Here is a 42139-nt window from a genome sequence, read left to right on the forward strand (position 1 = left end):
CACACGCGAGCATGTCTTCTCCGTCAGGAGTAGGCCAATCGACCTCTTCGTAGCTTCGATGGCATGGGGTTATGGGTTGAGCGGGTACGGCTGGTATCGCACTCGCGCATTGTTCGGCCAAGATGGCAGCGCGCAGATACCCAGGTTGGTCGACGAGCTTCAGGAGTCCGCTGGCTCACCTGAGCAAACCTGGACGGTACTGATGGGCGGTCAGGGCCTACGCGGGCTCGGCCCAGCCTTCGGTACCAAGCTTGCCTACTTCGCCGGGTACGACCGCGCTGAAGGTTATGGGCCGCTCATCGCCGACCGGTGGACCGCGTGGTCATTCTGGGCTCTTGCCGGCGACTGGGATATCCGCGCGTCTGCCGATCTGTACAGGCGATACATCGAAACGGCAACGAGCTGGGCGGCGGAGCCTGGCAGGCGCGGCGACGACCTGGAGCGGGCTCTCTTCGTAGCTGGCCCACACGTTCTGCGAACGTGGCGGGCACTGAAGAGCGGGCGCTGATCGGATGCCCCGCAATGCACCGCACGAGCTGAATGCCGACAAGAACGTGACCACGGTGGCGGACACACTCGATGATCTCGCGGCCCAAACCTGGCACAAAATTACGGTCGGGCCGCTACGAGGGCTGACCTTCGGCGAAGAGTCGATCACCGATCACAACTTGTTCGAGCTTGACCGACTCGCGCCCGAGGTCGAGGTGTACAAGTTCGACAAGTCTGAGGAACCAACCAACGGAGCTGACTTCGAGTGGTGGATCGGGAGCAGCAGCATCGGCTGGCTCGGCATCCGGTTTCAAGCAAAGAAGCTCGACGACGGCAGTTACGCCCAGCTCGGACACCGTGTCCGCGGCCAACGGCAATACCACCTGCTACTCGAACAGGCGCGGCAGGACAACGTCTGGGCCTTTTACTGCTTTTACAATGGCTGGGACGGCCCCTGGCCTGATGGCGTACCGAATATCACTTGTCCGAGGAACCTGACGCCAACGTGGGACCAGGCAGGAACGAGTCCCTGCACGCATGCTGCATTGCAGGACTTCGGCTGCGCGATCGCGCCGGCAGCCGCCGTGGCCAGCCGCCACGCAGGCGAGCCACGGAAGGGCCGTCTTGCAATGGAGGAGTATCTACAGTTCAGTCGTCCATGGTCCCATCTGTTCCGGGACAGATCGTCCAGACTGCTATCTGCAAGTCCGAGCATCCCTATTATTGAGTCGCTTCTCGGGGATTGGGTCTTGTCAGCTGTAAGACCGGCGCAAAACAGCAGCATGTCCGACACGCCATACGGCCAAACTGCCATGCCGCCAGAACAGGGCATCCATGCTTCCCTTCCGCCATGGCTGCAGGCCCGACGCGTTGGCGCATCAAACGGTGAAGGGAACCGTCCATCGGTCGCCGTCGTGTTCGACCTCAGCTGACTCGGCACGCTCCGCCGTGGCGGCGTAGCTCGGATTCCCTGTAGCCAGTCAAGACCGAGGTGCCCATGGGTTTGGCTTCCGGTTTCCGCGCATGCGGACGCTTGCACAAAGGACTTGCCGACAGTGCTCGCCAGCGAGCATCCTCGAACACCGTATGAGTCGTTGCGTAAAGGCGGCGGCCCTGGGACCTCGCGAGATCCATGGGGCTTGCTTGGAGAGGACTGAACCGATGGAGACCCACGCCGAGGAGTGGCCACTGCCGGGTGACCCGAACCAATTCGTAGGTGCTCGGCATCACACCGTGCCCCGTTTTTACCTCGAATACTGGGCAGACACCAACGGCCGCATCGACGTCGTAGAAAAGCCAGGTGGTCGCCGGTACACGACGGTTCCCAAGACAGCCAGCGCTGAAACTGACTTCTATACTTATATCGATCTTGACGGTAACCCTGCCGGCCGCATGGAGCAGGCTCTCGGGGTGATCGAAGCGGCTGCCAGTGGCGCGATCGGCAGAATTACGCACCCTCAGTCCGGCCAGTTCCCGCCGCCACCCGACGACAAGCACGAGATCGCCACCCTTATCGCTTTCCAAAAAGTACGCGGCAAGCGGCAGCGCCGAGTGATCGAAACCCTAGCTGACTTCTCCATGAAAATTCAGCTCTCAGGGCTCGACAGGAACAGCAGCAAGCGCCTGCTTGAGGACCGACGCGGTCATGCGAATCAGGACGCGTCCGCTGAAATGGCAGACCTCGTCGCGAACTTAGACAGGTACTCGTTCGTTCCGGATCCGAATGATCATATTCGCATGATGGGCATGATGGCAGACAAACTGCTAGATAGTCTCATGCGCCGACACTGGTACCTGTGCATGTTCGACGAGCCGATCCTGATCACCTGCGACGAGCCCGTCATGCTCTATCAACGCAACCCCAGTCCGCTGCGGGGTCAGGGTGTGGGTAACGCTGACGAGATCTGGTTCCCACTGAACCCTTCCATGCTGCTCATACTAGCTCTAGAGCCACGACCGATGCCGGAGCGGTTTCGTGGGTCTGTCGAGCGCGCCCAGCTTGTCAACGCGTTCGCCGCCTATTACGCGTACCAGAACATTTTCCTCAACCCGCAGCAGTCAGCGATCGACGCCGAGCTACTCGCAGACGCCCCGCTGCTCCAAGTGACTGCGCCGCCGGAAATGATCCTCTCCGATGGATTCAACAGACCACTCAAGAACCGAACGACCGCCCGGCGGCGAAAGCCCAAGCGCAAATGATGTCCCGAGCCCGCCCCGGCTCGGAGCACCTCCACGCGCACCCCAACCCAGAATGATCGAGCGAGCACGACAATGGTCAAGCAAAGGATGAGCGGCTCGCTGCCCCGCCACGACGTACAGCTCCGGCCCGGTGGTTCACCGGGCCGGAGGCGACACATGGCTTCGAGATCAACATGCGATAGCCGGGTGGTCTGGGACGACCAACTATCCGATTGGCACGTCGGCAGCGATTGTCAGACGGCCCTGGGAGGAGCAGGTTAGGGATGTATCTCGCCGGGCCACACTTCTTGGAGTGGCTCTCACAGCCAATACGAAGCCCTGACCAGCAAGTACGCGGTCCAGGGCTTCGCTGTTCGTCCGGCTGAATCCCGCCATGATCAGTGGTCCAACCCCAGTAGACCCCCAAGCGGGGGCGGCGCTGGGGCGTCAGTACCCCAGCGCCGCGCTCACCCGTCGGCGCAGGATCTCCGTACCCTTGTCCAGGCAGGCCGCGTAGATCCGAAACAGGACCTCGACCGATTGACCGGCCCACAGGGCAACGTCGGTGGGTGGTACGCCGCCGTTGAGCCACGTTGAGACCGCCGCGTGCCGCAGGTCGTAGGGACGCTTCGCCAGCGGCGTCTCCACGACCTCGGAGATGAAGACGTGCTCGCGGGCCAAGCGCCAGGTCGTGGTGATGGTGCGCTTGGGCAGCTCGTTGCGGTTGCGCTCGCCCACGAACAGCCGGCCGCCGGCGCCGGTCCCGAACTCCTCCAGGTGCCAGTGAATGAGTGCGGTCAGTTCGGGTGGGCATGGCGCGGTCCGCCGCTCCCCCACCTCGCGTTGCTTGAGTTGCCGCCGGTCGCGGTTCTCGCCGCTGTCGGTCCATTCCTTGCCGGCGTGTGGCTCGGCTTCGCCGAATTCGAATTCGCCCCAACCCTCCTTTGGCAGGTGGAGATTTGCGAGCTTGAGGGCAACCGCTTCCTCCGGTCGCATTCCGGCGAAGTACAGGCATCCGAAGAAGGCGGCCAGCCTGGCCCCGCTGGGAACGTTGAATCTCACGGCGTTGATCAGCGTCCGCGCCTGGACCGGATTCGGTACGGCACGCCGGTCGACTACCTGAACGGCCTTCGGCGGTTTCCACTTCAGGGCAGGAATCGGGTTCGCGTCCAGGAGCTTGAGTTCCACCGCGTACTCGACGCTCGTGTTGAGAATCTTCCGGCGCCGGCTGACGACGCTCGGCGCGGCCGGCTGACCGTCGAGACGGACCGCGAGCGAGTTCAGCAGCGGACGGAGCACCTTCGGATCAGCGAGCGTAGAGACGGGCCGGGTGTTCCGGCTAATCCATCGCAGAGCGTCGGCGACGTCCTGCGGATTGTCCTCGGCGCCGCGTTGCTGCGTGTTGAACGCCCACCGGCTGAGTGCCTTCCGGATCAGCTTGTCGTCGGGCTTGCCACGGGTGCTGGTGAGCAGCGCCGGCGTGATGGCCGTCATCGCTTCGGCGTGGGTTCGGCGGGTGGTGGCGGCGACGTGCGGCCACTTCATGTCGACGAACTTGCAGGCGAAGTCGTACCAGGACATCGTGTTGTCGTTCCTGAGCATCGACACCGGGCGGCCAGACTCGATGTCGAACGCCTCGCCCTTACGCGCCGCTGTGACAAGTGCGGACCTGAAACTTTCGGCGAGCGCGGCAGTCTTGAACGGTTCCTTCTTGCGCCGGCCGTCGACCACCCATACGACCTTGTACGTGGTGGTCTCCGTGCCCTTGTAGACGTCGATTTTCCAGATCCGTACGTCGAATGTGGTCTTCATCAGGCGGCCACGTCCTCAAGCGATTCGAGCCAGCGGTCGAGGTCGGTGCGCCGGACGCGGAGGTCGCCGTTCGGCAGCTTCACGCACGGGGGCGCCTTCCGCTTGGCGCGCCAGTCGTAGAAGGTCGAGCGGGACACGCCCAGCTCGGCGCAGACGTCGGCGATGGTGAGCAGTCCGCGGGCGGCGCGGGCGCTCAGGTTCGTTGGCATCGGCAGTTCCCCCGTTGCGATGTCGGCCGGTTGGGCGGTGGTGCGTCGGTCGGCACGGGCCGTGACAGAACTGCCAGAACTGACAGAACGTCGGCCGGTCGTGGGTTGTGTCGGTTGTGGCAGTTCTGTCACTGGCTTCAAGCGGCCCGCCGGTGCGTGTCGAGGGCGTGGACCGTGCCCGCCGGCCGGTGCACGTCGGGGTGGACGAGGAAGCTCGGCGACGGTGGTCGACCGCCCTTGGCTGACCGGGCCGGCGGGTCGAGCTGCCTCACATAGCCATGGGCGTCCAGCACGCCGAGCGGCCCGTCGAGGTCTGCGACGTTGGCGAACTGGGCGCTCTTGACGGCGCGGTACAGGTCCCGCTTCGTAAACGCCGTGGTTCCGGTGCGCTCGATCCAGGCGAGGATCGTTTGGGCGTTGCGGGTGGTCGGGTCGGCGCCCATGTCGTCGAAGGCCGCCAGGGCGTGAGCCGCGTAGTACTCGCCGATGAGCGCGGCCCGATCGAGGGTGGTCGCGTCGATCGGCTTGCCCCAGCCATCGCGGAGGTGCTCGCCGAGATGGATCAGGCCGGCGATGCGGACGACAGCACCGGTGTACTTGCTGCCCCAGTCCACGATGTGTCCCCACGGGCCGCCCGGTCTGAGCCGAGGCTCCACAGCCCGCTGGATGTCCAGGACACGGGCGTCGGCGTCCGGGGTCAGCGGCAGGACGGCCGGGTCGGTCCAGTCGGCGAGCGTGAGGACAAGCGTGGTCAGGTTCGCCGCGTATGTCGCTGCAACCTCGGCCGGCACGGGGTCGACATCGACGTTGCGCCAGCCGACCGTGTTGACCGGCACGGCGAACAGCAGCCGGGCGAGCAGCCCGAGGCCACGGAATCCGGGCATCTGCGCGATGTCGCGGAGGACCTCGGGCTGGACGGCCAGGCCGAGGGTAAGCGCGGGCCGGTCGATGTGGTTGGCGTCGCGGGAGAGCCGGCCGACGCGCATCATGTCGCCGGCGTGGCCTTTGAGGAACACCTCCAGGTTGGGCGTTCCGGAGTACCGGCCAGCGATAGTGGCGAAGATGCCACCCTCGGGTGACAGCACCGCCAACCGTCCGCCCTGAGCGGCGAGCAGCGCGGCGGCGGTCTCGCTGGTGATGTCATCGGCGACGAGCTGCGGCAGCGCCGGTATGACCACCTCTGCGGCTTCCTGGGCAGCGGCCGACGCTTCGGCCAGCAGCGCGCCACGGTCGTCGGTGTTCGCGGCGGCGTTGGCTGCGCGTTCGGCGGCTTTGCTGGCGACCTTGGCCGCGAGTTCCGCTTCCACGATCGCCGGCCGGGCGAGTTCCACGAGTCGGCGCTCGGCGTCTAGGAGCGGGCCGGTCATCGCGGCGAACACCGCTGACTTGCGGGATCCAGGCGGGAGGACGACGACTGTGTAGAGGTTGGTCGGCTCCCGCCACGAGCCGCGTACCTCTACCTCGGCCCGCCCGCCGGCGGCGGTCGACAGCGCCGCGAGGGCGATTGAGCCGGCGGCGTCGACCGGGGTTTGGGTGAACTCGGCGACGGCGAACGCCATCTCCGCTACCCAGCCCGGCAGTGCCTCGGCCGGGAACGTCGGCAGGTGCCGGCCGTTGCCGAGCGGGATTAGTGCCGGCCAGCCGCCGCCGGTCGCGGTGTCGAGCATGCTGCGACCGGCGGCCACGACGTCGGCCACGTCCGCGCCGGATGTGGCGAGCTGGGCCAGTTGCGCGCCCAGTTCGACCACCTGCCGACGACGAGCGTGGTCGGCGACGATGCCCGCGTAGTGGCCGGCGTTCGCCGCGCTGGGCGTGGCCTGCATGAGCGTGTGCAGGTAGCCGGCACCGCCGACCTTGCCGAGGTCGCCGGTCTCGGTGAGGTACGCGGCGATGGTGATGGGGTCGACGGGTTGGCCGGCGGCGTGCCGGTCGATGAGGATCTGCCACAGCGTGGCGTGGGCCGGACGGTGGAAGTCGGTCGGGTTGAGCACGGCGGCCAGGTCGCCGACGACGTGCGGCGCCAGCAGCGCGGCGCCGAGGACGGCTTGTTCGGCCGCATGGTCGTGCGTTGGTCGGGTCACGAGGGAAGTCCTTCCGGGTGGCGATCAGCGGCGAGGTTGGCGACTGGCACGGGTGACGCGGCGCATGACGGTGTTCAGGTCGGCGAGCAGCCCGCCGAGCTGGACCCGCGCGTACGGCTCGGCATCGGACAGGGCGACGGTGAGGGTCACCTCGGCGTGCTCCCTGCCGTCCGTCGCACGGACCCGCGTCAGCAACGCCCGGCCAAGGCCGCGCACCTCGGCGACGACCGGATCGGCGCGGTGCTCGCCAAGGCCGCACCGGTGACCGCCGGCGCACCAGTCGGGGTGCTCGCCGGTGCGCAGCGACCGGCGGCTCATCGGGTGCCGTTCCGGTGCTCGCTGCGCAGGTACTCGTAGACGCGGCGGCCGATGCGGACTCGGCGGCCGGTGCCGTCGCAGCGGGGGCAGAGCCGGAACATGCGGCGGAAGAACGGGTTGCGGAGTTTGCCGGTGCCTTTGCAACGGCGGCAGTTGCCGAACGGGAACGCGGCGCAGGCCAGGATGTACAACGTTGCGTAACCGGCGAGTGCGAGGGTGGCTAGCAGGGCGAGGGAGTCCACGAAACGCCTCCACGGGGCGGTTTGAGGGCATGCGGGGTCGGCGCCGCTAGGAACTAGCACGCTGATCAGGCGTTAGATTGGGTGCTAGTGGGGGTGCTAGGTCTAGCAGCGCCGGCCGCTAGACCTAGCGGCACTTCAGGCGGCTTGATCCCCTCGCCGCCGGTTACGCTCGGCTACCGCGTCAGCGACGGCGGGCCGTTCCACGCCGCGCCGGTTCGCGGACTTGCCGGTGTCTGGGTCGGTGCCCCACACCTGCGTCGTGGAGATCCCGTACGGCCTGAGCGCCGCGCCGAGCCGCTCCCGCGTCAGGTCGCCGTAGACCTCGGGTCGTAGGCCGGCGAGCCTGGCGACGAGGGTCTCCATCCACACCTTGGGTTCGTCGGCGCGGATCACGGCGAGGGTGTCCTCCAGGACCGTGTCCCGCCGAACCGCGGTCGTCTCGGCCGGCGCCACGGTGAGCGTGCCGGCGGCATGCCGTGCTGCGTCAGCGCGGGCGGCGAGATTCTCCACGGTGGGGCCGTCGAGGTAGAACGTCCGCACGATCTGCGCCTCGTCGGCCGCACCGACCAGGTATCCGACGCCCTTGTCCTTCTTGGCGAACATGGTTGCGCGGATGCCGTTGCGGTAGCTGGACGTGCCGAGGACCATGTCGTTCTCCAGTTGGCCCATGACCCGCAGGCAGTACCGCGTCCCCACGTTTGCCGAGACACCCGTCGGCAGGCTCTTCGCGTCCGGCCGCTGGGTCGCGAGGAGCAGGATCACGCCGAGCGCGCGGCCGAGCTTGATGATCTTCTCGGCGAGTTCGCCGGCTTCCTTGCCGAACTCCGAATGGGCGAACAGCTCCTGGCACTCGTCGAACCCCGCGACCAGCCAGTGCAGGCCCTTGATCCGGCGCGCCAGTTCGGGCGTGACCTTGTTGTCCGGGCACACGTCCTTCGGCAGCCGCTTGATGATCGCCGCGCGTCGCTGGCACTCGGCGCGCAGTTCCCGCAGCGCGATGAGGCCGGCCTCGGCGGTGTCGTCGTCCGCGCCGGACGCGTATCGGGCGCAGACCTTCGCGAGCGCGTCCAGGCCGCCGGTGCCTTTGAACTCGTAGCCCCACAGCTCCGCGTACGGGTCGAGGGCGGTGACGAGCATCGGCAGTTGGATCGCGGCGGTCTTGCCGTAGCCGGGGATCGAGCCGATCAGGACGTTGGTGTACGGCAGTTCCATGTGCACGAGCCGGCCGCGCGGGTCGGTGCCGAACGGGAACGGCTTCGCCACGTCCACGGTGGATGCCTTCAGCAGCGGCCACGCCGGTTGACGCGATGCCGCCATGGACTCGTCACCGACCCACAGCACGAGCCGCGACGGACTGACGTCCGCGTTGCCTTCCGGCCAGACGCACCCGAGGGGACGGCCGAGGCCGGACGCGAGCTTGTCCCTGCGGTCCATCACCTCGCCAACCGTGACACCGGGCGGCAGATCGACGTCCGCGCGCCAGCCGGGGCCGTCACGAGTGATCGGCGCCGGGAACCCGATCGCCTTCGGATGCTTCGCGATGGCCTGGTTGATCCCGGCGACGCCGAGGACAGACAGCGCCCGGACCACGACATCGGAGGTGAGCGCCGCGACGCGCGGCCGGACCACAGCGGTGTCCAGCAGCGGCCGATCCGCCGGCGCGCCGACCGCGCCGAACACTGCCACCGCCACCGTGAGCGCCGCCCACCGCCACCAGTACGGGCCGACCGCGAGCGTCACGGCGCCAACCGCCAGCCCGGCGAACAGGAACAGGGCCACGATCCCCCGCCACCGCACCCGCCGGTCCCGCTGCCGCGACAGTTTGAGGTACGCCTCGGCGTCCTCGGTACGGACGGTCGCCTGCCGGACGGCTTCGCCTTCCAGGTCGAACAGCCACCGGAAGAACCCGCCGATCACCTTGAACAGTCCGCGCGGTGCGCGGAGGACGAGCTTGCCGGCGTACTTCGGGATGCGGACCGCGTGGTAGGCCAGGACGTGCCCGAGGTAGCCGGTGAACCAGCGCAGCGTGTACGCCAGTTCAGCGCCAGACCGCAGCCAGCCGGGCAGCACGGGGCGGCGTTCGCCACGGCGGATCGTCGCGCCGAGCCGCGGACCTTGTTGCGCCTTCGCCGAGTCGACCAGAACGGGCGCGTCGTGCTCGTCGCCCTGGTCGTCGTTGAGCGGGGGCTGTACGACGTCGGCGAGTTCTTCTTCGTGTCGTTGCCAGTCGATCGGGGGGTGTTGGGGGTCTTCACTGTGCATGATGAGGCTTCCTCCATGTGAGGGGCCGGAGCGCGGCCTCTCGGCCTAGGAACCTTGGCCGCGCTCCGGGCAGAGCTACAGGTGACGACTCGTCGCGTGGATCGCTGATCGCGTGCCGTGCACGGTGGTCATGCGGCTTTGAGGGTCGGCGCGGACGGCTCGGCGGGCGTCGACACGCTGTCAACAGCCTGTCGACGGTGCCGCTTCACGGTCGCCTCGCTCAGCCCTAGCCGGGCCGCGATCGTCGCGTCGCTCGCCTTGGGACTCCGCGCGACTGCCGAGGCCACTCGCGCGGCGGCGGACGGCTGCCGCTTCGGCGCCGGCTTCCGGACCGCCTGGACTGGTTCGGCCGGCGGCGCGGGTGCCTGGACTTTCGGCGTTGGCTCGATCTGCGGGATCGGGTCGACCTCCACGATCGGCGTCCGCCCGACGCGCGGCGCGGGAACGGTCGTGGTGCGGCGTGCGCCGGTTGCGATGAGCGCGCCGGTTGCCATGACCATCAGCCCGTCGACGGCGAGCGGTCCGAGGAAGACGGTCAGGTCGTCTTCGCCGTAGAAGTTGAGCAGTCCGGACAGGTGCCGGTACGACACCAGCGCTGCGACCGCCGCGACCGGCAGCAGTCCGAGGAATCGCAGCCCTGCCCACCGCTTGCCTTTCGGCCAGGCGACCCGCGCCAGGATCTCGACCGCGACGAACACCGCGACGGGCCAGAACACCGCCCCGACGACGGCGCCGAACTCGGGCAGCCAGTCCGCGTCACTGCCGGCCGGCGGAACGAAGGAATGCGCGACGTTCGCCGCGACGGACACGACGCCGCCCAGCGCCGCACCCGCGTACGCCCAACCACGTCCGGTCTTCGTCATGCCGCCACCGCCTTCACGCCCGCGCCGGCCGCGCGGAGCTTGAGCAGTTCCCGCATGACCCGCGCCTCGGCGCGCCGCACCCGGTGCCAGTCGATGACGGTCGGGCCGGGCTCGGCCGTGATGAGCAGGATCTCGGCCTGCACCAGGTCGATCTCCGCGTCGATCAGGTCCGACTCTCGCTCGATCTCGGCGAGATCCGCAGCAGTGGGCTCCACCCACTCCTCGGGGTACCTCACAACAGACTCCCTAGTTTTGATGCGCTTGGCTAGGCAAGTGCCGTGAGATGAAGGTAGATGCGCTTGGCTAGACAGGTCAAGAGTGCGGATCGAAGTTTTCTAGTCTGGCTAGTCAGGCGGTACGATGCGGCCATGCCAGACGACCTGGACTACCTGGGCGAACTCGACCCCGACGACTCCACCGGCGCCGCAAACCAAATCGCCCGCCAACTCCGCGCAGCGATCCTGACCAAACGCCTTGCGCCCGGCGAGAAACTCCCCTCACAGCCGGACCTGTCCAAGCACTACGGCGTCGCCCGCGAGACCGTGAAACGCGCACTCGACGCGCTACGCGGAGAGCGGCTCATCGTCTCCAGGCAGGGAAGCGGCGTGTTCGTCCGCGCCCAGACCCAACGCCCGGTCGAACTACGCCCACACCTGGAAGCGGCGTTCGAGAGCGAAGACGTCCGCATCGACTTCGCCGGCTTTCTCGGCGAAACCCTGCAAGGCGCACTCGCCGAAGTCCTCGACCGCGTCCGCGCCGGCCAACTCGCCCCGAAGACCATCGCGATCCGCGTCCTGGTCTCCGACATGGGCGTCCCTCAAGCGCTCCCGGCCCGCGCCGAGACAGGCGCCGATGACCCAATCGTTCGGGAACGTATGGAGCGGATCTCCCATCGCTCCCTCGACGGCATCGTCGACCAGGTTCACGAGCTGGGCGACCTCGGCCTGGTCCAGGCCGCCACGGTGGAGGTGCGGCTGCACTCCGCGTCGCCGCTGTTCAAGCTGTACATCATCAACAACAGCGAAGTGTTCTTCGGCTTCTACCCGGTCACCGAACGGACCGTGGCGCACAAAGGCGAGCCGATCGCCATCTACGACCTGCTCGGCAAGGACGTCCCGCTGTTCAACTACGCCGTGAGCGAGGAAGACACCTCCCACGGCACCCAGTTCGTAGCAGCGTCCAAGCAGTGGTTCAACTCCGTCTGGGACAGCATCGGCAGGGAGTACCAGGGATGACCGACCACCAAGCACTCCGCGCACTCCTGGACCGCAGCCGCGCCATCCTCCTCGACTTCGACGGCCCCGTATGCAGCATCTTCGGCGGCTACCCGGCCCCGATGATCGCTGCCGAGCTGCTGAACCTGCTCGACACCCGCGGCGTCCAGCTCGGCGACGACATCCGCACGGAGACCGACCCGATGGAAGTGCTTCGCTGGTCAGCCACGCTCGGCAAGCCGGAACTCACCCGCGAAGTCGAAGACGCGCTCTGCCGTGCCGAGCTGCTCGCCGCAGCCTCAGCCATCCCCGAGCCGTACGGCCGCGAGGTCATCATCACCGCCCGCGAGGCAGGCAAACCGGTCGCCATCGTCAGCAACAACTCCGCCGCCGCGATCGAGGCATACCTGGACGCGCACCGCCTCAAGCAGCACATCGCCTACATCGCCGGCCGCGCCTACGCCCAGCCCGACCGGATGAAGCCCAACCCAGAGCCGATCTGGCGAGCCACCGCCGCGGTCGACGTCGAGCCGGCCGCATCCGTCCTGATCGGCGACTCGCTCTTCGACATCGAGGGTGCCCAAAACGCCGGCGTGCCGGTCATTGCCTACGCCAACAAGCCACCCAAGGTGCAACGCTTCACCGACGCCCACGCCGACATCGTGCTGACCAGCATGGGCGACATCGCCGCCGCCCTGCTGCCATCAGCCCGCCAGCGGTAGCCGCTCGACCTCACTCGACCGGGCATCACGGATCGCGTCAGCAACCTGCACCACCAGATGCAACGCCTGATCCAGGGTGATGTCATGCGGCAGATCCCCTCCTGACCGCGTTACGAACGTAATGCCGATCAGCGACCGTTCTCCGCTCAGCAACCGCTCGACGTTCACCCCACAGCCGGCGCGCTCGTCAAACGGGACGGTGCAGGCAGGCGCGGACTCGGCGAGCGCCGTGTCGCTGTCGTCGTGGCATTCCATTAGCGCTCCTCTGCGCGCTCATCCGGCGGCGGTGCTGCCGGTATCCAACTCAGGAACCGTTGATCCATCTCTAACAGTTCAGCAATGCCAAGGTCTTCGGTCGCCTCCGCGTACCGCACCGTCATCAGCGTCAGCAGGACTTCGGGCGCGTCGACGAACTTCGCCACCAACTGCCGGCGCTGTGTCTGACAGGGCCACGCACCGCCGCAGCGCCGGCAGACCCAGGTGGGCCGCTCAGGCAGATGCACCATCGTGCGCACGTCGTTGTCTCGCTCCAGCCGAGACGCCAGCAACCGACCATGCGCCGCCGCAGCGGCACCTAAACGCAGCGCGCCACGAACGGCATCGAGAGGCTGACCACCCGCACCAAAGCGAACCCGCCTACGCCCGTCATCAAGGACCAGGACCACGTCGCCGCCCAACCACAACGACTTGGCGGTGATCAGGCTCAGGTCCAGGGCATACTCCGGGCTCTGCTGGGCAGACTCTGCGGTCTCGATAGCCGCGATCTTTCGCACGACACCTCCACCTGTTGCGTCGCAAGGCCAGCCGGACGCCACCGATCGCCACGCAACAGCTCAGATGCCGGTGCAGTATGCCGATCTAAAGGCGAACCGAGGCACTGCGGTGCCCTGCCGCAACTGTACTGCTGTACGTACATGTACGTCTAGATACGTAGTTGAAGGATCGCCGATGTCCCTGCATATCTACCTTGCTGGCATGGTCGATCCAGACGGTCCCACGCCTGTCTACGTACAGATCGCCGACATCATCCAGCAACGCATCGAGGCCGGCGAGCTACGGCCCAACCGGCCGATCCCAAGCGAACTCGCGATCCAGCAGGAGTTTGGCGTGGCTCGGGGGACCGCTCGCCGCGCTGTCGAACTTCTCCGCGACCGAGGACTTGTGTTCACCGTGCCGCAACGAGGCTCGTTCGTAGCGTCGGGCAGCGAGCGAAACGCGCCGAACTCGCCCGACGGCCGAACCCTGCGGGATGATCAGAACGAGGCTCAATAGTCAAGCGGCCGTGAGTGCCACCAGCGGTCGATATTCCGAGCATGATCGCGCCCAATCGGTGGAAGACTTCATCGGTCAAAGCGTTGATCACTTCTCTCCGTGTAGGATCGCAGCGGAACTGATCCGGAATACATGCCAGCGCCGGGCTAGACGGAGCCGTCGCGTTCCAATGGACGAGAGGAGAGCCGGAATGGCCCTATCTGAGGCGCTCATGACGCTCGCTTCAGCCGCAAGCGGTGGACTCGTCGGTGCCGCCATGACGGACGCCTGGCAACAGATTAAGGCACGCGTCGCAGGAATCCTGGGAAGAGCGGACAGCGACCGATCGCGCGCGATCGAACGCCGACTAGACGAAACGCAGCGTGAACTGTCGTCAACCCCCGCCGCCCAGCTGGCACCGGTCGAAGCCCGGCATGCCGAGGCTTGGAGAACACGCATTGCAGATGTCCTTGAAGACGACCCTGATATTGCCGTGGAACTTGCCAGGTTTGTCGAGGAACTAAAGGAAGCCGGTTTGATTTCGGAGACAGGCCAATCTCGATTTTCAGCTGGCAGTGTCTCTGTTAGCGCTGAAGCCAAGGACCACGCTCGCGTCTTCCAGCAAGGGCAGGGAGTTCAGCACAACCAAGGATAAGAGGCGCAAGATGACGCATCAGGTCCATGGGCACGCTAGCGAAAACTCGCGCTTCTTTCAACAGGGTCACGGTCAGCAGGTCAACGCCGAGAACGTCTTCTTCTCGACCACTCCCATCTCGCTACCATGGGTGACCGATCCCACGTCTGCACCCTTCGTACGCGAGGTTGATCCGCTCGACCTCGGAGTAAAACGCGCACCCATATTTCGAAGCAGCGCGGTTCCACCATATATCGAACGCGACATCGACGGCAGACTCGACGCGCGACTCAAGAACGCAATCAAGGCCGGCGGACTGATCCTTATCGTTGGCGATTCGACCGCGGGAAAGTCCCGGACAGCATATGAAGCGATCGTTCGCTCGATGCCAGACCATAGGATTCTTTCGCCGGAAAATATCGCAGACATGCAAGCAATGCTGCCGGGCCTTGCGACTTGTTCGGAGCCATTCCTACTATGGCTCGACGATCTTGAGCGATTCCTAGGCCAAAATGGTCTTACCTCCTCCATTGTCGCAGTGCTCCGCCGATCCAGAGTGGTAATCGTCGCTACACTTCGAGCGGAAGAGCGCCGTCGACTGTTGCGCGGCGCGGTAAAGTCCGAAGAATCGGCGCACGGGCATCATGTTGACTTAGTCTCCGTCGAACACCTATTGAATCAAGTGGACTCTATCCTACTGCCTCGACGATGGAGCGTAGGAGAAATAGCGAAAGCCGTTTCGACCCAAGATGCGCGCATGCTGGAAGCATCCAAGCAGGCAGATCGGTTCGGAATCTCTGAATACCTTGCCGCCGGGCCTACCCTATTCGAAGAATGGCAATTGGCATGGGGGGCCGGAGGTAACGCACGAGGTGCGGCAATTGTGCACGCCGCAATTGATTGCACTCGCGCAGGCGTCTCTCAATCGATTCCAGAGTCACTACTGCGCGAAGTCCACGAGCACTACCTCGAAGAGGCTGGCGGATTTCTCTTGGCCCCAGAGTCATTCGACGAGGCCATAGAGTGGGCGAAGCGAAGGCGGAATGGGGTCACAAGCCTCCTACTGCCGTCGAAAGACGGTACTGGTTTCAGGGTGTTCGACTATCTCCCCGATGCCGTAGAGCGTTCTAACGATAGTGCGCCCGTTCCGGACTTCACATGGGAGGCGGTTAAACAGCATGCCGCCAACGACGCAACGATGCTTCACCGCATCGCAACCTCTGCAATGGGTCAAGATAGGGCCGACATCGGTTTGCAGATCTGGGAAAATCTTGCGGAGCAAGGCGACGCGACTGCTGCTATGAACGTTGGCCGCATACTTCGCAGATTGGAACGAACCGGCGAAGCACTCTCTTGGCTGACACGAGCTGCAGAGTTGGGGCAAATTGAGGCGGCGACCGAACTCGGACTACTCTTCGAAAATGAAGCGGAAAAAGAAAAGGCACAAACCTGGTATCGAAGAGCGGCAGAAGGCGGAAACGGTCATGCAATGTTTCACCTCGCCTTACTTCTGCAGGAAAATGGCGATATTGAAGAAGCCGAGGTGTGGCATCGCAAGGCGGCAGCCGACAAAGAAATTGGAAATACGAGCGGACTCGGTAGACTTCTGGCTGAAACCGGCCGTATCGAAGAGGCAGAACAATGCCTTCGCCTCTCTTGGAGCGAGGGAGAAATTCCGGCTGGCATTCAGCTTGGGTGGGTCTTAGCCGATTCCGATCGCCAGGATGAGGCGCTAGAAGTCTGGAAAAAAGTTGCAAACATAGAGGGTAAGGCGCCTTTCCGCGACATAGCCGCCTTCAGTGCCGCAGTCACACATGAACGGCGGAAAGAGTATGAGGAGGCCACCCAATGGTTTCAAAGAGCGATCGAACTTGGCCACGAGAACGCCAAACTTCGGTACGCAATCCATCTCGACGAACACGTGGATCACCATGCGGCCAGGCAGATCTTCCACGAGCTTGTCGAAGACGGGAGTGACCGTGCGGCCTTCCACCTTGCCGTATCGCTCGTCGCAAAGGATGAGCGAGAAGAAGGGCTAATTTGGGCGAAGCGAGCCGCCGACGCGAAGGTTCCCCGCGCATCCGCTTTGACAGCTGATCTTCTCTACGACCTGAACAATTTAGCAGAGGCGATCCCCTACGCATTAGCAGCAGTGGAAGAAGGTTCATACAAACATGCGCGAATAGTCGCGGAGCTGCGCGAGTCTGAAGGGGACCACGATGAGGCGATACGCTACTACGAAATAGCGACAAAGGCCAACGGGCATCAGGATCGCACCGCTGCAATATGCAGTCTCGGCAGATTGCTCTTCCTGCGAGGCGACGAAGAGGCCGGCATCAACCTTCTAACTCCACTATTCAGACAAGGCCACATTCATGCGGCCTGCTGGATTGGCCAGCAGCTCCTCGACCAAGACCGAACCGCTGATGCACGACCATACTTACTGACGGCCTACAATAACGGCCATATTCATGCGGCGTTTCTACTTGCGGCTCTTGCCGCGGCTGAAGGCAAGAGCCGCGAATCAACCCGTTGGTTTCAGAAGGCAAATGGCGTGAACACAACAAGCAAGCAACGGCCGAAGAAGGATCGAGGACGACGGCGACGGTAGCCATCCCACTCGGTGGCGCAGCTTCTACACCCACAGGTACGGGCAGTATTGCGGAGACGACCCCAACCGGGGCGAACCGGCGTAACACCTGAGGCGACGCTCGAAGACGCGTCACCTGCGCACTCCGCGGCGACCATCTTCAGGACCCATGCTTAAGTGATCTCGACTCCGCGTAGGAAGCGAAAACCCCTCAGCCCACCCCAATACGCCCCTAAGCTCAGGCAAGGCGTATGGAAATGCGTGACACTCCTGCAGCTCAGCATGCTTCGGGCGAACGTGGACGGTATATCTCTCCGGAGGCGGGGGCGCAGGTTCGAATCCTGCCGGGGGCACGTAGAACATGGGAACGACTTACAGGGGCGGACGCGGGAGCGTCCGCCCCTGCTGTTTCACCTGGCTGTCGCTGCCTCAGTACCGGAGGGCTCGAGGCCGCGGCCTCCGCTGCCGCCTGTCGGATGACATCGACCATCTCCGCCCGTACGGCGACCCGTAGCGTGATCCGCTGAAGGTGCCGGTCGTACCTGATCTCTAGCTGGAAAGCATCAAACAACTGCCGCAGCTTCTCCTCCGGTAGGTCGAGCACGTTCAGCTCAACCTGGGGTAGCTGGTCTACCAGCTCGCGCGCTCCGACCCTCTTCGGTCGGGCGGCCTTGGCCAACTCTTCGACCTCAGCAGCGAGCGCCTGCCTCCGCTTCGCATTCTCGGTGAACTGCCGCTGAATCTCGGCCCGCCACTGTGCGTCGATCTCTGGATCACCCGAGCTCGTCATCTGTTGGAGCGACGCGATCAGGTTCTTGTTAGCCGCATCGAGATCATCTATCTGCCGAGCGCACCTCGCAGCAGTTGCCTCGCTGTCGGAATGGATCGCCTGCTCGGTCGGCCCTTCGAGGTAGTCGAGCCGATGCACGCCGAAGATCCGCTCATTGAAGAACCGTGCAACGAAGGTGTCGATCACATCCTCGTTCACGGTGAGCGCGGGCGGATGGATTTCGTACCATGTCTCCTTTTTGTGATGTTCGCGCTTGGTGACGCATGCGTAGTAGGTGTCATCGGCACGCGTCTTCCGTTTGCGTGTCTTGCCGAACATGCGTCGCGCACAGATGTCGCACCTGATGTAAGAACGATACCGGTAGCTGCGCTTGGTTTCCGGGTGGGCGTTGTTCGTCGCCTTCGACCGAGATCCTTGCCGGTAGCGTCCGACAGGGCTCGCTGCGTCGAAATGGGCGCGGGTGGTCAGCGGCTCGTGCGTGATGCCGGGCGACCATACCCATTCGGTAGGCGGGTTCACGCGGCCTTTAATCCCTCGGTCTGGCCGTGAGCGCTTGCGCCGGTTCCAGACCATGAAGCCGGTGTATTTGGGGTTGTTGAGAATGTCCCGTACCGCCGTGGGTGTCCATGCGCCGATAGCGATGTTGTAGGAGTCCCGTTCGACCGGCACCGGAGGCGGATATCGGTCGAGGTCGGTGTTCAATCGGTCGGCGAGATGCTGATATGACAGGCGTTCCAGCGCTCGCCATACGAAGATCTGTGTTACGACCGGTCCACGCACTGGGTCTCTGAGGAGGCGGTGCTTGGTGATGCCCTCTTCGCGCTTGGCCTTTACCGGGTGCGGGTGGCGCTCGCCAATGTATCCGTATGGCGGCTTCCCGATGTTCCAGCCTTGTGCGGTGTGCTGCATGAAGCCCTTCCACGAGAGCTCCAGCATCTGCAGGACGTACCATTCGGAGATTGCCTGCTTGACTCGCCGGGTGAGAACGGAGGTGGCGTTCTTCGGACCGCCGGTTCCGGTTGGGCGGACGGCGTCGCGATCGATGCCCTCGTCGGCGGCGAGCAGGGCGACGCCGGCTTGTTCGAGTTCGTGCTCGATCTTCGTCCCGTAGTAGGTGGTGCGAGCGATGCGCTCGATGGACTCGCAGACGACAGCGACGAAGCGACGGTCTGGCCGTTGGGCCTCTGCGAGCAGGTCGGCGATGCTGCCGTCGCGGGGCACTGGGATGTCGAAGGCTTGGTACGCGTTGCTCTGGCCGCGCAAATTCAGCAGCGTCCTACCGGATTCGACGTCATAGAAGTGGGCCACGATGACGAAGCCCGGTGGAAGCTTGACGTTCACGCTGTCGAGCTGTCGCGGGATAGCGAGTGTAGGGTCTTGCCGGTCCTCGGTCGAGGTTCGAGCGAGGAAGGCGACCGGCACGATCGTCGGTGTGTCGTCGTGTGGCCGGTGCCGGTCGGCCATCTGCATCAGCCAGTCAAGGACGTCGGCGCCCGCATCGCCCGCTTCAACTAGCTCGGTTGTCACGTTCCCTCCCCAGGGCTGTTCGCGAGCTGCTGCTCTATGGCCCACAGCAGGGCATCGCGAACGGCGCGAGCCTGTACCGCCTGCAATGCCTCTCCCTCTCTTCCGGGAATGGCTAAGATTTCCAAATGGAACGAAATTTCACCCGCGGTCGAATTGACCTTGCGACTTTTGTTACCATTTTCCGACGGCCGCGCGGCCGTCCGTCCATCGTACATTCCATCCGATTCGTGGGCAGTGGCGTCAACCACGCTGTTCCCCCTGTTTTCGCAGCACGCAACCGCATGCCGAAACTCGAGTCAGCTATGGGGAACCCCTCTCTTTCAAGCAACGTAACCATCTCTAATCGATGCACGTGCGGCGGAGATTAAGACAGCAACACGCCTCTGTGCGGTTAACAAATGCAACGCGACTCCACGGGGCCTTTGTTCGGTGCGGGCGCCGCCGGTTGCGAGGTGGACGGCTTGTGAAATCCCGCGCCCAAGCCTGCTCCGTAAGGACTTGCACTTCGCTTCGAACTCGCCGGAACGGGGAGGGTCGGATAACTGCGATTCCTGCGGGCTTTCACCGGGCAGAACGGGTCACCGTGATGTGACGATTTCCGACGACACGGACATCATGGCGCCCCCGTTCGGTTTCGAGGTCGGCACTGCGATGCGGTTCGCGTGCACCGCCCATCCCAGATCGCCTTCGCTTCGCGCCGGCCCGCACTCCCCTGCCGGGCACACGCCGCGAAGACCAGAGGTTGCCGCTACACCTCGAGGATGCCGCCGGCGCCACCGTGTACCCGTGCTGATCGAAGCACCGCAAAACTGCGACCCGCCATCGCGGCCCTCCGCCTGCACGATGCCTGTCGACGCTCCCACCGCAGTTACGAGCAGCGTCGGCGACCGACGGCCGGACTAGGCACGACCGCAGCGCACTGACGGTTGCCCAACTCCGAGCTCCGGCGATGCCGGAACCCGCTGCGTTTGAGTACCGACATCGCCTGTACTTAATGTCTGCATTGTCGTTACTCATCTTTGAAGCCATGTGATCCTTCGGTCACCTTCAGTTGACCTAGGGCGCTAAAAATTGCAATATGTCGATCCATGGCTCCGTTCGGCTCGGGGTGGATTTCGGTTCGTCCCGGCTGCGGGCTGCGGTCGCGTGGCCGGATGGGACCGCCATGGTGCTGCCGCTGGGCGGCGTCGGGTGGCTCGATACCACAACCCTGGTCGATGTCGGCTTCGCCGCAGGATTAGGGACGCAGTTCCGGGGGGCAGCCGCCGGCAACCTGGGCAGCGGCAGCGCGGGCGTCTCGCCGTCTTCGGGTGACGGTGCGGCCGTGGCGGTATTCCGCCAGGTTGCAGCGGCCGCTCGTGAGGCTGCTGGCGGCGATGTCGATGTAGTGACGGTTGCGGTCCCTGCTGGGTGGAGCGCCCGGCGGGCGGCGGCGTTGCGTGACGCATGTCAGGACGCGGGACTGGCTGTGGGAAAGCTGATGACGGCGCCGGTGGCGGTGGGGTGGCATCTGCTCGCCGGTGGTGTGCCGTTGGCGGTGGGCGGCACGGTCTTGGTGTGTCAGGTCGGACAGGATGGGTGCACCGCAACGGTGCTACGCCGCACCGAGGTCGGGTTCGAGGGCCTGTCCAGTGTGGATTCGGCGACGGTGGCGGCCGATATGCACGGTTCCGGGATCGAAGTCCTCGACCGGTCTGGCGGTCCCGTCGGTCGCGCGGCGGCCGTTTCGGTGGGCGAGGTTGCTCGCCGGGCTGTCGTTGGCTCCGAGCTGGGTTTGGGTTCGCTCGACACGGCGTGTGCGGTCGGTTCGGCAGCGAACAACCCTCAGGTTGCCGAGGAACTCGCGCGAGCGACAGGTGTGACGCCACAGGTCGTGGCGGAAGCCGAGCTTGCGGTGGTGTTGGGGTCGGTGCAGGCACCAGCGCCTGCCCGCGCTGCGAGCGCGGCACCGGAGGTCAGATGGCTGGACTTGATGGCCGCGATGGTGCCGGTCGCATGGTCGGTGGCGCTGTTCTGGCAGTTCCTCGCCGGTGCCGAGCGGTACGGGTTGCGGGAGAAGACGTTCGACCGGGGTATGGTGCTGGCCGCCTGGGGTGGACTGGCAGTGGCGGCGCAGTTCGCGATGATCGCGACAGTTGGCGGGTTGGCGGTGACCACCGCCCTGCGTGCTGGCGCAGGTGAGAGTGGTGGCGCGCCCCTGGTCGGTTGGGTGCGGCATCGACTGACAGCGTTGGCACTGGTAGGTGGCTCCGTGGGCGGGCTGCTGGTGGCCGCCGTTTATGCGATGGTGGCGGCCTCATCCTTCGACGTCGATCTGTGGCCGCTGCTGCGGTGGTCGGTGTTGCCGGTCCTGCCGTCCGCGGTGGTTGTGACGGTCCTGGCCATGGTGGTGTGGCGACGGCCGGAACCACCTGACGGTTCGTGGCTGACGTGGCTGCGGTTTCCGCTATCGGTGACGATGCTCGCCGGAGTCGGCGCAGGGTTGATCTCGTGGGATGAGCGTGGCAGCCCGTCGGTGCTCAACCTGCTCGCCTGGCATCTGCAACGGTGGTTCCCGTCGGTCGGCGATGAGATCATCGGCCCTGTCGGGCGGCTGGGTGGGGCGTGCCTTGGCGCGGCGGTGGGCCTGCTCCTTGTCCGGCGGCTCGTGCACCGCCTGTTGCTGGTAGTGCCGTTGGCGCTGCTGGTCGCCGGGACGTTGGTGTGGCGGATCACCGGGACCGTCGCTGTCGGGGTCTCCATCGCCGTCGCGGGCTGGTGGGCGGCGCGGACAGCCTGGCTGATCTTGCGGCCGAAACTGCTGACACCACCAACGGCATCGCCGCACCAGCCGCACTCGTTCACGAGCCGGCCTAAGTGGCGGCACAACGGTCCGGGACCGGACGTGAATGCGTCGCACGATGCGGCCACCGGATGGTGATCGTCCGGTGGCTCCGCAGCGTCGTGTCCGGGCTCGGCTTGCTGCTGGTGATCGTGGGGTTGCCGGCAGGGCTGGTCGTGCTGCAGCGCGCAGCGCAGTGGGATTGGCGGCAGGTCGTCGTTGACCCGCTGTCCGACAGCGGCGTGGTGGCAGCGCTCAGCGCTGCGGGTTGGCTGCTGTGGCTGACGTTGTTGTGGATGGTCGTGCTCGACATCATCGACACGGTCCGGCACGTGGAGCGGGCGCCTCGACTGCCGGTGCCAGCACATGCCGCGGTCACTGCCCTGGTCAGTGGAGTCCTGCTGGCTGTCGAGGCGCTTCGGGCCGGTGGCACCGCATCTCTCACGGATCATCATGAGCGAGCGTCCAGCGTGACGGCCCCGCCGGCGACTGCGCTGCCGACCACGCAGGCCTCGGCCGTTTCCAGCCTGCCGGATATGCGAGGCGGAGGACCGGCCGCCGTTGAACATGTCTCGTCTCGTTCCACGCTGACGGTCGCGGGTTTGGACGTGCCGGGTGGGTGGCTACCGGTGCCGGTCGCCGCCGCCGTTACTGCAGCGGCGGCGCTCGTGTGGGCGCACCGCCGGCGCCAATACCTGCCACGGCCTCCTGGCGGTTGGCTTCGCAACGACGCGGACCTGGCACCGCTGCCCACCGTGGTGGACAGGATCGTCCGCCTGACGCGCTCAGCGATCGACGCTGACCCCGACCTCACGGCGACGCCCCTCAGCGACGCCCACGGCCGAGCATCCGATCCAGCAGCGGACTCCCGAGTGCCAGACACCGTGCCGAACTCAGTTCCGGACGCGGCGACCGCATGGCCGGTCGAGGTCGTGCTTCCGGGCGCTGGCGTCGCCCTGGTCGGGCCGGGTGCTGAGGACGCCGCTCGCGGACTCCTTGTCGCGGCCACCATTGGGCAGGCTGTCGGCACCAGGGTGCTGGTGTCGCGACGCCTGTGGACGATGCTGCTCGGCCCTGCCACCGCGGCCGGCGCCTCGGAGCGGATCCAGGTCATCGCCGACGAAGCAGAGTCGCCAGCGCCGACATCGAGCGGGTCCGTCTGGGCCACTGTCGTGGTCCTCGTCGACGCCGCGGCACATACGCAGGGCGCGGCGAGACAGCTGGCGTCAGGCGACGACTCCACCACCCGGACCGTGGTGGTTGGCGTGGCCTCGACGATGCACTCGTGGCAGGTGGCCGCCGACGGCCGGTTGTATGCGGTGGCTGGACCGGCGCCGGTCGTCGACCGGTTGCCCGTGCTGAACCTGTCCACGGCACGGACATTGCTCGGCGCGCTTGGTGTCCTGACAACAACAGGCGGGGACCTCGACAGTCCGGCCGCAGACTCCGTGCAATCCACCGAACGACACCACGTGCCGTCCACCGTTCCGGGTGTCGGGTCCGCGGACGCCTCCAACGGCCGCCCGGGGCACGAGGTTCCTGCTCCGGCGGACCTGCCGGCCTGGCCGGATCCGCCGCCCCAGGATGCGGGGCATGTGCGGCGTCTGCTCGTCCGCGTGCTCGGCGTTCCCGTGGTCCTGATGCCCCATCCGGACGGCAGCCTCAGTGCAGTGCATATTCGCCGGTCCGCCGGTCAGCAGATCCTTGTGCTGCTCATCGTTCACCCTGCGGGACTGAGCGCAGCAGATCTTAAAGACGCGATCTGGCCGACGACGCCGAGCAGCGCGGCGCATCGCCATTTCCTCACCACGGTTTCTGAGCTCCGCCGGAGTCTGCATGATGCCGCCGGGCGTCCAGTGCTCCTGCAGCGTCGGCGACCCGGCGACCCCGACGGATCGTGGTACCGCCTCGACCCGGCCGCAGTACAGGTCGACCTCTGGCGGTTCAGGTCCGTTCTGGACGCTGCGGCGGTCACCACCGATCCGATCCATCGCTACCACCTGCTGACCGAGGCCGCCGATCTAGCCGGTGACCTCGCCCAAGGTTGGGATCACGAGTGGCTCGCCACCGCACGGGAACACATCGCCCGCCACCAGATGGACGTGCTCACCCACCTCGCCGGCCTCGCCCCCGACCAACCGACAGCGATCCAGCTCCTGCAGCAGGCACAGCACGTATCCCCCACCAATGAAGTCGTCCATCGCGAGCTGATGGCCCTACACGCAGCCGCCGGCGACACCAATGCGATGCGCCGCGCCGCCGCCACATACACCGAGCACCTTGCCAGACAGTTCGCCGAGCACCTGATCACGTACCCGGCTGGAGACGTTGCTGAGCAACACGCCACCCAGGACCCGGCACGCACACCCCTGACCGACCCACCGCCACGGCAAGCGGCACACGACGGTCCATCCGTACCCACGAGGGGCTAGCCATGCACACCGCCGAACAGCAGCAACAGCAAGCACCACGCGGAAACCACCCCCTCGCCGACAGGCCCACGCCGGCGCCTCAGGGCGAAGGAGCCCCAGCCGGAAGCCCCGCGAGCCCAAGCGTTCTGATCGCCTTCGGCGCATCATCCAGATCGCAGATCCAGCCCGGCCAACGAGTCCGGCTCCCCCGGCTGCCCGACACCCCACCGCTACCGAGTGCCGTGCCCGGGAGCCGGACGGCAAGGACTCGCCGTCGGGTCCTGCAGGCTGGAGCTTTCATCGTCGCCGTCATCATCGGCGTCGTCGCCGTGGTCGCGTTCCTCACCTCCGGGCCGGGCCCAAACGAGGTCGTCCGCGGCTTCTTCGACCAGCTGGCCGCCCGCGACACCAGCAGGTTCCCTGCGGCCGCACCGTGCTCGCACAATCCGCTGTGCCAGCCCGGGACACTACGAGCCGGCTACCAGCCGCCGGAACACTTGCGAATTGAAGGCAGCCGCGCGCAAACACCATCATCTGGATACGGGACACGACAACGGCTCGTCGCGATCTCCTACATCATCGACGGGCAGCGACTGACCGACGACGTCACCGTTCTCTACCGGCGCACCGGCATCTTCAGCGGCTACTGGTCCATCTCCGACCCACCGGGCTCCACCATCACGATCCAGAGATCGGCCATCGCCCCCGTCACCCTGGCGGCCGCCGAACTGGCCGAGGCGAACCCTGAGGAACAGCTGACATTCTGGGCGCCGCCCGGCCGCTACACCGCCACCAGACCCGGCAACGCGCTCTACGAACCCGCGGAAGCTGTCGCGGTCGTCGCGGACGCCCCGGTCAGCGTCACCCTGCCCACCGGCCTCAAGCCCGCGCTCGCCGCCAGCGTCGAGCAACTGATCCACGACCGCATCGACGCCTGCGCGGCGCAACACGCGTTCAGCCCCGACACCGACGTGTCCTCGCACACCCTACGCAACTGCCCCATGGCGCATCGCAACATTTACACCATCACCACCGAGCCGAAATGGACGGTACAGCGCTACCCGACCATCCGCCTCGATACCCGCCCGGACGGCGTCGTCACCGTCACCACCATCGCACTTGGCAAGGTCACCATTCACTACCAGTACTCCTTCGGCATCGTCGAGCCCCGTGAATGGCATCCGGTCGAAGCAACGTACGACTTCGACGTCGACGGCTACGCAGTCGACGTCGATGGCAAGACCGCATGGATCGCGCGATAACGCTCGGCCACCCTTGGATTGGAGGAATGCCACGCAGGTTGGAAGCTTCGTAGCCAACCCGTCCGGATTCGCGTGTGTTTGACGGACCAACTGGGCTCCAGCTGTGCGGGCCGCAGAGCAGCGCATCCAAGATCTCATGGTGCTGTTGGACACCATCCTTGGACGATGTTCATGGCCGCGGTGGCCCAGGCGACGCGGGCTCGGGCCACCGGCGCGGTCGTACTTCGCTAAGCGTGCCAGCTGGCAATGGTCGCGGCCGCGCTGCCTTCGGGAACTTGGCGTAGGACCGGCCGCCCTGCAGCTAAAGTACGCGGACGAGCTTCTCGGCGCCAACGCTATGATCGCGCCTCGCGCTGCGCCAAAGCCGTCATGATGCGCGCCGCGTGCTGGTCCGGGTCTCCATATGTGGTGTCGACGGTGAGGTGGTAGGTCAGGCCGGCGTGCGCGTGGCGGGCTGACCAGCGGGCCAGGCCGGGCCGGTTGCCGCGAACGTGTTCCCGACGGGCAAGTTCGGCGTCCTCGCAGAACACGCCCACCAGCAGCGGCTGCCACGGGGCGAGGAGGTCGAGCCAGTCGTCACGGGCGCGGTCGTCGAGCAGCATCTCGTCGACAATGACCGGGTTGCCGGCCCGCACGATCTCGATCACCGCGCGGTGGAAGCCGGCCAGCATCCGCCAGCCGACCGCACCGTAGGTGATCGCAAGCATTGGATGGCCGCCGTCGGCGCGCAGTTCCTGGTACGCGAACCCTTCCTGGCTCAGCGGTCCACCGCGGCCGCCACCCCACGCGGGCGGCACCATCGCGAAGCAGGTGTCGAGTCCCAGCAACAGGTACGGCTCACCGGCCAGGTCCTGCAGGACGCGGCCGATGCTGGTCTTGCCGGCCGACGACGCGCCGTTGAGGAACACGATCTGTGACATGTCGCCAGTTTCCCAGCCCAGATCAGGCTGCCTGCCTCAGTGTCCAGGCCATGGCTGCAGCCTGGACAGCATCCCAGGGGCTGCCGAGCGGTGGGGTGTAGGACAGGTCGAGGTCGATGATGTCGGCGACGGTGGCGCCGAATGCGATGGCGGTGGCGTAGGTGTCGACACGCTTGGCGATCTCGGCGCTGCGGTGGCCGAACAGCTGCGCGCCGAGCAGTCGTCCCGTTGTGCGGTCTCCGGTGACGCGGATGCGGATCGGGGTGGCGCCGGGGTAGTACGCCTTATGGTCATCGGCGGTGACCTCGACGGTGACCGGGTCGAAGCCGGCCGCCCGGGCGGTGGTGTCGCGCAGGCCGGTGCCGGCCACGACTCGGTCGAAGACCTTGACCGCCTGGGTGCCGAGCGAGCCGGCGAAGGTCGCGGCCCCGCCGACGGCGTTGGCGCCGGCGACTCGGCCCTGCTTGTGGGCGGTACTCCCGAGGGGCAGGTAGATGTGCTGGTCGAGGAGCCGGTGGTAGGTGTGGATGCAGTCGCCGGCGGCGTAGACGTCGGGCAGGTTGGTGCGCATGCCGCGGTCGACGGCGATCGTGCCCTGCACGCCGAGCGCGGCCCCGGCGGTGGCGGCGAGCTCGGTGTCGGGGCGGACGCCGGTGACGACGAGGACGAGGTCGGCGCGGTGGTCGCCGGTGTCGGTACCGACGGCGAGGCGGCCGGCCGTGGCGGGACCGACGGAGCGGACCTTGGTTCCGGTGCGGACGTCCACGCCGCGCTCCCGTAGGTGCTCGGCGAGGGGTTCGGCGAGTTCCGGGTCGAGGGTCGGCATGACCTGGTCGACCTGTTCGAGGACGGTGACGGTGAGGCCGCGGGTGGTGAGGGCTTCGGCCATCTCGAGGCCGATGTAGCCGGCACCGACAATCACGGCTTGGCGGGCGCGGCGTTCGGTGATGGTGCGCAGGATGGCGAAGGTGTCGTCCATGGTGTGCAGGACGTGGACGCCGTCGGCGGGGCCGAGCCGGTCGAGGCCATCGATCGGTGGGGTGGCGGGGACGGCGCCGGTGCCGATGACGAGCCGGTCGTAGCCGAACACGGTCGAGCCGCCGTCCGGGGCGGTGGCGGTGACGGTGTTCATGTCGGGGTGGATGGCGGTGGCGCGGTGTTCGAGGCGCAGGTGGAGGCCCGCGGTTTCGAGGTCGGTGGTGGTGCGGTGGGCGAGGTGGTGCCAGTCGGGGACATCGCCGGAGACGTGGTATGGGATGCCGCAGATGGAGAAGTTAGGGTAGCGGTCGGCGACGAGGAGGGTGACGTCGACGGTGGGGTCGAGTTCGCGGGCGCGCAGGCCGGCGCTGATGCCGGCGTCGCTGCCGCCGATGATGAGCAGGCGTGTCACGGGCCGTCCATTCCAGGGGCAGGGTTGGAGCCCGCCGCCGGTGAGGACCTGACCCGGCGGCGGAGCATCAGGGTGTGCGCTGGCGCGGTGGTCAGCCGGTGGTGACGGGGAGTTCGGTGATGAGCTGCTCGACGCGGCGGCGGATCTCGTCGCGGATTGGGCGGACGGCGTCGATGCCCTGACCGGCGGGGTCGTCGAGCTTCCAGTCGAGGTACCGCTTGCCGGGGAAGACGGGGCAGACGTCGCCGCAGCCCATGGTGATGAGCACGTCGGAGGACTCGGCCGTGTCGTAGTCGAGTTTGCGCGGGATGCTGGCGGTGATGTCGATGCCGACTTCCCGCATGGCCTCGACAGCGACCGGGTTGATCTGGTCGGCGGGTTCGCTGCCGGCGGAGCGGACCTCGACGGTGTCGCCGGCGAGGTGGCGCAGCCAGCCGGCGGCCATCTGGGAGCGGCCGGCGTTGTGCACGCACACGAACAGGACCGTGGGCTTGGTGCTCATCTGGTGGTTCCTCCGGGATTGCAGTGCGGTCGGTTCAGGAACGGACGGACTCGTCATCGGGGTGGGCGACGACGACGTCACCGGCGGCGCTGCCGACAGACGGATAGAGCGCGAGCAGCAGCCCGACCCCGACGGCCAGGCCGACCAGCTGCGCGGCGATGAACCCGGGCACCGAGGAAGGGGCGATGCCAGCGAAGGTGTCGGTGAACGCGCGGCCGATCGTCACGGCGGGGTTCGCGAACGACGTCGAGGACGTGAACCAGTACGCCGCCCCGATGTACGCCCCGACCGCCGCGGGCGCCACAGAGGAGCGTCCGGACCGGGCGAGCGCGAAAATGAGCAGCAGCAGGCCGGTGGTGGCGACGACCTCGCCGAGCCACAAGTCCATGCCAGTGCGGTGCTTGGCCGAAAAGTCGACGGCGGGCAGCCTGAACATCAGGTCCGCCAGGATCGCCCCACCGATCGCGCCTGCGGTCTGCACGACGACGTACCCGCCGAGATCCCGGGCGGACAGGCCAGTGCCGGTCCGGCGGCCGAGGAACCAGTCCGCGGCGGACACGACGGGGTTGAAGTGCGCGCCGGACACCGGGCCGAACGTCAGGATGAGTGCGCCGAGCGCGAACGCGGTGGCGACCGAGTTCTCCAGGAGCTGTAGGCCGATGTCGTCGCTGAGCTGGGTGGCCATGATCCCGGAACCGACGACGGCGGTGACGAGCAGCGCGGTGCCGGCGAACTCGGCCAGGAGGCGTCGCCACAGGGTGGGGTTCACGTGCGTGGAAGTCCTGTTCTCGGGTTGGGCGCGGGCTAGTTGGCGGGGATGGCGAGCTGGTCGAGCAGAGTGCGGACGCGGCGTTCGAGCTCGTCGCGGATCGGCCGGACGGTGGTGACGTCGAGGCCGGCGGGGTCCTCGACGTCCCAGTTCTCGTAGCGGGTGCCCGGGAAGACGGGGCAGGCGTCGCCGCAGCCCATGGTGACCACGACGGTGGCGGCACGGACGATCTCGTCGGTCCACGGCTTCGGGTACTCGTCGGTGATGTCGATCCCACGTTCGGCCATCGCCGTCACGGCGGCGGGGTTGATCTCCCGGCCGGGTTCGGAGCCGCCGGACCAGGCCACGGCGCGGTCGCCGGCGAGGTGGGTGAAGAACCCCAGCGCTATCTGGGAGCGGCCCGCGTTGTGGGTGCACAGGAACAGCACGACGGGTTTGCCGTCGCGGTGGTGGCCTTCGACGCGGGCGAGTGCGTGCAGGCGCTGCCGGGCGAAGCGTTCGGCGAGCAGCGGCAGGAAGTTCGGCACGCTGGACAGGGTGGCGAACTGCTCGTAGCTGGTGTGCAGGAACCGTTCGATGGTCTCGGTGCCGTAGGTGCCGTCGAACTCCCGCGCGAGCCGCGTCGCGGCGGTGCGCAGCGCGAGTTGCTGGTCGACGGACAGGTCCGGGTGGTAGTAGACGACTGCATCAGTCATGACAGGGCTCCGGTGCGCTGGGTGGGAGCGGGCGACCTGCGGGTTGCAGGGCTGGTGCGAGCCGGTCGATCCGTGCGGCGAGGTCGGCGAAGGTGGCCTCGAACGCGGCGTCGGTGTCCGCCGGTGCCGGGACCGACCAGTGCAGCCGCGGCCGGACGCCCTGGGTGAGGTCCTCGTGGGCGTTGTCGCAGACGGCGACGACAAGGTCGGTGTCTTGGACGACATCGGCGACGTGGGCGGTGCCGGTCGCGTTGATCAGCAGCCCGTGGCGGCGCGCCACGTTCACGGCGCGGGGGTGGACCCGGGCCGCTGGCTGGGTGCCGGCCGACGCGGCAGGGATGGTGGCGCGGTGCGTCCAGAGGGCGGCGGCGAGCTGGGAGCGGGCGGAGTTGTGCGTGCAGACGAACACCACTCGCGCCACGTCGGTCAGGACCGGCGCGGCCAGGGACGCGAGCGCGCCGGGCTCGAGGCGCAGGTAGGTGCGGCGCCGGTCGCCTTCGGACCGGGTCCGCACCAGCAGGCCTGCCTCATCGAGGACGTTGACGTGATGGGCGACGAGGTTGGTGGGCAGATCCAGGGCGCGGGCGATCTCGCCGGGCGAGGCGTCGCCAAGGGTGAGCGTGTCCACGATGGCCAGGCGTGCCGGGTCACCGAGTGCGGCGTGGATCCGGGCGCGCCGCTGCACCGAAGAAAGCTCAGCGTTCATTGACTCAATGTTCTGCGAGCTTCCTGCACCTCGTCAAATGAACAGCAGGTGACGCGATCACGGACCGGTTCTCGGTACGTATTGCGGTTGTCGCGCTCCGTAAACTACGGAGTGTGACTGATGGAGATCGGGTGGAGCGGGATGCCCACGCCGCGGTGACGGCATTTGTGTCCCGGGCTCGCCGAGTCGAGGCGCATTCGCTCGCCCGCGATCGGAAAGCCCTGGTGCAGTTGGCAACCATGACGTTCCCGGCCGTGGTCGATCGGGTGACGGGTCTGGCGACCATCGTGCAGCACCTGCCGCCGGAGGAGTTGGTCGAGTCGGCGGCGGCCCGGGTGCGGCCGTTGATTCTCAGCGACGACCCGACCTTCCACGCGAAGGTCACCGCCGGCCTCGGATACCTGCTGCGGGCGGCGTCCGCGCCGCAGGATGTCATGGACGACCTGAAGGGTTTGCGGGCGCAGTGGGGGGCGATCAAGCCCAGGGGCCAGGAGGTGCGGGGCTATTCGCTGGAGCGGTCGGTGGCGGGCTCGGGCGTGTCCGAGCGCCTCGCAGACAACGTCCTGGGGTTCGCCTGGATCTACGGCGACGTGGTCCACAACGACACCGAGCGGCTCACGCTGACGCAGTCGTTCGGTGTCGTAGAACGGTTCCGGGCCGCGGTGCCGCTCATCGCCCAGATCATGGTGCTCACGATCGCCACCCTGAACTTCATCCGCGTTCAGCACCGCGACGGCCTGCTTCCCATCGACGACGGCCTGTTCGAGGCGCCCGTCGTCGTCACCGAGACGACGTTTCGCATGCAGGGGCAGATCTTCCTAGCGGAGCTGCCCGCGGACGGTGAGCCGCTGGCGGTGCCGACCATCGGGGACGAGCTCGGCCCGGCCTGGAAGCCGATCCATCAGGTGATCCGGCCGCGCACCACGGCGGGCACCGACGCTCCTACCAGCCCTGCCACCGACGCCGCGGACGCAGACCTCGCCGAGGTACCACCGCCGGACCGAGACACCGCGAACTGACCCGCCACGGGGCAAACCGCAAGGCCGCCAGCGCCACCCGCTGCGAACGGGCGTGGCCAGCGACTGCTGCCGTGGGCGCCACCTGTCCGCGTCGGCCGCCCGCCCACCTCGATCAGCCTGCGGCCGACGCGGCGTCCACCATCAGCAGGGTGGCGAGCTGCCGCATGACGCCCGGCCGGGCCCGGTAGTAAACCCAGGTGCCACGGCGGTCGGAGTCGACCAGGCCGGCCTCGCGCAGGGTCTTGAGATGGTGAGAGATCGTCGGCCCGGACAGCTCGAACGCCGGGGTCAGGTCGCACACGCACATCTCCCCATCCGGGGCCGAGGCGATCATCGACATGAGCTGCAGTCGCACCGGGTCGCCGAGCGCCTTGAACGCCGGCGCGAGCACTGCAGCGGTCTCGGCCGGGATGCGATGCTGCGCGATCGGCGGGCAGCACGGCTCGGCCGCATTCAAATCTGTGAGCGAGAGCACCGCCGCTTGCTTTGACATGCCTCTAGGTTGACAGATCTCAAATCAGCGTGCAACTGTTTGATTCGACGGACGTCAAGACAGTCAGGGTCGCACGATGAGGAGATCACCATGTTCCGTTTCGCCCGCCGCCTCACCGGCCGCACCGCCGTACCTGCCGGGGTTCAGTTCTGCGACAGCTGCGCCGAGGTCAGCACCACCGCCGACCGCGCCCGACGGCGCATGGACCGCACCCGCGCCGACCTAACCGCCCTGGCCGGTCTCCGCTGACCCGGCAACGCGGTCCACCCAGCGTCCCAAGCCAGGCCTATACCCATCGCACCCAAACCACCCACCAGCGTCCATCCCTCATTCGTTCCGATCGTTGAAGGAGCATGACCATGACCGACATCCACACCCAGACGCCCGCACAGGGTGGTTTCGCCGGCGACCCCGCGGCCGCCCTCACCGCCGCCGGCACCGGCGGCTGTTGCGGCAACCCGCCGCAGGGCACGCTCACGCTGCCCGACCCGGTCGAAGCGGCCGCCAGCGGGTCGCCGTGCTGCGGCACCGCGGCCGAGGCGACGGAGGCGGGGGCCTGCTGCGGGACGTCGGCGAAGGCCGAGGCGGTCGCCTCCGGCGCGAGTTGCTGCGGATGAGCGCCGTCGCCGGCCAGCCCGCCGCGACCACAACCGTCAGTCAGGCCGTCGCGGAGGTCCTCGCCGGACTGCTCGGCACGGTCTCCGGAGAGCGGATGGCCGCGACGGTCGCGACCCTCGCCAGCGGGCCATTCACCGGCCGGCGGGTCGGGTCGGCCGGCGGCGCCGCAGGCCGCGCGTGGCTCGCCCAGCACCTCGCCGATCTCGGCGCCACGGTGACCCTGGAGCCGTTCCAGGTCCGGTTCGTCCCCGAGGTCTACACCGTCCCGACGGTACTGTGGCACGACGGCAGCACCACCCGGCGGCTCGCCTTCGGCCGCGACGTCGCGGTCCACCTGGCCTCCGCAGACCAGCCCTTGGTGCAACGCGGTGACCTGGCCGTGGCCGGCGCCGGCGACCCGGCCGGCCGGTGGCTGCTCGTCCCGGCCGGAATGACCCTCTTCGACGCCTACGGTCACGCCCACGGCGCGCTCGGACTGCTGTTCGGCCGGGGCGTGGACGCCGACGGCTGGCACTACACAATGCTCGCCGGCCCGAACCCCGGCCCGCTGCCGATCCTCACCCTCGACACCGCCACCCACACCACCCTCCTCGCGGCCGCACAGACCGGCGGCTGGCTCGCCGGAAACACACCGATCCGGCGGCTCGACGTTCCCGCGACCAACCTGCACGGCACCTGGCCCACCACGACGCCCACCGACTCGCCCACCGATTCGTCCGCTGTCGCTGATGGCGATGTGGGTACCGATGCGGGCACCGAGGTGCTGCTGACGGCACATTACGACGGCGTCGGTGACCATCCGGGACTGCGGCAACCCGCCGCGGCGGACAACGGCAGCGGTGTCGCCGTCGTCCTCGAGGCCGCCCGCGTCCTCGCCGGGCATCTGCCCGGCGGCACCCGGTTGTCGATCGCGTTGCTCGACGCCGAGGAGGCCGGCGCGCTGGGCTCCGCGCACCACGCGGCGCAGCTGCGCGCGACCGGCGCAACGCCGCTCGTCATCAACGTCGACGGCGCGGGGAACCTGCACCAGGCCGCCGCGGTCGAGGCCGGCGGACCCGCCCACGCGCTCCTGGCCGCGCTCGACCAGGCCGGACGGCACACCGGCCTGCCCTTGGTCGCCGGGCCGGTCGCCTCCGACAACCGCCGCTACGCCGCCGCCGGTCTGGCCGCGGTCGGCATCGGCGCGGGCATGGCCGGCTATCACAGCCCGGCCGACACCGCGGACCGCGTGGAGACCGCCACCCTGACCGCCGTCGCGAAGCTCGTCGTCGCGACCAGCTGGCTGGCGAGCACCGATCCGGCTACACTTCAATCGTTGATCGGCGATAAACGATGAAGTTGGTGGATGGTGAGCGAGCTCCTCGACCGGGCGACCGCGGAGACGTACGCGTCGTGGTTCCGGGCCCTCGCGGACCCGTCGCGGGTGCAGATCGTGGAGTACCTGGCGCGGCAGGGCAAGCCGCTGAGCGTCGGGGAGATCGTGGCCGCGGTCGGGCTGGCACAGTCGACCGTGTCGCAGCACCTGAAGGTCCTCACCGAGGTCCGGTTCGTGCTCGTGGAGCCGGTCGGCACCGCCCGGCACTACCGGATCAACACCGCCTGCATCGCGTGCTTCCCGTCCGCTGCCGACGTCGTGATGGGCAAGCCGGCCCCCAGCCCGGTCGGCGGCTGCGCATGACCGACATCGCGGTCCGGGCGATGACCGCCGCCGACGCCGCCGCGGTCCTGGCGATCTACCAGGCGGGCATGGACGCCGGCAACGCCAGCTTCGAGGACACCGCCCCCACCTGGGAGGTGTTCGACGCGGGCAAGCTGCCGCAACATCGCTACGTCGCAGCAGACCCTGCAGACCCTGCGGATCCGGGCGGCACGGTGCTCGGTTGGGTTGCGGTCTCCCGGGTGTCGGCGCGGCAGGTGTACGCCGGGGTCGTCGAGCACTCCGTCTACGTCGACCCCGGCGCGCAGGGCCGCGGCGTGGGCCGGGCGCTACTGACCGCGTTGATCGCCTCGACCGAGGCGGCCGGGATCTGGACCATCCAGTCCGGCGTCTTCCCGGAGAACACCGCCAGCCGCGCCCTGCACCGCGCCGCCGGGTTCCGCGAAGTCGGCATCCGCGAACGCGTCGGCCGGCACGCTAGCCAGGGCAACCGGTGGCGCGACGTCGTCTTCGTCGAACGCCGCAGCCCGCACGTCACCTGACATCACAGCAACACCCGGCACCCACCCAGCACCGCCTCCACCATCGACCGCCACCAGCACCGCAGTCCACCCACGTATTTCGAGAACTGTCAAGACAGAGGAGTTTCGCCATGACCACCCGCTTGGAAGACCTGCCCGTCGTCGTGATCGGGGCCGGCCCGGTCGGTTTGGCCGCCGCCGCGCACCTGCACGAGCGAGGTCTGCCGTTCACCGTCCTGGAAGCCGGTGACGGCCCGGCCACCGCGGTGCGGCAATGGGGGCACGTGCGGCTGTTCTCGCCGTGGCGGTACACCATCGACGCCGCATCCCGTCGCCTCCTCGCCGACGCCGGCTGGGTCGAGCCCGACGCCGAGCGGCTGCCGACCGGCGCGCAGCTCGCCGACGAGTACCTGCAACCCCTCGCCGACTTGCCCGCGCTCAAGCCACACGTGCGCTACGGCGCCCGCGTGGTGGCCGTCACCCGGCTGGGCCTGGACCGGCTGCGCACCGCCGGCCGCGACCAGGCGCCGTTCCTGGTTCGCCTCGGCGACGGCACGGACCTGCTCGCCCGGGCGGTGATCGACGCGTCGGGCACCTGGTCCACGCCGAACGTCCTCGGCGCGTCCGGCATCCCCGCGCACGGCGAGACCGCGGCCGCGGCGTTCATCGAGCACGCCCTGCCCGACGTCCTCGGCGCGGACCGGGACCGGTTCGCCGGCAAGCGCACCCTCGTCGTCGGCGCCGGGCACTCCGCCGCCAACACGCTGCTCGTCCTCGCCCAACTCGCCCAAGAGGTGTCGGGCACGGAGGTCACCTGGGCGATCCGGGCGGCGAGCCCGGCCCGCACCTACGGCGGCGAGACCGCCGACGCGCTGCCGGCCCGCGGCGCAATCGGCACCCGACTGCGCGAGCACGTGGACGCCGGCCGGATCCGGCTCGTCACCGGATTCTCCGCGCAAACCGTCACCGTCAAGGCCGACGGCGAGGTCGAAGTGTCCGACGGTGTCCGCGCCCTCGAAGTCGACCGGATCGTGGCCGCGACCGGGTTCCGCCCCGACCACGGCATCGTCTCCGAGCTTCGGCTCGACCTGGACCCGATCCTCGGCTCGACCCGCGCCCTCGCCCCGCTCATCGACCCCAACGAGCACTCCTGCGGCACCGTCCCGCCGCACGGCGTCGACGAACTCACCCACCCCGAGCCCGGCTTCTACGCCATCGGCATGAAGTCCTACGGCCGGGCGCCGACGTTCCTCCTGGCGACCGGCTACGAGCAGGCCCGCTCCGTCGTCGCCGCCCTCGCCGGCGACTGGGCCGCGGCCCGCGACGTCCAGCTCGACCTGCCCGAGACCGGCGTGTGCAACAGCAATCCGATCCTTGGCGACGAGACCGCCGCGGCCGAGGGCAGCAGCTGCTGTGGCAGCACACCGACCGACGTCGTCGCCCCTGCGGCCGGGCGCGGGCTAGCCACCGGCATCGCCGGTGGGCTGCTGTCGTCGCCGCTGACGCTGGTGTCCGCGTCGCAGTCGGGCGCGGGTGAGCAGAGCGGCGGTTGCTGCGGCTGATGGCACCGCTGCCAAGTCCGGCGGCTCCCGGCGCACGGGCCGGGAGCCACCGGGCTTTCCACGGATGGCGGATCGTCGCCGTCTTCGCGGTCACGCAGACCGCCGGGTACGGCTGCCTCTACTACACCTTCGCCGTCCTGCTGCACCCGATCGCCGCCGACCTCCACACCACGGCGACCGCAGTCACCGGCGCGATCACCACCGCGCTGCTCGCCTCGGCAGCCGCGGCGGTGCCCGTCGGCCGGTGGCTGGACCGCCACGGCGGCCGCGCGCTCATGACCGCCGGGTCGCTCGCCGGCGCCGGGCTGCTCATCGCCTGCTCCCAGGTGCGCACCGTGTGGCAGCTGTACATGGTGTTCACCGGGCTCGGCATCGCGATGGCGATGGCGCTGTATGAGCCTGCGACCGCGGTCATTGTGTCGTGGTTCGACCAGGCCCACCGCTCCAAGGCGGTGCTGGCGATGATCGTCGTGGCCGGGTTCGCCAGCACCATCTTCATGCCGCTCACCGGCCTGCTCGAGCACCGCCACGGCTGGCGCACCACCCTGCTCGTCCTGGCCGGCGTCTACGCCGCCGTCGCGGTGCCGCTGCACGCTCTCGTCGTGCGCCGCGCACCGACCGACCCGACCGACTCGACCAATCCGGCCGGCCCAGCGCGCCGTCGACCGAGCACGACGGACGAGCGGCGGGTACTGATCAGGGCGGCGGTTCGGGACGGGCGGTTCTGGTGCCTGGCCGTCGCGTTCGTCGCGCACGGCGCCGCGATGAGCGCTATGACCGTCCACCTCGTCGGGTTCCTCACCAGCAAAGGGCACCCGGTCACGTTCGCCGCGACCGTCGCCGGGCTCCTCGGCGTGCTGTCCGTCACCGGCCGGGTCCTGCTCACCGGCGCGCAACGCCGAATCCGGCTGCACCGCGTCGTCGCCGTCATCTTCTCCGTGCAGGCCGCCGCCGCGCTCACCCTGCCGTTCGTCGGCGCCACGCGGCCCGGTGCCGCCGTGGCGGTGATCGGGTTCGGGATCGGGTTCGGCGTTGCCAGCCTCGCCACCCCGGCGCTGCTCGCGGACCGGTACGGCACCACCGCCTACGCCAGCATCGCCGGCACCCTCGCCGCGCCCGTCACCCTCGCCAAGGCCGGCGCACCGCTCGGCGCCGCCGCCCTCGCCGCCGCCGGCGGCTACACCCCGGTCCTAGTCACCATCGGCGCCTGCAGCCTTGTCGCCGCGGCCGGCATCCTCACCCGAGCCGACTCGCCGACGCCGACACCGCACCGCCCGCCTCACTCGGCCGAGGAACGCGCCGACAGCGACGCCATCCACCACGCCGCCGGTGCCGACAGCCCGTACCTCACCAGGCCGTAGGCGAGCACCGCCAGGACCACCACCGTCGAGCCGGTCGGCGGCGTCGACGCGACCAGCAGCAGCACCGCGACCGCGACCGTACTCACCGAGCGACGCGGGACCCGCGGGTCCCGCGGGACCGGTGCGCCGGTTGCCGCAGCAGCGCGTCTAGGACGTGCGCGGCGTCGCGGCCGACGCCGCGCAGGGTTGCCGAGGCGAAACTACGTTGCCGCTCCAGGCCGACAAACCCCAACCCGGGCACCGACGTCGACACGCCACCGTCGTGCAGCGGCACACCCCGGCCGTCCAACGCCCCCGTCCCGGCCAGATACGACAGGCCAGGCCGGAACCCGGTCGCCAGGATGATGACGTCGACACGTTCCCGGGCACCGTCCGGCCACACGACGTCGTCGCCGTCCACCCGCCGGAACAACGCCCGGCGCTCGGGCCGCGCGGCTCGAATCGCGGCTCGGTAACGGCCGTCGTCGATCACCGGGACGGTGCCTTTCGACAGCCGCGGCCCGAGCCGCGATGAGTCCAGGCCGGTGCGGGTCAGCCACCAATGGAAATCCCGACCCAGGATCCGCTGCGGCTGCCACCGCAACGGCTGCCGGGTGGCGATGCTGACCGTCGCCACCGCGGCGAGCTCGACGGCGATCTGCACCGCCGAGTTCCCGCCACCGACCACGACCACCCGGCTCCCGGCGAACGGGACTGGGTCGCGGTACTCGGCGGAGTGCAGCACCCGCCCGCTGAACGACGCCAGACCCGGCAGCGCAGGCCGGTAGGGGCTACAGAACCCGCCGCTCGCCGCGACCACCGCCCGTGCGCGCAGCGACGAGCCGTCCGACGTGGACACCAGGAACCCACCGCCCGCAGCGCCCTGCGAGCCTGCGGGGACCTGAGTGACCTCGGTGACGTGCTGGCCGAACCGCACGTCGGCGTCCAGGCTCGCCGTGTAGGCGGTGAGGTAGTCGACCACCTCGTCGCGCAGCGGGTACCGGCCCGGATCGCCGGCGAACGGCCGCCCGGGCAGCGCCGAGAACCGGGCCGGGGAGAACAGCGTCAGGCTCTCGTAGTACCGCGGCCAGGAACCACCCGGTCTGCTTGACGCGTCCAGCACCACCGGCACCACACCACGCGACACGGCCGTGTACGCGGTGGCCAGGCCCGCCTGACCACCGCCGATGACGATCACATCAGCGACATCCACCACCGCAATGTATCGTCACATCGGGAAAAGACGAAATGATGTTTGGAGGAGGAGACTAGAGCCCGATGACACAGCTACCACCCCCGACCGCGGCGCCCGCCGCCCTGCACGGGCCTACCCAGGACTTCCTCAAAGCCCTCGCCAGCGAGACCCGGCAGCAGATCATGCTCCTGTTCACCGGCGGCGCGGAACTCACCGTCGGTGAGGTCGCCGAATGCTGCGGCCTCGGCCAGTCCACCACCTCCGAGCAGCTGGCCGTCCTGCGCCGCGGCGGACTCGTGCAGTCCACCCGCGACGGCAAACTCGTGCGCTACCGCGCCGACCCCGCCGCCATCAGCGCCCGGCTCAACGACCTGCAGACCTACCTGGCCTGCTGCTGCCCACCGCCAGCAGCAACACTGACCACATCCAAATACGGCGAGCAGCCTGGCGCGTAGCGGTCGTCACCGCGGCGTCACGCCGTTGCGGGTATCTCGCTCGCCGTGCCACCACGCGATACCCCCGCGACCGGGAATCCCGGCAACCGCGCAAGGTCGGCAACGTCAGCGCCGCCCGCCAGCGCGTACTGAATGACGAGCAGCTGGCCGCCCAGCCGGTCGGGCGGGACTAGGTCGACGACGACGCGTCCAAACGCAAACTGGCGCGATCGCTGTCGCGCCTCCCCGGCGCGGGCCGCCGGGACTGACCGGTACCGGGAGGCGCGGGCCCCGCCGCCACCGAAGCCGGCACGTATCAGAACGCCCTCGCCGATGCGCCGAGCGGGCGGCCGCGCTGTTGCGCGCTACCAGTAACTCGACCAGGACTCTGCCATCACGGGAACATCGAGATCGCCCGACGGATCATCAATTCTGCTGTGACTTTTCGCGACAGGTGGCGGAGATCTTGTGCATGACTTGGCGGAGGCCGGAGTGGGCGACGCTGCACGCCGGGTTTGCTGGTGTCGCTGTACTGGAGCTCCGGACAGGCCAGAGCCGCCTGACAGACAGGCAGCTTCCAGGCCGCGTACGGTGAAGGACCGACTCGACGCGACTAGGATGCCGGGGCCAGCGGCAGCCAGCAGTGCTCCAACGATCGTGGACCTGAAGCCCTCCGGAGCCACGTCTCACCACTGACTATTGCCGCTGCGGGCGTTGACGGCGCCTGCGGCGGCGATTCCGCAAGGCGGCTGCCGAGGTCGGCAAAGATTCCGCAGCTGGCGATAGATCATTCAGCGACACAGACGGGTTGGTGGTATGGCCGTCATGGACCAAATTCACTGAATGCGGCTCGTTATACCCGGCGAGGATGTACGGCACGATGGCCTGCAATTTGGCGCCACCGTCTGGCCCCTTGCCGATGTGGTAGACGAACAGGGCCCAGAACATCCGCCACAGAAGGGACGGGCGTCTGCCAGCGGGCTTGACCAGGAACGAGAAGACACGGGCAACAGCTGTAGCAATCACGGCGTAGCTCCTTGGCCTCACCGGTGCCCGCGTGGCAGGTGAGGTCACGGAACATGCGCCAAGGGACCAGCGGTCATGCGGCGTCGGTCGGAGTGCCCCTGCACAAGCAGCGCGGGCGGGCACGAATGCAGAGCATTCGACCGGCGAGGCGCGATCGGCGGCGACGCGCCTCAAAGCACGGCGGCGGGGTGCCGGTCAGGCAATGGACCCGCGGCGGGAGCTATTCCGTGGCATGCATCATGAGGATCGGATCGTAGCACGCGCATACCGTTGCTCGGTTCACTGGGTGCGCCACGGTCAGGCGAGTCTCACGTAGTAGCCCGTCGCAGCGGTCGAGTTCCGCCAAGTCGGCTGCAAGATTCCCGCCATCTAACGAGCAAAGTCACACCTGCGGTCTCGAATAGCCAACCGACCGCATGTCGCTACGATGTCGTACACCCGTACGATCCGGTCCGCGAATCCGCGATGGTGCGGGTCTACTGCTGCGCCTCCCCCTCCGCAGCGCCAGCGTCAGGAGCGTGAGGGGGGATCGTGTCGACTGCAGCCGCGCCTCTTCCTACTGGCACGAGGCGGCTCGCGGCGCTTGAGCAGGCGGGCCTTGTCCGCCGCGGCGTCCGGCGGCCCGGTACTGGGCCTGAGGGCGCGTTGCCGGTTCCCGCCGAACTTCGCCCGCTGCTGCCGCAAGGGTTGCCCCGTGGCGGGACTGTTGCGGTCTCGCAGGATGGTGGGGCCAGCATGTCCGCGCTGCTGCTGTTGCTCTCGGCGGCGTCTCGGGCGGGTGCATGGTGCGCGGTGGTGGGCTTGCCGTCCATGAGTCCGGTCGCCGCAGAGGAACTCGGGATCTCGCTAGAGCGGTGCGCGCTGGTGCCCGAGCCGGGAGCTGACTGGGATGTGGTCACCGCGGCATTGCTGGATGGTGTGGACATCGTCGTGAGTGCTCGGCTACAGGCGCCACCGGCGGCGGTGTGCGGGCGGCTGTCTGCCCGGGCGAGGCAACGAGGGACGGTGCTGGTGCCGTACGGAGCGTGGCAGGGCGCCGACCTCACCCTGCAGGTCGAGCATGCTGAGTGGGATGGCCTGCAGCAGGGTCGCGGCCGGCTGCAATGCCGACAGGTGACCGCCGTGACCCGAGGGCGAGGAGCGGCCGCGCGGCCTCGACGCACGACGTTCTGGCTTCCGGAGCCGTCCGAGCTGTACACCTTCCTGCGCGGCCGCGCTGAATCTGACGCTCCGCGAAGGCTGACCGCCGTGCCCGCCGCACCGGCGGCCGACCCTGTTCCTGGTCCAACACCTGAGCGTCGCCTGCAGAGCGCCTCCTAGGTGCACAGCTGCGGCAGCAAAACTGTGGGACAAGGCCGCATGGCGGTTAAGGCGCAGGCCACCGTCGGCGTTGTCATCCCCGCCGATCAACATCGCACGTAGCCCACTCCCACGAGTCCTTTGCGGGCCAGCTATTGCCCGTTCTGAGGTACTCAAGTTGCTCCGCTATAGCCGCTCGTGGACAGCAATCTCGCTTCTGTCAACGGCCAGTTGGACTTCCCCGGTGGCGGCCAGTAGTTCTCCCCGCTGGCGGTCACGAATTTCTCCCCGTCGGCGGCCAGATAGTTCCCCGCCGT

The 42139-nt window shown here is 67.9% G+C and carries 41 protein-coding genes (1 of these 41 running past the window's edge); 21 read left to right on the plus strand and 20 right to left on the minus strand.

The features are described from left to right. The 3 genes from OP18_RS62645 to OP18_RS29560 form a co-directional block, all read left to right on the plus strand. On the plus strand, positions 1-508 hold the 3' portion of the coding sequence (locus OP18_RS62645; RefSeq protein ID WP_369335519.1) for an 8-oxoguanine DNA glycosylase OGG fold protein. The gene continues 251 nt to the left of window position 1, outside the view; the window shows 508 of its 759 coding nt (coding positions 252-759); its start codon lies off the left edge, out of view; it ends in the stop codon at positions 506-508. A 4-nt stretch (positions 509-512) separates the two neighbouring features. Continuing rightward, positions 513-1421: a DUF6615 family protein gene (locus tag OP18_RS57715; RefSeq protein WP_156089880.1), complete on the plus strand. Its 909-nt coding sequence runs from the start codon at positions 513-515 to the stop codon at positions 1419-1421. Positions 1422-1650: 229 nt separating this feature from the next. Continuing rightward, entirely contained in the window at positions 1651-2688 is a 1038-nt protein-coding gene (locus OP18_RS29560) for a DUF4238 domain-containing protein (RefSeq protein ID WP_162189854.1), read from the plus strand. Between the two features lie 426 nt (positions 2689-3114). Here OP18_RS29560 and OP18_RS29565 read toward each other — a convergent pair whose 3' ends face one another. From OP18_RS29565 to OP18_RS29600, 8 genes are all read right to left on the minus strand, one after another. Then, positions 3115-4479: a tyrosine-type recombinase/integrase gene (locus OP18_RS29565; protein ID WP_033362353.1), complete on the minus strand. Its 1365-nt coding sequence runs from the start codon at positions 4477-4479 to the stop codon at positions 3115-3117. Then, positions 4479-4688 carry a helix-turn-helix transcriptional regulator gene (locus OP18_RS29570; protein ID WP_033362354.1) on the minus strand — a complete coding sequence of 70 codons (210 nt, stop codon included), beginning with the start codon at positions 4686-4688 and terminating at the stop codon, positions 4479-4481. The genes OP18_RS29565 and OP18_RS29570 overlap by 1 nt, the downstream gene beginning before the upstream one ends. 137 nt (positions 4689-4825) lie before the next feature. Then, on the minus strand, positions 4826-6769 hold the full coding sequence (locus OP18_RS29575) for a DUF3987 domain-containing protein (protein ID WP_033362355.1): 1944 nt from the start codon (positions 6767-6769) through the stop codon (positions 4826-4828). 24 nt (positions 6770-6793) lie between these two features. Beyond that, positions 6794-7087, minus strand: coding sequence for a hypothetical protein (locus tag OP18_RS29580; RefSeq protein WP_033362356.1), 294 nt, complete (start codon positions 7085-7087; stop codon positions 6794-6796). Further along, positions 7084-7329, minus strand: a complete 246-nt coding sequence (locus OP18_RS29585) for a hypothetical protein (protein WP_033362357.1) — start codon at positions 7327-7329, stop codon at positions 7084-7086. The genes OP18_RS29580 and OP18_RS29585 overlap by 4 nt, the downstream gene beginning before the upstream one ends. Before the next feature lie 135 nt (positions 7330-7464). After that, positions 7465-9591 carry a P-loop NTPase family protein gene (locus OP18_RS29590; RefSeq protein WP_245635562.1) on the minus strand — a complete coding sequence of 709 codons (2127 nt, stop codon included), beginning with the start codon at positions 9589-9591 and terminating at the stop codon, positions 7465-7467. Positions 9592-9719: 128 nt separating this feature from the next. Beyond that, positions 9720-10454: a hypothetical protein gene (locus OP18_RS53250; protein ID WP_052387537.1), complete on the minus strand. Its 735-nt coding sequence runs from the start codon at positions 10452-10454 to the stop codon at positions 9720-9722. Continuing rightward, positions 10451-10780, minus strand: a complete 330-nt coding sequence (locus tag OP18_RS29600; RefSeq protein ID WP_389253051.1) for a DUF6284 family protein — start codon at positions 10778-10780, stop codon at positions 10451-10453. The genes OP18_RS53250 and OP18_RS29600 overlap by 4 nt, the downstream gene beginning before the upstream one ends. A gap of 42 nt (positions 10781-10822) precedes the next feature. Between OP18_RS29600 and OP18_RS29605 the strand changes: the two genes are divergently transcribed. Further along, complete coding sequence (locus OP18_RS29605; protein WP_033362359.1) at positions 10823-11689, plus strand: GntR family transcriptional regulator; 867 nt, start codon at positions 10823-10825, stop codon at positions 11687-11689. Then, complete coding sequence (locus OP18_RS29610; RefSeq protein WP_033362360.1) at positions 11686-12390, plus strand: HAD family hydrolase; 705 nt, start codon at positions 11686-11688, stop codon at positions 12388-12390. The genes OP18_RS29605 and OP18_RS29610 overlap by 4 nt, the downstream gene beginning before the upstream one ends. Here the strand turns inward: OP18_RS29610 and OP18_RS29615 are convergent. Together OP18_RS29615 and OP18_RS55700 are read right to left on the minus strand one after the other, a co-directional pair. Next, the gene (locus tag OP18_RS29615) at positions 12373-12645 is read right to left on the minus strand and encodes a hypothetical protein (RefSeq protein WP_033362361.1); all 273 of its coding nucleotides are present in this window, start codon (positions 12643-12645) and stop codon (positions 12373-12375) included. The genes OP18_RS29610 and OP18_RS29615 overlap by 18 nt on opposite strands. Beyond that, a complete protein-coding gene (locus OP18_RS55700; protein ID WP_052387538.1) occupies positions 12645-13163 on the minus strand; it encodes a hypothetical protein in 519 nt (172 codons plus the stop codon). The genes OP18_RS29615 and OP18_RS55700 overlap by 1 nt, the downstream gene beginning before the upstream one ends. Positions 13164-13338: 175 nt before the next feature. Here OP18_RS55700 and OP18_RS29625 point away from each other — a divergent pair, with 175 nt between their 5' ends. The 3 genes from OP18_RS29625 (at position 13339) to OP18_RS57725 (ending at position 16886) form a co-directional block, all read left to right on the plus strand. Then, positions 13339-13662, plus strand: a complete 324-nt coding sequence (locus OP18_RS29625) for a GntR family transcriptional regulator (protein WP_063745629.1) — start codon at positions 13339-13341, stop codon at positions 13660-13662. Between the two features lie 190 nt (positions 13663-13852). Then, on the plus strand, positions 13853-14296 hold the full coding sequence (locus tag OP18_RS57720) for a hypothetical protein (RefSeq protein ID WP_156089881.1): 444 nt from the start codon (positions 13853-13855) through the stop codon (positions 14294-14296). Positions 14297-14306: 10 nt separating this feature from the next. Continuing rightward, on the plus strand, positions 14307-16886 hold the full coding sequence (locus OP18_RS57725) for an SEL1-like repeat protein (RefSeq protein ID WP_156089882.1): 2580 nt from the start codon (positions 14307-14309) through the stop codon (positions 16884-16886). A 256-nt stretch (positions 16887-17142) separates the two neighbouring features. Here OP18_RS57725 and OP18_RS29635 read toward each other — a convergent pair whose 3' ends face one another. Both OP18_RS29635 and OP18_RS55705 read right to left on the minus strand, forming a co-directional pair. After that, positions 17143-19182 (minus strand): recombinase family protein, encoded by a 2040-nt coding sequence (locus OP18_RS29635; RefSeq protein ID WP_245635563.1) that lies wholly within the window; start codon positions 19180-19182, stop codon positions 17143-17145. Continuing rightward, the gene (locus OP18_RS55705; protein ID WP_245635564.1) at positions 19179-19430 is read right to left on the minus strand and encodes a hypothetical protein; all 252 of its coding nucleotides are present in this window, start codon (positions 19428-19430) and stop codon (positions 19179-19181) included. Before OP18_RS55705 ends, OP18_RS29635 begins: the two co-directional genes overlap by 4 nt. 830 nt (positions 19431-20260) lie before the next feature. On the opposite strand from OP18_RS55705, the gene OP18_RS29640 reads away from it, so the two are divergent. From OP18_RS29640 to OP18_RS29650, 3 genes are all read left to right on the plus strand, one after another. Beyond that, positions 20261-22102, plus strand: coding sequence for a hypothetical protein (locus OP18_RS29640; protein ID WP_033362363.1), 1842 nt, complete (start codon positions 20261-20263; stop codon positions 22100-22102). Next, positions 22096-24435, plus strand: a complete 2340-nt coding sequence (locus OP18_RS29645) for an AfsR/SARP family transcriptional regulator (RefSeq protein WP_033362364.1) — start codon at positions 22096-22098, stop codon at positions 24433-24435. Before OP18_RS29640 ends, OP18_RS29645 begins: the two co-directional genes overlap by 7 nt. A gap of 308 nt (positions 24436-24743) precedes the next feature. After that, positions 24744-25676, plus strand: a complete 933-nt coding sequence (locus OP18_RS29650) for a hypothetical protein (protein WP_156089883.1) — start codon at positions 24744-24746, stop codon at positions 25674-25676. Positions 25677-26011: 335 nt separating this feature from the next. Here the strand turns inward: OP18_RS29650 and OP18_RS29655 are convergent, their stop codons facing one another. The 6 genes from OP18_RS29655 to OP18_RS29680 all read right to left on the minus strand — a co-directional run bounded on the left by OP18_RS29655 (position 26012) and on the right by OP18_RS29680 (position 30658). Then, complete coding sequence (locus OP18_RS29655) at positions 26012-26596, minus strand: chloramphenicol phosphotransferase CPT family protein (protein ID WP_033362366.1); 585 nt, start codon at positions 26594-26596, stop codon at positions 26012-26014. Positions 26597-26618: 22 nt separating this feature from the next. Next, positions 26619-27986, minus strand: coding sequence for an FAD-dependent oxidoreductase (locus OP18_RS29660; RefSeq protein ID WP_033362367.1), 1368 nt, complete (start codon positions 27984-27986; stop codon positions 26619-26621). A gap of 91 nt (positions 27987-28077) precedes the next feature. Continuing rightward, entirely contained in the window at positions 28078-28488 is a 411-nt protein-coding gene (locus OP18_RS29665) for an arsenate reductase ArsC (protein ID WP_033362368.1), read from the minus strand. Positions 28489-28522: 34 nt separating this feature from the next. Then, positions 28523-29257 carry an aquaporin gene (locus OP18_RS29670; RefSeq protein WP_033362369.1) on the minus strand — a complete coding sequence of 245 codons (735 nt, stop codon included), beginning with the start codon at positions 29255-29257 and terminating at the stop codon, positions 28523-28525. Between the two features lie 35 nt (positions 29258-29292). After that, positions 29293-29952, minus strand: coding sequence for an arsenate reductase ArsC (locus OP18_RS29675; RefSeq protein ID WP_033362370.1), 660 nt, complete (start codon positions 29950-29952; stop codon positions 29293-29295). Beyond that, positions 29945-30658 (minus strand): arsenate reductase/protein-tyrosine-phosphatase family protein, encoded by a 714-nt coding sequence (locus tag OP18_RS29680; RefSeq protein WP_052387539.1) that lies wholly within the window; start codon positions 30656-30658, stop codon positions 29945-29947. Before OP18_RS29680 ends, OP18_RS29675 begins: the two co-directional genes overlap by 8 nt. Before the next feature lie 131 nt (positions 30659-30789). Between OP18_RS29680 and OP18_RS29685 the strand changes: the two genes are divergently transcribed. After that, entirely contained in the window at positions 30790-31677 is an 888-nt protein-coding gene (locus OP18_RS29685) for a hypothetical protein (RefSeq protein ID WP_052387540.1), read from the plus strand. A 112-nt stretch (positions 31678-31789) separates the two neighbouring features. Here the strand turns inward: OP18_RS29685 and OP18_RS29690 are convergent, their stop codons facing one another. After that, positions 31790-32170, minus strand: coding sequence for an ArsR/SmtB family transcription factor (locus OP18_RS29690; RefSeq protein ID WP_052387541.1), 381 nt, complete (start codon positions 32168-32170; stop codon positions 31790-31792). Between the two features lie 90 nt (positions 32171-32260). On the opposite strand from OP18_RS29690, the gene OP18_RS57730 reads away from it, so the two are divergent. From OP18_RS57730 to OP18_RS29720, 7 genes are all read left to right on the plus strand, one after another. Beyond that, positions 32261-32419 (plus strand): hypothetical protein, encoded by a 159-nt coding sequence (locus OP18_RS57730; protein WP_156089884.1) that lies wholly within the window; start codon positions 32261-32263, stop codon positions 32417-32419. 110 nt (positions 32420-32529) lie between these two features. Continuing rightward, positions 32530-32787 carry a hypothetical protein gene (locus OP18_RS29695; RefSeq protein ID WP_156089885.1) on the plus strand — a complete coding sequence of 86 codons (258 nt, stop codon included), beginning with the start codon at positions 32530-32532 and terminating at the stop codon, positions 32785-32787. Further along, on the plus strand, positions 32784-34124 hold the full coding sequence (locus OP18_RS29700) for a M28 family metallopeptidase (RefSeq protein ID WP_081971237.1): 1341 nt from the start codon (positions 32784-32786) through the stop codon (positions 34122-34124). Before OP18_RS29695 ends, OP18_RS29700 begins: the two co-directional genes overlap by 4 nt. Before the next feature lie 9 nt (positions 34125-34133). Beyond that, positions 34134-34466, plus strand: coding sequence for an ArsR/SmtB family transcription factor (locus OP18_RS29705; RefSeq protein WP_033362372.1), 333 nt, complete (start codon positions 34134-34136; stop codon positions 34464-34466). Continuing rightward, positions 34463-34987, plus strand: a complete 525-nt coding sequence (locus OP18_RS29710) for a GNAT family N-acetyltransferase (protein ID WP_033362373.1) — start codon at positions 34463-34465, stop codon at positions 34985-34987. Before OP18_RS29705 ends, OP18_RS29710 begins: the two co-directional genes overlap by 4 nt. 110 nt (positions 34988-35097) lie before the next feature. Beyond that, positions 35098-36528, plus strand: coding sequence for an FAD-dependent oxidoreductase (locus OP18_RS29715; RefSeq protein WP_033362374.1), 1431 nt, complete (start codon positions 35098-35100; stop codon positions 36526-36528). Next, the gene (locus OP18_RS29720) at positions 36528-37889 is read left to right on the plus strand and encodes an MFS transporter (RefSeq protein WP_063745630.1); all 1362 of its coding nucleotides are present in this window, start codon (positions 36528-36530) and stop codon (positions 37887-37889) included. Before OP18_RS29715 ends, OP18_RS29720 begins: the two co-directional genes overlap by 1 nt. 82 nt (positions 37890-37971) lie before the next feature. On the opposite strand, the gene OP18_RS29725 is transcribed toward OP18_RS29720, so the two are convergent. Next, entirely contained in the window at positions 37972-39081 is a 1110-nt protein-coding gene (locus OP18_RS29725; RefSeq protein ID WP_052387550.1) for a flavin-containing monooxygenase, read from the minus strand. A gap of 65 nt (positions 39082-39146) precedes the next feature. Here OP18_RS29725 and OP18_RS29730 point away from each other — a divergent pair, with 65 nt between their 5' ends. Next, a complete protein-coding gene (locus OP18_RS29730; protein ID WP_052387543.1) occupies positions 39147-39518 on the plus strand; it encodes an ArsR/SmtB family transcription factor in 372 nt (123 codons plus the stop codon). Positions 39519-41258: 1740 nt separating this feature from the next. Next, positions 41259-41843: a hypothetical protein gene (locus OP18_RS57735; protein WP_156089886.1), complete on the plus strand. Its 585-nt coding sequence runs from the start codon at positions 41259-41261 to the stop codon at positions 41841-41843. The last annotated feature ends 296 nt before the right edge of the window (positions 41844-42139 follow it).

It is taken from the genome of Dactylosporangium aurantiacum, from assembly GCF_000716715.1.
GTDB lineage: Bacteria > Actinomycetota > Actinomycetes > Mycobacteriales > Micromonosporaceae > Dactylosporangium > Dactylosporangium aurantiacum.

Coding starts and splice junctions, on each gene's coding strand:
- OP18_RS29615 (WP_033362361.1), bottom strand. CDS start 12,645: ATGGAATGCCACGACGACAGCGACACGGCGCTCGCCGAGTCCGCGCCT.
- OP18_RS29700 (WP_081971237.1), top strand. CDS start 32,784: ATGAGCGCCGTCGCCGGCCAGCCCGCCGCGACCACAACCGTCAGTCAG.
- OP18_RS29590 (WP_245635562.1), bottom strand. CDS start 9,591: ATGCACAGTGAAGACCCCCAACACCCCCCGATCGACTGGCAACGACAC.
- OP18_RS29690 (WP_052387541.1), bottom strand. CDS start 32,170: ATGTCAAAGCAAGCGGCGGTGCTCTCGCTCACAGATTTGAATGCGGCC.
- OP18_RS57730 (WP_156089884.1), top strand. CDS start 32,261: ATGTTCCGTTTCGCCCGCCGCCTCACCGGCCGCACCGCCGTACCTGCC.
- OP18_RS29645 (WP_033362364.1), top strand. CDS start 22,096: ATGGTGATCGTCCGGTGGCTCCGCAGCGTCGTGTCCGGGCTCGGCTTG.
- OP18_RS53250 (WP_052387537.1), bottom strand. CDS start 10,454: ATGACGAAGACCGGACGTGGTTGGGCGTACGCGGGTGCGGCGCTGGGC.
- OP18_RS29655 (WP_033362366.1), bottom strand. CDS start 26,596: ATGTCACAGATCGTGTTCCTCAACGGCGCGTCGTCGGCCGGCAAGACC.
- OP18_RS57735 (WP_156089886.1), top strand. CDS start 41,259: ATGTCCGCGCTGCTGCTGTTGCTCTCGGCGGCGTCTCGGGCGGGTGCA.
- OP18_RS29720 (WP_063745630.1), top strand. CDS start 36,528: ATGGCACCGCTGCCAAGTCCGGCGGCTCCCGGCGCACGGGCCGGGAGC.
- OP18_RS29625 (WP_063745629.1), top strand. CDS start 13,339: ATGTCCCTGCATATCTACCTTGCTGGCATGGTCGATCCAGACGGTCCC.
- OP18_RS29730 (WP_052387543.1), top strand. CDS start 39,147: ATGACACAGCTACCACCCCCGACCGCGGCGCCCGCCGCCCTGCACGGG.
- OP18_RS29565 (WP_033362353.1), bottom strand. CDS start 4,479: ATGAAGACCACATTCGACGTACGGATCTGGAAAATCGACGTCTACAAG.
- OP18_RS29640 (WP_033362363.1), top strand. CDS start 20,261: ATGTCGATCCATGGCTCCGTTCGGCTCGGGGTGGATTTCGGTTCGTCC.
- OP18_RS29605 (WP_033362359.1), top strand. CDS start 10,823: ATGCCAGACGACCTGGACTACCTGGGCGAACTCGACCCCGACGACTCC.
- OP18_RS57720 (WP_156089881.1), top strand. CDS start 13,853: ATGGCCCTATCTGAGGCGCTCATGACGCTCGCTTCAGCCGCAAGCGGT.
- OP18_RS29715 (WP_033362374.1), top strand. CDS start 35,098: ATGACCACCCGCTTGGAAGACCTGCCCGTCGTCGTGATCGGGGCCGGC.
- OP18_RS29570 (WP_033362354.1), bottom strand. CDS start 4,688: ATGCCAACGAACCTGAGCGCCCGCGCCGCCCGCGGACTGCTCACCATC.
- OP18_RS57715 (WP_156089880.1), top strand. CDS start 513: ATGCCCCGCAATGCACCGCACGAGCTGAATGCCGACAAGAACGTGACC.
- OP18_RS29580 (WP_033362356.1), bottom strand. CDS start 7,087: ATGAGCCGCCGGTCGCTGCGCACCGGCGAGCACCCCGACTGGTGCGCC.
- OP18_RS29665 (WP_033362368.1), bottom strand. CDS start 28,488: ATGAGCACCAAGCCCACGGTCCTGTTCGTGTGCGTGCACAACGCCGGC.
- OP18_RS29680 (WP_052387539.1), bottom strand. CDS start 30,658: ATGAACGCTGAGCTTTCTTCGGTGCAGCGGCGCGCCCGGATCCACGCC.
- OP18_RS29610 (WP_033362360.1), top strand. CDS start 11,686: ATGACCGACCACCAAGCACTCCGCGCACTCCTGGACCGCAGCCGCGCC.
- OP18_RS29705 (WP_033362372.1), top strand. CDS start 34,134: ATGGTGAGCGAGCTCCTCGACCGGGCGACCGCGGAGACGTACGCGTCG.
- OP18_RS29675 (WP_033362370.1), bottom strand. CDS start 29,952: ATGACTGATGCAGTCGTCTACTACCACCCGGACCTGTCCGTCGACCAG.
- OP18_RS29695 (WP_156089885.1), top strand. CDS start 32,530: ATGACCGACATCCACACCCAGACGCCCGCACAGGGTGGTTTCGCCGGC.
- OP18_RS29560 (WP_162189854.1), top strand. CDS start 1,651: ATGGAGACCCACGCCGAGGAGTGGCCACTGCCGGGTGACCCGAACCAA.
- OP18_RS29710 (WP_033362373.1), top strand. CDS start 34,463: ATGACCGACATCGCGGTCCGGGCGATGACCGCCGCCGACGCCGCCGCG.
- OP18_RS57725 (WP_156089882.1), top strand. CDS start 14,307: ATGACGCATCAGGTCCATGGGCACGCTAGCGAAAACTCGCGCTTCTTT.